At 60.8% G+C, this 50,562-nt stretch carries 45 protein-coding genes; 30 read left to right on the top strand and 15 right to left on the bottom strand.

The genetic code is table 11. The features are described 5' to 3' along the window. Window positions 1–12 precede the first annotated feature (12 nt). The 8 genes from ACYQ11_RS17760 to ACYQ11_RS17725 all read left to right on the top strand — a co-directional run bounded on the left by ACYQ11_RS17760 (window position 13) and on the right by ACYQ11_RS17725 (window position 8,878). Window positions 13–339, top strand: a complete 327-nt coding sequence (locus ACYQ11_RS17760; protein ID WP_459925156.1) for a tyrosine-type recombinase/integrase — start codon at window positions 13–15, stop codon at window positions 337–339. Between the two features lie 905 nt (window positions 340–1,244). Continuing rightward, complete coding sequence (locus ACYQ11_RS17755) at window positions 1,245–1,898, top strand: CerR family C-terminal domain-containing protein (RefSeq protein WP_459925155.1); 654 nt, start codon at window positions 1,245–1,247, stop codon at window positions 1,896–1,898. Further along, window positions 1,895–2,941 carry an HlyD family secretion protein gene (locus ACYQ11_RS17750; RefSeq protein WP_459925154.1) on the top strand — a complete coding sequence of 349 codons (1,047 nt, stop codon included), beginning with the start codon at window positions 1,895–1,897 and terminating at the stop codon, window positions 2,939–2,941. Before ACYQ11_RS17755 ends, ACYQ11_RS17750 begins: the two co-directional genes overlap by 4 nt. A 15-nt stretch (window positions 2,942–2,956) precedes the next feature. Next, window positions 2,957–4,906 carry an ATP-binding cassette domain-containing protein gene (locus ACYQ11_RS17745; RefSeq protein ID WP_459925153.1) on the top strand — a complete coding sequence of 650 codons (1,950 nt, stop codon included), beginning with the start codon at window positions 2,957–2,959 and terminating at the stop codon, window positions 4,904–4,906. Beyond that, window positions 4,903–6,033 (top strand): ABC transporter permease, encoded by a 1,131-nt coding sequence (locus tag ACYQ11_RS17740; protein ID WP_459925152.1) that lies wholly within the window; start codon window positions 4,903–4,905, stop codon window positions 6,031–6,033. Before ACYQ11_RS17745 ends, ACYQ11_RS17740 begins: the two co-directional genes overlap by 4 nt. 3 nt (window positions 6,034–6,036) lie before the next feature. Next, on the top strand, window positions 6,037–7,161 hold the full coding sequence (locus ACYQ11_RS17735; protein ID WP_459925151.1) for an ABC transporter permease: 1,125 nt from the start codon (window positions 6,037–6,039) through the stop codon (window positions 7,159–7,161). 87 nt (window positions 7,162–7,248) lie between these two features. Further along, a complete protein-coding gene (locus tag ACYQ11_RS17730) occupies window positions 7,249–8,517 on the top strand; it encodes a DNA cytosine methyltransferase (RefSeq protein WP_459925150.1) in 1,269 nt (422 codons plus the stop codon). After that, the gene (locus tag ACYQ11_RS17725) at window positions 8,498–8,878 is read left to right on the top strand and encodes a very short patch repair endonuclease (protein WP_459925149.1); all 381 of its coding nucleotides are present in this window, start codon (window positions 8,498–8,500) and stop codon (window positions 8,876–8,878) included. Before ACYQ11_RS17730 ends, ACYQ11_RS17725 begins: the two co-directional genes overlap by 20 nt. Before the next feature lie 195 nt (window positions 8,879–9,073). On the opposite strand, the gene ACYQ11_RS17720 is transcribed toward ACYQ11_RS17725, so the two are convergent. From ACYQ11_RS17720 to ACYQ11_RS17705, 4 genes are read right to left on the bottom strand one after another with little or no spacing between them, the layout of a single operon-like run. Continuing rightward, entirely contained in the window at window positions 9,074–10,354 is a 1,281-nt protein-coding gene (locus ACYQ11_RS17720) for a Ni/Fe hydrogenase subunit alpha (RefSeq protein ID WP_459925148.1), read from the bottom strand. Continuing rightward, window positions 10,351–11,109 (bottom strand): NADH-quinone oxidoreductase subunit B family protein, encoded by a 759-nt coding sequence (locus tag ACYQ11_RS17715; protein WP_459925147.1) that lies wholly within the window; start codon window positions 11,107–11,109, stop codon window positions 10,351–10,353. Before ACYQ11_RS17715 ends, ACYQ11_RS17720 begins: the two co-directional genes overlap by 4 nt. Before the next feature lie 13 nt (window positions 11,110–11,122). Further along, window positions 11,123–12,034, bottom strand: a complete 912-nt coding sequence (locus tag ACYQ11_RS17710) for an FAD/NAD(P)-binding protein (RefSeq protein WP_459925146.1) — start codon at window positions 12,032–12,034, stop codon at window positions 11,123–11,125. After that, the gene (locus ACYQ11_RS17705; RefSeq protein ID WP_459925145.1) at window positions 12,031–13,077 is read right to left on the bottom strand and encodes a 4Fe-4S dicluster domain-containing protein; all 1,047 of its coding nucleotides are present in this window, start codon (window positions 13,075–13,077) and stop codon (window positions 12,031–12,033) included. Before ACYQ11_RS17705 ends, ACYQ11_RS17710 begins: the two co-directional genes overlap by 4 nt. 388 nt (window positions 13,078–13,465) lie before the next feature. Between ACYQ11_RS17705 and mraZ the strand changes: the two genes are divergently transcribed. The 18 genes from mraZ (at window position 13,466) to ACYQ11_RS17615 (ending at window position 33,126) form a co-directional block, all read left to right on the top strand. Beyond that, complete coding sequence (gene mraZ / locus ACYQ11_RS17700; protein WP_459925144.1) at window positions 13,466–13,909, top strand: division/cell wall cluster transcriptional repressor MraZ; 444 nt, start codon at window positions 13,466–13,468, stop codon at window positions 13,907–13,909. A gap of 3 nt (window positions 13,910–13,912) precedes the next feature. Continuing rightward, window positions 13,913–14,851 carry a 16S rRNA (cytosine(1402)-N(4))-methyltransferase RsmH gene (gene rsmH, locus ACYQ11_RS17695; protein ID WP_459925143.1) on the top strand — a complete coding sequence of 313 codons (939 nt, stop codon included), beginning with the start codon at window positions 13,913–13,915 and terminating at the stop codon, window positions 14,849–14,851. Further along, complete coding sequence (locus ACYQ11_RS17690) at window positions 14,848–15,138, top strand: hypothetical protein (protein WP_459925142.1); 291 nt, start codon at window positions 14,848–14,850, stop codon at window positions 15,136–15,138. The genes rsmH and ACYQ11_RS17690 overlap by 4 nt, the downstream gene beginning before the upstream one ends. Before the next feature lie 3 nt (window positions 15,139–15,141). Continuing rightward, window positions 15,142–16,884, top strand: coding sequence for a peptidoglycan D,D-transpeptidase FtsI family protein (locus ACYQ11_RS17685; protein ID WP_459925141.1), 1,743 nt, complete (start codon window positions 15,142–15,144; stop codon window positions 16,882–16,884). Then, window positions 16,881–18,368 (top strand): UDP-N-acetylmuramoyl-L-alanyl-D-glutamate--2,6-diaminopimelate ligase, encoded by a 1,488-nt coding sequence (locus tag ACYQ11_RS17680; protein WP_459925140.1) that lies wholly within the window; start codon window positions 16,881–16,883, stop codon window positions 18,366–18,368. The genes ACYQ11_RS17685 and ACYQ11_RS17680 overlap by 4 nt, the downstream gene beginning before the upstream one ends. Next, window positions 18,358–19,779, top strand: coding sequence for a UDP-N-acetylmuramoyl-tripeptide--D-alanyl-D-alanine ligase (locus ACYQ11_RS17675; protein ID WP_459925139.1), 1,422 nt, complete (start codon window positions 18,358–18,360; stop codon window positions 19,777–19,779). The genes ACYQ11_RS17680 and ACYQ11_RS17675 overlap by 11 nt, the downstream gene beginning before the upstream one ends. Before the next feature lie 7 nt (window positions 19,780–19,786). Further along, window positions 19,787–20,866 (top strand): phospho-N-acetylmuramoyl-pentapeptide-transferase, encoded by a 1,080-nt coding sequence (gene mraY / locus ACYQ11_RS17670; protein ID WP_459925138.1) that lies wholly within the window; start codon window positions 19,787–19,789, stop codon window positions 20,864–20,866. Between the two features lie 7 nt (window positions 20,867–20,873). Next, entirely contained in the window at window positions 20,874–22,238 is a 1,365-nt protein-coding gene (gene murD, locus ACYQ11_RS17665; protein WP_459925137.1) for a UDP-N-acetylmuramoyl-L-alanine--D-glutamate ligase, read from the top strand. Next, window positions 22,231–22,461 (top strand): hypothetical protein, encoded by a 231-nt coding sequence (locus ACYQ11_RS17660; RefSeq protein ID WP_459925136.1) that lies wholly within the window; start codon window positions 22,231–22,233, stop codon window positions 22,459–22,461. Before murD ends, ACYQ11_RS17660 begins: the two co-directional genes overlap by 8 nt. A gap of 4 nt (window positions 22,462–22,465) precedes the next feature. Continuing rightward, window positions 22,466–23,590 (top strand): putative lipid II flippase FtsW, encoded by a 1,125-nt coding sequence (ftsW, locus tag ACYQ11_RS17655; protein WP_459925135.1) that lies wholly within the window; start codon window positions 22,466–22,468, stop codon window positions 23,588–23,590. Beyond that, window positions 23,577–24,704 (top strand): undecaprenyldiphospho-muramoylpentapeptide beta-N-acetylglucosaminyltransferase, encoded by a 1,128-nt coding sequence (gene murG / locus ACYQ11_RS17650; RefSeq protein WP_459925134.1) that lies wholly within the window; start codon window positions 23,577–23,579, stop codon window positions 24,702–24,704. Before ftsW ends, murG begins: the two co-directional genes overlap by 14 nt. Before the next feature lie 9 nt (window positions 24,705–24,713). Continuing rightward, a complete protein-coding gene (gene murC, locus ACYQ11_RS17645) occupies window positions 24,714–26,105 on the top strand; it encodes a UDP-N-acetylmuramate--L-alanine ligase (RefSeq protein ID WP_459925133.1) in 1,392 nt (463 codons plus the stop codon). A gap of 3 nt (window positions 26,106–26,108) precedes the next feature. Beyond that, window positions 26,109–27,059 carry a UDP-N-acetylmuramate dehydrogenase gene (gene murB / locus ACYQ11_RS17640; RefSeq protein WP_459925132.1) on the top strand — a complete coding sequence of 317 codons (951 nt, stop codon included), beginning with the start codon at window positions 26,109–26,111 and terminating at the stop codon, window positions 27,057–27,059. Continuing rightward, window positions 27,031–27,882: a cell division protein FtsQ/DivIB gene (locus ACYQ11_RS17635; protein WP_459925131.1), complete on the top strand. Its 852-nt coding sequence runs from the start codon at window positions 27,031–27,033 to the stop codon at window positions 27,880–27,882. Before murB ends, ACYQ11_RS17635 begins: the two co-directional genes overlap by 29 nt. 29 nt (window positions 27,883–27,911) lie before the next feature. Then, the gene (gene ftsA / locus ACYQ11_RS17630) at window positions 27,912–29,138 is read left to right on the top strand and encodes a cell division protein FtsA (protein ID WP_459925130.1); all 1,227 of its coding nucleotides are present in this window, start codon (window positions 27,912–27,914) and stop codon (window positions 29,136–29,138) included. Between the two features lie 120 nt (window positions 29,139–29,258). Beyond that, a complete protein-coding gene (gene ftsZ, locus ACYQ11_RS17625; RefSeq protein WP_459925129.1) occupies window positions 29,259–30,443 on the top strand; it encodes a cell division protein FtsZ in 1,185 nt (394 codons plus the stop codon). A 59-nt stretch (window positions 30,444–30,502) separates the two neighbouring features. Then, window positions 30,503–32,236, top strand: coding sequence for a radical SAM protein (locus ACYQ11_RS17620; protein WP_459925128.1), 1,734 nt, complete (start codon window positions 30,503–30,505; stop codon window positions 32,234–32,236). A gap of 218 nt (window positions 32,237–32,454) precedes the next feature. After that, on the top strand, window positions 32,455–33,126 hold the full coding sequence (locus tag ACYQ11_RS17615; protein WP_459925127.1) for a hypothetical protein: 672 nt from the start codon (window positions 32,455–32,457) through the stop codon (window positions 33,124–33,126). A 337-nt stretch (window positions 33,127–33,463) separates the two neighbouring features. Here ACYQ11_RS17615 and ACYQ11_RS17610 read toward each other — a convergent pair whose 3' ends face one another. The 8 genes from ACYQ11_RS17610 to ACYQ11_RS17575 all read right to left on the bottom strand — a co-directional run bounded on the left by ACYQ11_RS17610 (window position 33,464) and on the right by ACYQ11_RS17575 (window position 40,639). Further along, window positions 33,464–33,895: a hypothetical protein gene (locus ACYQ11_RS17610; protein WP_459925126.1), complete on the bottom strand. Its 432-nt coding sequence runs from the start codon at window positions 33,893–33,895 to the stop codon at window positions 33,464–33,466. Further along, the gene (locus ACYQ11_RS17605; RefSeq protein ID WP_459925125.1) at window positions 33,885–34,856 is read right to left on the bottom strand and encodes a 4Fe-4S dicluster domain-containing protein; all 972 of its coding nucleotides are present in this window, start codon (window positions 34,854–34,856) and stop codon (window positions 33,885–33,887) included. Before ACYQ11_RS17605 ends, ACYQ11_RS17610 begins: the two co-directional genes overlap by 11 nt. A 64-nt stretch (window positions 34,857–34,920) precedes the next feature. After that, window positions 34,921–36,138 carry an NADH:ubiquinone reductase (Na(+)-transporting) subunit F gene (gene nqrF / locus ACYQ11_RS17600; protein ID WP_459925124.1) on the bottom strand — a complete coding sequence of 406 codons (1,218 nt, stop codon included), beginning with the start codon at window positions 36,136–36,138 and terminating at the stop codon, window positions 34,921–34,923. A 14-nt stretch (window positions 36,139–36,152) separates the two neighbouring features. Then, complete coding sequence (nqrE, locus tag ACYQ11_RS17595; protein WP_459925123.1) at window positions 36,153–36,761, bottom strand: NADH:ubiquinone reductase (Na(+)-transporting) subunit E; 609 nt, start codon at window positions 36,759–36,761, stop codon at window positions 36,153–36,155. Window positions 36,762–36,779: 18 nt separating this feature from the next. Further along, a complete protein-coding gene (locus ACYQ11_RS17590) occupies window positions 36,780–37,406 on the bottom strand; it encodes an NADH:ubiquinone reductase (Na(+)-transporting) subunit D (RefSeq protein ID WP_459925122.1) in 627 nt (208 codons plus the stop codon). Further along, window positions 37,406–38,128: an FMN-binding protein gene (locus ACYQ11_RS17585; RefSeq protein ID WP_459925121.1), complete on the bottom strand. Its 723-nt coding sequence runs from the start codon at window positions 38,126–38,128 to the stop codon at window positions 37,406–37,408. Before ACYQ11_RS17585 ends, ACYQ11_RS17590 begins: the two co-directional genes overlap by 1 nt. Continuing rightward, window positions 38,121–39,305: an NADH:ubiquinone reductase (Na(+)-transporting) subunit B gene (gene nqrB, locus ACYQ11_RS17580; RefSeq protein WP_459925120.1), complete on the bottom strand. Its 1,185-nt coding sequence runs from the start codon at window positions 39,303–39,305 to the stop codon at window positions 38,121–38,123. The genes ACYQ11_RS17585 and nqrB overlap by 8 nt, the downstream gene beginning before the upstream one ends. A 2-nt stretch (window positions 39,306–39,307) precedes the next feature. Continuing rightward, window positions 39,308–40,639, bottom strand: a complete 1,332-nt coding sequence (locus ACYQ11_RS17575; protein ID WP_459925119.1) for a 4Fe-4S dicluster domain-containing protein — start codon at window positions 40,637–40,639, stop codon at window positions 39,308–39,310. 401 nt (window positions 40,640–41,040) lie between these two features. On the opposite strand from ACYQ11_RS17575, the gene ACYQ11_RS17570 reads away from it, so the two are divergent. The 4 genes from ACYQ11_RS17570 to ACYQ11_RS17555 all read left to right on the top strand — a co-directional run bounded on the left by ACYQ11_RS17570 (window position 41,041) and on the right by ACYQ11_RS17555 (window position 45,348). After that, window positions 41,041–42,687 (top strand): FAD-dependent oxidoreductase, encoded by a 1,647-nt coding sequence (locus ACYQ11_RS17570; protein ID WP_459925118.1) that lies wholly within the window; start codon window positions 41,041–41,043, stop codon window positions 42,685–42,687. A gap of 184 nt (window positions 42,688–42,871) precedes the next feature. Further along, window positions 42,872–43,504 (top strand): thiol peroxidase, encoded by a 633-nt coding sequence (gene tpx / locus ACYQ11_RS17565; protein ID WP_459925117.1) that lies wholly within the window; start codon window positions 42,872–42,874, stop codon window positions 43,502–43,504. A 703-nt stretch (window positions 43,505–44,207) separates the two neighbouring features. After that, the gene (locus ACYQ11_RS17560) at window positions 44,208–44,903 is read left to right on the top strand and encodes a superoxide dismutase (protein WP_459925116.1); all 696 of its coding nucleotides are present in this window, start codon (window positions 44,208–44,210) and stop codon (window positions 44,901–44,903) included. A gap of 121 nt (window positions 44,904–45,024) precedes the next feature. After that, entirely contained in the window at window positions 45,025–45,348 is a 324-nt protein-coding gene (locus ACYQ11_RS17555) for a hypothetical protein (protein ID WP_459925115.1), read from the top strand. A gap of 61 nt (window positions 45,349–45,409) precedes the next feature. Here ACYQ11_RS17555 and ACYQ11_RS17550 read toward each other — a convergent pair whose 3' ends face one another. Genes ACYQ11_RS17550 through ACYQ11_RS17540 form a run of 3 tightly spaced genes read right to left on the bottom strand, consistent with a single transcriptional unit; the run spans window position 45,410 to window position 50,218 of the window. Further along, the gene (locus tag ACYQ11_RS17550; RefSeq protein ID WP_459925114.1) at window positions 45,410–47,362 is read right to left on the bottom strand and encodes an ABC transporter ATP-binding protein; all 1,953 of its coding nucleotides are present in this window, start codon (window positions 47,360–47,362) and stop codon (window positions 45,410–45,412) included. Next, window positions 47,352–49,130 (bottom strand): ABC transporter ATP-binding protein, encoded by a 1,779-nt coding sequence (locus ACYQ11_RS17545; protein WP_459925113.1) that lies wholly within the window; start codon window positions 49,128–49,130, stop codon window positions 47,352–47,354. The genes ACYQ11_RS17550 and ACYQ11_RS17545 overlap by 11 nt, the downstream gene beginning before the upstream one ends. 50 nt (window positions 49,131–49,180) lie before the next feature. Continuing rightward, entirely contained in the window at window positions 49,181–50,218 is a 1,038-nt protein-coding gene (locus tag ACYQ11_RS17540) for a hypothetical protein (RefSeq protein WP_459925112.1), read from the bottom strand. Window positions 50,219–50,562: the final 344 nt, after the last annotated feature.

Genomic DNA, 50,562 nt, shown 5'->3' with positions numbered 1-50,562 from the left:
CGGTGGCAGTATCTGTTTCCCGCAAAAAATCTGAGTAAAGATCCCCGGTCCGACGCTATCCGGCGGCATCATGTGAATGAATCGGGTTTGCAGAAGGCGGTGAAAACGGCCGTTTTTCGAGCCGGTATTACCAAACGCGTCACCTGTCATACACTTCGCCATTGTTTTGGCACTCATATGCTTGAAAACGGCGTCAACATCCGGGAACTTCAGTCGATGATGGGACATCAGGATGTGAAAACCACCGAAATCTATACCCACGTCATGGAGAGAAATATCAAGGCCATTCAAAGCCCCCTTGATCGACTTTTTACCACAAATCCCCTTTCATCCGAATAGGACGCAGGTCATCAGGACAGGTGCCCGGGTTTCGGGCCTGACCCGACGACTGCAAAAGAGACGCACGCAGTGCGTCTCTACGAGTCAAATACCCCCCTAAAAAAACACATTCCGCCCCTATGGGCACCTTTTTTTCTCCGTGTTCTCCGTGTCTCCGTGGTGAATCCGGTTTTTTGGTGCCGGGCGTTTCAGGCACGGACAAGGTGGACAGGGTGGACACAGTGGACAAAGGACGCGGACGGTGAAGGTTTCCTTTTTTCCAGGTTCCGGCCATGCCTGACGCAAAAAACGACACCGCATTGTATAACGTTTCCCCGCCCTCAGTGCCACCTACAAAAACCCGTTTGGCCGCCTTTTCAAAAGGCGGGCCCCCGGCAGGGCCGCCGGGGGCAAGGGCGCACGCAAAAGAGACGCACGCCGTCTCCGTGTTCTCCGTGTCTCCGTGGTGAATCCGGTTTTTTGGTGCCGGGCGTTTCGGGCACGGACAACGTGGACAAGGTGGACAGGGTGGACCCAGTGGACAAAGGACGCGGACGGTGCAGGTTTCCCTGTGCCCAGGCTCCGGCCATGCCTGACGCAAAAAACGGCACCGGATCGCATAACGTTTCCCCGCCCTTCGTGCCACCACAAAAACCCGTTTGGCCGCCTTTTCAAAAGGTGGGCCCCGGCAGGGCCGCCGGGGGCAAGGGCACCCGCAAAGAGACGCACGCCGTGCGTCTCTACACATTAATCACCCCCCCAAAAACACCTTCTGCCCGTATGGGCACCTGTTTTTCTCTGTGTTCTCCGTGTCTCCGTGGTGAATTCGGTTGATTTGGATTGGTGTGGGTCATGATTTTTTTCTTGCGTGATTGAAACAGATGTTTTAATTATCTGTTTCAAACAAACGTTTAAGCGGAGGGTTCATGGATCAGGAGACGCGGTCCACCCGGGAAAAAATCATGGCGTTCGCCGGAGACATCTTCGGGAAGAAGGGGTTCAAGGCCACCACCATCCGGATGATTGCCGAGGCGGCGGGGGTGAACGTGGCGGCGGTCAACTATCACTTCCAGAACAAGGACGGGCTTTACGCCGAGGTGTTGTCCGATATTTTCGCACGGGGGTTTACGCGGTTTCCCTCCCTTGTTCCGGAGACGGACCGGACCACGACCCCTGAAGGGAAGCTCCGGCAATTCATCACGGGGACGCTTTACCGGATTCTCAGCGCCGAGGGGTGGGGGGGGCTCAACGGCAAGGGCCGGCTGATCGCACGGGAAATGATGGACCCCACCCCGGCCTTCGCCCACCTGATCGAAACCTACATCCGGCCTCACAAGGACAGCCTGGTGGGCATCCTCAAACAGATCACCGGCAGCGATGCCTCAGACGAGGACATCATTCTCTGCGTGGTCAGTATTTTGGGTCAGTGCATCTACTACGTGTTCGCCACGGCCGTCATCGAGCGCATGGCCCCGGAATACACGCCGGTGGAACAGCACATCGACCGGATCGTGGATCATGTGTACCGGTTTTCCCTGGCCGGGCTCGAGCCCTTCAAACAGATAAAGGACATCCCATGAAAAAACGTCTGATTCCCATCTTTGCCGTCATCCTGATCGCGGGCCTTGCCCTGACCGGCACGGCGGTCTTTCGAAACGGAGACGACGGCACGATCAATGTCTCGGGCAACATCGAGATCACCTCCGCCCGGCTGGGATTCCGGATTCCCGGGACCCTTGAAACGCGGCTGGTCGATGAAGGAGACCGGGTCACGGCCGGACAGGTTCTGGCCACCCTGGAAGCCGGCGACCAGAAAGCGGCCCTGGCCCGGGCCGAGGCCCTGGTGGCTTATCATGAATCCGTGCTTGACGAGCTTCTCGCCGGCACCCGGCCCCAGGACCTGGACCGGGCCAAGGCCGAACTGGAACGGTCCCTGGCCGCCGCAGCCGCCGCCCGGGTCCAGCGTGATCAGGCAAGGTCCGATGCCGAACGGTTCGAGGCCCTGTTCCAGGCCCAGACCGTCAGCCGGCATGACGCCGAGCAGTATCAAACCCGCTTCCAAACGGCGGAAAACCAGCTTCTGGAGGCCCAGGCCCGGGTGACCAACGCCCGCAAGTCCTTGAGTCTCGCCGAAGAAGGCCCGCGCAGGGAAACCGTGGACCAGGCCCGTGCACGGCTTTCCGAAGCGCGGGCCGCCCTTTCCCAGGCAACAATCCGCCTGGCCGACACCCGGCTGATCAGTCCCATGGACGGGGTGGTGCTCACCGAGGCCGCAGAGGTGGGGGAATATATGAATCCGGGCTCGGCCGTGCTGGTTCTGGGTGATCTTTCCCGCCCCTGGGTCCGTGCCTACATCACCGAGCGGGATTTGGGCCGGATCCGCCTGAACGACCCGGCGACCATCCGCGTCGACGCCTGGCCGGACCGGACCTTTCCGGGCACGATCACCCATATCGCCGATCAGGCCGAGTTCACCCCCAAGTCGGTCCAGACCTTCGAGGAGCGGGTCAAGCTGATGTTCCGCATCACGATCGACCTGGGCAACCCCGAGGGGCTGCTCAAGCCCGGCATGCCTGCCGACGCATCCATCGCAGCCGCCCCTTCGCCCGCGACAAGGCCCTGACGGGAGTGACACGTCATGACTAAGACGGCACCTGCCATTGTGGCCCGCCATCTGACCAAATCCTTCGGCGATCTGACCGCAGTGAACGATCTCTCCATCGAGGTCCGTCCCGGAGAGATCGTCGGTCTGGTCGGTCCGGACGGGGCAGGAAAAACCACGACCCTGCGCATGCTGGCCGGCATCATGGCCCCCGATTCGGGTCAGGCCCTGATCGCGGGATTCGACACGGCCCGGGACGCCGCAAGGGTCAAGGACCATCTGGCTTACATGAGCCAGCGGTTCAGTTTGTATCCGGACCTGACGGTCAGCGAGAACATCGCCTTTTACGCCGATCTGTACGGGGTTCCGAAAAAAGGACGGGCCGCCCGCGTGGACGAGCTTCTGGCCTTCAGCGCCATGGGGCCGTTCAAGAAACGCCGGGCCGGGGCCCTGTCCGGGGGGATGAAGCAGAAACTCCAGCTGGTCTGCGCCCTGATCCACACCCCTGCGGTTCTTTTGCTCGACGAGCCCACCAACGGCGTGGATCCGGTCAGCCGGAGGGATTTCTGGCGGATTCTCTATCAGCTCCTGAAAAAAGACGTGGCCATCCTGGTGACCACGGCCTATCTGGACGAGGCCGAACGCTGCAACCGGGTGGCGCTCCTCGACCGGGGAACGCTTCTGGCCACAGGCACCCCCGCCGAGGTCAAGACCCTGATGCCGGGCGGCATCGTCACCTTAAAAAGTCCCCGGGCCCGGGCCGTGAAAGAACTGCTTCACCGGCATCTTGAGAACGTCTCCGTCACCCTGTTCGGCGACACGGTCCATCTGTCCTGCGATGATCCCGACGCTGCGGCACAGGCGGCCCGGACCCTGGTCACCGGGGCGGGCCTGCCCATCGAACGCCTCCGCCCGGCCCCGCCGTCCCTGGAGGACGTGTTCGTCAGCGTGCTGGGCGAACGGGCCGACGGTCAGGAGGAAATCCGGCGCAAACGCCTGATGACCGAGGGCCTGGCCGCCATGGGCCGGAAGGAAACCCACGGCCCTGCGGTGACGGTCCGTGACCTGACCCGGCGATTCGGAGATTTCACGGCGGTCAACCGCATCAGCTTTTCGGTGCCCCGGGGTGAGATTTTCGGATTTTTAGGCCCCAACGGCGCAGGGAAAAGCACCACGATCCGCATGCTCTGCGGCCTGCTCCGGCCCAGCAGCGGAAGCGGCGTCGTGGGAGGCCTGGACATTCTCACCGCCCCCGAAGCCATCAAGCAGTCCATCGGCTATATGAGCCAGAAATTTTCCCTGTACGAAGACCTGACGGTCACGGAGAACATCCGGTTCTACGGCGGGATCTACGGCATCGAGGGGCGGACGTTGAAAGACCGTGCCGCCTGGGCCATGGCCATGGCGGGGCTGTCGGGTCTCGAAAAACGGCTGACCCGAACCCTGAGCGGCGGGGTTCGCCAGCGTCTGGCTCTGGCCTGCGCCCTCTTGCACCAGCCGCCCATCATCTTTCTCGACGAGCCCACCAGCGGGGTGGACCCCGTGAGCCGGCGGCGGTTCTGGGATCTGATCTACGCCATGGCCGATCTGGGCGTCACGGTGTTCGTCACCACCCATTACATGGAGGAAGCCGAATACTGCGATCGGGTGGCCCTGATCTACGGGGGGAAGATGATCGCCCTCGGAACCCCCCAGACCCTCAAGACCGAACGGATGACCGACCGGATTCTTTCCCTGGTCTGCCCCGGTTCCCAGGATCTGGTGTCCGATCTGGCCGCCCTGCCCCAGGTCCGGGACGCCGCCCTGTTCGGGGCCGGTCTTCATCTGGTGGTCGAAGACGAGGCGGAAGGTCTTTCGGCCGTGCGCGAGGCGCTTGAAACCCGGGGCATCCCCATCCAAAGCCTGGAAGCGACGGCCCCCGGCATGGAGGATCTGTTCATCTCGCTGATCGAAGACGTCAACCGGAAAAAGGAAAGCGGCAAATGATCAACCTGAGACGTCTTCGGGCCGTGGCCCGCAAGGAATTCATTCATGTGATCCGGGACTGGCGCAGCCTCTTTCTGGCCCTGGCCATTCCGGTGATTTTGATTCTGCTGTTCGGCTACGCCCTGACCCTTGATCTGAGAAACGTGCCCACAATCATCTGGGACCAGTCCAAAACCGCCGAAAGCCGGGAACTGATCAGTCTGTATGAGGGGTCGCCCTATTTTTCCATCCGGGGCCGCACCGACACCTACGCCGGAATCGAGGATGCCCTGGTCCGTGGGCGCGCCATGGTGGCCCTTGTCATCCCCGGAGACTTCGCCCGGAAGGTTCACGGCGGCGACGCGGTCGGCATCCAGGTTTTAGTGGACGGCAGCGACGCCAACACCTCCCGCCTGGCCATGGGCTACGCGGAAAGCGTCGGCCTGATCTACGCCATGAACGTTCGGGCCCGTCTGACCCACCTTTCGGGCGCGGGCGAAAGCCCCATCACGGTGGAGCAGCGGGCCTGGTACAACCCCGGCCTGCGCAGCCAGAACGTGATCATCCCCGGCATCATCGCCATCGTGCTGATCGTCATCGCCGCCATGCTGACCAGCGTGACCGTGGCCCGGGAATGGGAGACCGGCACCATGGAACAGCTGATCAGCACGCCCCTTCGGGGACCGGAGCTGATCTTCGGCAAGGTGATCCCCTACCTTGTCATCGGCATGACCGACGTGACCCTGGCCGTTCTGCTCGGCAAATACCTGTTCGGGGTCCACATCGCGGGCAACGCGGGTCTTCTGTTCGCCATGGCGGCCCTGTTCCTCACCGGGGCCCTGTTTTTCGGCATGACCTTGAGCGTCGTGCTGAAATCTCAGGTGCTGGCCAACCAGATCGCCATCGTGGCGGGGTTCATGCCCACCCTGGTGCTCAGCGGTTTCGTCTTTCCCATCGAAAACATGCCGACACTGATCCGGGGCCTGACCTACATCGTGCCGGCCCGGTACTTCATCGCCATCATGCGGGGCATCTACATGAAGGGCATCGGCCTCGAGATCCTCTGGCTGGATGCCCTCCTGCTTCTGGTCTATGCGACGCTGATGGTCTTTCTCGCCAACCGAAAGCTTCGTTTCAAACTGGAGTGACCGATGATTAACCGTATCCGTCAGATGCTGATCAAGGAGTTTCTCCAGATGTTCCGGGACCCGCGCATGCGCATGGTGGTTCTGGGGGTTCCCGTCATCCAGATGATGGTCATGGCCTTCGCCCTCAACACCGATGTCATGAACATCCGGACCGCCGTGCTCGACCGGGACAGAAGCCCGGCGTCCCGGTCCCTCATCGAGCGGTTCGCCGCCGCAGGCTACTTTAAGACGGAGCAAAACGTTTTATCGGACGATCAGCTGGACGCGGCCCTCGATAACGGAGACGTGCGGGCCCTTCTCCTCATTCATCCCGGTTTCGGCAGCGACATCGAAAGCGGCAGGACCGCCCGCATCCAGGTGATCACCGACGGCACGGACAGCAACACCTCGGCCATCGTGGCCGGATACGCCCGGCGCATCGTCGGGGACGAGGCGGCCGCCGTGACCGAAGACCGCCAAAATCGCCTGGGTGCGGCCCCGGTCCCTGCGGTGACAACCGAGTCCCGGGCCTTTTTCAATCCCAACCAGGAAAGCCGTCTTTACTTCGTGCCCTCGCTGATCGCGGTGATGCTGTTCATTTTCAGCATCATGCTGACCAGCATCGGCATCGTCCGGGAAAAGGAAATCGGCACCATCGAGCAGGTGATGGTCACCCCCATCCGGAAAATCGAGTTCATCCTGGGCAAGACCCTGCCCTACATGGCCACGGGCTATTTCACCATGACGGTGATGCTCATCGTAGCCCGCCTGGTGTTCGGGGTGACGGTCAAGGGCAACCTGCCCCTTCTCTACCTCCTGACCGGCATCTACCTGTGCGGCAACCTGGGCATCGCCCTCGTGATCAGCGCCGGCGCCGAAACCCAGCAGCAGGCCCTTTTGACCAGCTTCCTGGTGATCATGCCGGGGGTCATGCTCAGCGGCTTCATGTTTCCCATCGCCAACATGCCGGACAGCATCCAGCACCTGACCCGCATCAACCCCATCCGCTGGTACCTGGAGATCCTGCGGGGCATCGTCATGAAAGGCTCGGGCATCGAAATGCTCAGGATTCAGGTCGCCTGGCAGAGCATGCTGGCCCTTTTCTTCATCGTCCTGGCCGCCAAACGCTTCCGCAAAACCCTGTCGTGAGGGCGGGCGATGTCTCATTTTTGTTTTGCGCTTTTAAACCATAGACGATAAAAAAGAACCCATCGGCATTCCAAAAGGCTTATGATCATGTATACCACCGATATTTCATTGAAAATTGAAAAACGACCTCTGTCCGACGAGGACGAAAGGACCTACGGCCTTCGGTGTTCGGGGGCGCTGCTCACCCGTCCGCGTCGCTACCGCGTCATCGATTTGTTCTCCGGAGCCGGGGGCATGTCGTTGGGGTTTTCACAATGGTTCGGTCAACCGTTTCAGCATGTCTGGGCCAACGATTTCAACCGGTTCTGCATTGACACCTACAATGAAAACATTGGCCCGGTAGGGGTTGTCGGCGACATTGTCGATATCCTCGACCGGGGCGGTGCGGACATACCGGCCGCCGATGTCGTGATCGGCGGGCCGCCCTGCCAGGGTTTCAGTCTGCTGAACCGGAATCGGAAGAGCGATCCGCGCAAAAAACTCTGGCGGCCCTATCTGGAGGTGGTCAGGATGTCCGGGGCGTCGATCTTTGTCATGGAAAACGTTCCGCAGTTATTGGGCACCGCCGAGCATAACGAAATCGTCGGCGCGGCCGAAGCCATGGGGTTTTGCGTTCACCAGGACAAGTTGATCGCTGCGGATTACGGTGTCCCGCAAGCCCGAACACGCGCCTTTATCATCGGCTGCCGCTTTGCCGATCCGGCCCTGATCTTCCCGCCGCGAAAAACGCACGTCGGCCCCAATGGACCCGACGCCCGGCCCGGGCTCCCCTTCAACCGCGAGGATTACCTGCCAAAGCCCGCTCGCCGGCAAACCGTCCGGGATGCCATCGGGGATCTGCCGGTCCCTGAAGGCACCGAAGTCAGGACCGTGCCCCCGCCGTTGGATTTGCATTTCGGCAGGAATCCGACGGAGTTGAGCCGTAAACGCTACCGGGCCATACCCGACGAGGGCATGAACCGGTTTGATCTTCAGAGGCTCGCCCCTGAATTGACGCCGGCGTGCTGGCGCAAAAAAAAATCGGGCGGAACCGATTTATTCGGACGGTTATGGTGGGACAGACCGTCGGTGACCATAAGAACCGAATTTTTCAAACCGGAGAAAGGACGCTATCTGCATCCGGAACAGCATCGACCGATCACCCACAGGGAAGCCGCCCGAATCCAGAGCTTTCCCGACGGCTTCCGATTTACGGGATCAAAACGTGAAATCGCCATGCAGATCGGCAATGCCGTGCCCCCCCTTCTTGCCGCACGGGTGGCGGATGTGGTTCGAATCCTTCTGGAGCAAAACGACGAGCATGGACATTTTCACGAAAAACGAACGAAGCCGCATCATGTCGCAGGTGGCCGGTAAGAACACCCGCCCCGAGCGGCTTGTTCGATCCCTGCTCCACAACATGGGATACCGGTTCAGGCTTCATCGAAAAGACCTGCCCGGAAAACCCGACATTACCCTTCCGAAACACAAAAAAATCATTTTCGTCCACGGCTGTTTCTGGCATGGCCACCCCCACTGCCCACGGGCCAAACGGCCGACAACCCATACCGCGTTCTGGAATGAAAAGCTGGACAAAACCATCGAACGGGACAAGGCGAACATGGAGAGCCTGAAACAGGCCGGCTGGGACGTCATGATCATCTGGACCTGTGAACTGAATGACCTGGACGCCCTGAAAAACAGACTTCTCTCCTTTCTCACCACAAACAACCCGTGACGGCTTCGTAAAACGTCCGATTTCTGCGTTGCGCGTCATCCCTCGTCACTGCGGCGTACCCTAAGTACGCCTCATTCCTCGGGATTCGCGGCGCCTTGAACTCGAACGTTTTTCTTTGCCGTCATGTGATGACGTTTTACGAGTTCATCAACCTGTGACGGCTTCGTAAAAAATCCGACGGCGATGGCCGTCCGTTCAATGGACCGAGCAGGACAGACAGGGATCGTAGGCGCGGACCAGCATGGTGCAGAGACGCTCCAGATCCGGATCGGGCACGCCCCGGGCGGCGAAACGGTCGACCAGACACCGGATGTCATGGTGAATGGCGGCGTTGTTCTGGGTGGTCGGGACCACGCAGTCGGCCCGGACCAGTGTCCCCCGGCCATCGTACTCGTAATAATGAAAGAGAATCCCCCGGGGGGCTTCCACCACGCCGATCCCCGATCCGGCCCGGGGCCGGATTTCCGGAGCCATGACGTCCCAGTGTTCGGCGGCGAGCAGGGAGTCGATCAACCCGATGATTTCATGGGCTACATGCACACATTCCACCAGCTGGGCCGCATGATTCATGAAGGGGTTGTGACAGACGGGCTCAAGGCCCAGGGCTCCGGCAAGCCGGGCCGCCTCCGGATGAAGCAGGCGGTGGTTGTTGTTCACACGGGCCAGGGCCCCCACGGCATAGGATTCCCGGGACAGCCGGGTCCACTTGGACGTGCTGTGGGGAACCGTGTATTCGTTGGTGACGGCCCGGTAGTCTTTCCGGGCGGCGCGGACCCCGTCGCTGGACATCAGATCCCCATCCGTAAAGGGATAGGTCTGCCGCCCTTCCAGGGACACGAACTCGGTTTCCCGGACAAAATCGGGAATCCGGCAGGCAGCGAAAAGATCCGCCACGGCCTGGAGATCCCGAAGCACGGTGTCTGTCAGTTCCCGTTTCAATTCCAGAAGAAACGATCTTGGCGGAACGGCGCTCATCCCTCCCACCTGGAAAGTGACCGGATGGGTGGTGCGACCGGCCACCCCGTCGCAGATCCGGTTGGCCGCGTGTTTCACCCGGACGGCCAGGTTCACGACCTCGGGCCGCGAGTCGATCAGGGGCACCACGCCGGGCTCGCCGAAAAAATCCGGGAGCGCCAGAAACAGCAGGTGGAGCAGGTGGCTTTGAAGCAATTCCCCGTGTTTGGCCAAAAGACGCAAGACCCTGGCCTGCTCCGGCACCCGAATGCCGAAGGCGCTTTCCGTGGCCGTGAGGCTGCACAAGGCGTGGCTAATCGAGCAGATGCCGCAGATCCGGGACGCCAGAATCGCCACGGACGGATACGGCCTGTTTTTCAGCATCACTTCAAAAAAACGGGGAGACTCCACCACCTCCCAGCGGGCCTCGACGACCCGTCCGCCTTCCACCCGAACCCTTATGTTTCCGTGCCCCTCGATCCGCGTCACATGGCGGACATCCACATTCACATCGATTTTCATGGCATTTGGACCTCCCCGAAAGCGCCGAAAAACGCCAGACGCTCGTTGACGTCCCGGCGATCCCCCCCCTTGTCGCGGACGGCCTGGAAAAAGGCCTCGTAGTTGGGCTCCCGGCAGGGTCCCCGGCACCCCCAGCACCCCAGGCCTCCGGCCGGGCAGGGAGCCCCGCACCCCGCCTGGGTAACGGGACCCAGGCAGAGCATCCCTTTGTCGAACACACAGGTGGTGAAACGCTGCCGGCATTCCAGGCAGACCGGGTAGGCCGGCAGATGAAAAGGCGTGCCCCAGACCAGATGGCGGATCAGCGATTCGACCTCCTCCTTGGACACCGGGCATCCCGGAATCATCAGGTCCACGGCGACCACCCGGGACAGAGCCCGGGCCGGACCGCCGGCCACGGGAAGGTCGTTGTAGACGTCCCGACCGGCCGCCTCCTTATCCACCGCATGTTTCAGCGTGTTGACCCCGCCGAAGCAGGCGCAGCTGCCCAAAGCCACCAGCACCTCGGCCCGGGCCCGGATGTCCCTGAGGCGCTGCACCTCCTCATCACGGGTCACGGCGCCATCGATCAAAGCGATCTCGTAATCGTCCCGGCATGTGGACGAGGCTTCGCGGAAGGCCGCAAGGTCGACGGCCTTCAAAAAATCAATCAGGGTGTCCTCCTTGTTGACCAGCTGAAGCTCACACCCCTCGCAGCCGGTGAAATCGAACACCGCGATCTTCGGCTTTTTGGCTCTGACGCCCAGATAGTTCATGCCTCCCGTCCTTTCAGATAGCCTCTTTCAGATTCATCACCGACCAGTAGTCAAACACCGGTCCGTCCAGACAGGTATAGGTGGAGCCGATGTTGCATCGGCAACATTTGCCCATGCCGCAGTGCATGCGGCGTTCCAGGGACACAAACATCCGGTGCCGGGGGATGCCCATGTCGTTCAAGCGGTTGCACACAAAGGTGAACATCACCGGCGGGCCGCAGACGATGGCGTAGGTGTCCTCGGAATCGATCCTGATATCATCCAGAAGTCGGGTGATCCTTCCCACGGGGCCGGTCCAGGTCTCATCGGGGGTTTCGACGATCACCTTAAGATCGATGCCGTCGATGCGGTGCCAGGATTCGTACTGGTAATCGAACAGAAGCCTTCTCGGATCACCGGCTCCGTAGAGAATCGAAACCGGACCGAAGTCCGCCCGGTTTTCGATCACATGGCACAGGGGCGCCCGCAAGGGAGCCAGACCCAATCCGCCGGCGATCAGGAGGACGGCATGATGCTTCATCCGCTCCATGGGGAAATGGGTGCCGAACGGTCCGCGAATGCCGACCACGGCTCCCGGCCGGGCGCTGTGGAGGGCCCGGGTGACCGTTCCGGCTTTCCGGATGCAGACCTCGAGAAGGCTCTTGATCGACGGCGAACAGGAGATGGAAATGGGAACTTCCCCGTACCCGGGCACCTCGATCATGATGAACTGCCCGGGCAAGAAGGTAAAACGCTCTCTTTCGGCGGGATCGACCAGTCTCAGCTGAAAGAGCTTTTCCTGGTCGGTCAGGCGGATGATGTTGGTAAGCTCCGCCCGGAAAAGCCGATCCACGTCTTTCAGCCGGCTTCGTCGGTTGAAATCGAGGGGCTCCGTCATGTCCGCCTCGCGGGTGATGTCGTAGGCATGGACGATCGTCCGGCTCATCGGGTGTCCTCCATCTGAAGGTCGCGAATGACCGCGACGGGGTTGATGCCGGAAAGACAGGCGTCACCGCAGCGGTTGCACCCCACGCACATGGGTTCCCCAAAGGATTCGACGAATCCCCGGTGCTGGTGGTAGTACCGGTACTTCAAACGGGTGGCCCGACCCGGCCTGAAATTGTGACCGCCGGCCACCTCCGAAAAATCCCTCACCGTGCAGGCATAAAGCTCCTTGATTTTTTCCCCGGAGGAAAAATCCATGGCCGGCCGTTCATGAACGCCGTAACAGTAGCAGGTGGGGCAGACCATGGCACAGGTGCCGCAGCCCATGCACCGCTCCCCCCATTTGTCCCAGACCTCCGATTCGAACTCGATATCCAGGATCTCCGAGAAATTCTCCACCCGGACCGCCGGCTCATGGCGGAGGGAAAAGGCGTTGCTCCGTTCCCGATAGGCCTGACCGTCGTCGGGGGTGATGTCCCGGGCCTCGATCCGGGTGATCAGGTCGAAGCCACGCTCGGACCCCACCTTGACGAAATATCGGTCCCCGATGTCCGTGAGGAACAGATCGAAGCCGTGGGTGACCGTGTGGGTCCCCATGGCGGTGCAGAATCCCCCCGGGCAGAGTTCCGGGCAATCCAGCCCGATCACGAAGGTATTTGCCCGGCGGGACAGGTAGTAGGGGTTCGGAAAAGGTCCCTGGGCCATAACCTTGTCCAGTTTGATCAAGGCATTGATGTCGCAGGCATGGAGACCGAAAATCACCCGGGGCTGAATCCGGTAGCGGATGGTCTGCTCCCAGCCTCCGGCGTGAAAGGTGAAAGACGACAGAGTTTCCCGGAAGGGGATGAAGTAGGTCTTGGCCGAGTATTCCGTTTTCCCGTAGGTGAGGTCCGCCTCCGCAAAGTCCTCCAGGGGAAGGAACTGATAAATGCTCCGCCCCCCCGGTGTGATCGCGACCCGCTTGGGGCCGACGCACTCCACCCCCTTTAACTGGACATCGAACAGGGTGCTCAGATCCTGTTTCCCGATCGTTTTGAAAATCATGGATCCTCCCCGGCCCGGACCATGGGGCGGTCCGTGACGATTAGGGGTGATACGTCATGACATTGAACGGTAAAGGCGCGGCAGCAGGTGATTGAAAATGGGCCTGGTCAGCATGTTGGGGTTCGCAGATCGAATCGACATGAGATTTCTTACTATACACCATGGCCCCCCGTTGATCAACCGCGGCTTCGAAAAACGGATGGGGCAACCCGCCCCCGCCCGGATTCGCATCATACAACCACTTTACTCCACCACCTTTAACAGTAATAAATCATTAAAAAAATTAAACTCGCTTATATTTTTGTCTTGACTCTTTTATAGAATTCTGTACTTTTATACCATTACTGTGAATCAAAGTGGATGCACGAGGGAAGCGAGGACCCATTTTATGTTCCGAGGAAGTTCAACCCACACCTGTGACCCGAAAGGACGACTGATCGTGCCGTCCCGGTTTCGTGACGTCATCGGTGCGGGCGGGGGTGAGGGCATGATGATCACCACCGGAACGGCCCAGGCCCTGTTCGCCTACACCTACGACGGGTGGAAAGAGGTCGAACGCCGTATCCTGGCCTCGCGGAGTCCGAACAACACCTTCATCCGACGTTTTTTTCTGGGTAATGTCCTGGACTGCGCCTGCGACAAGCAGGGCCGGGTTTTGATCCCCAAAAACCTGAGAGACTACGCGGGGATCGACAAGGACATCATGCTGGTGGGCCTGGTCGACCACTTCGAAATATGGTCCCTTGACCGCTGGGAAGCCGAAAACCGGAAGATGTTCGAAAAGATTCAGAGCGGCGAGCTTCAGAACGAGCTGGCCGACCTGGGTCTTTAAGCCATGGCCTTCACCCACATTTCCGCCATGCCCGAGGAGGTCCTGCGTTACCTGGACCCCAAACCGGGCGGGACCTATGTGGACGGCACCCTGGGCGGTGCGGGCCATGCCCGGGCCATCATCGACCGGATCGGCCCGTCCGGGCGGCTCATCGGCATCGACCAGGACATGGACGCCATTGACAACGCCGAGAAAATCCTTCGGCCGGCGCATCCGGGCATCCGTCTCGTTCACGGCAATTTCGCCGATCTTCCGGACATCCTTTCGGATCTGGGGATTGACGCCGTGGACGGCATCCTGATCGACATCGGCCTGTCCCAGAATCAGCTTGAACGAAGCGGCCGGGGATTCAGCTTCATGAAAGACGAACCCCTGGACATGCGGATGAACGCCGAGGCGGGAACCCGGGCCGCCGATCTGGTCAACGGCCTTTCGGAGAAGGAACTGGCCGATCTTTTTTTTACGCTGGGAGAAGAGCGATTTTCACGCCCCATGGCCCGGATGATCGTCAGGGAACGGGAGGCGGCCCCCATCGAGAGCAGTGCCCGGCTGGCCGAGATCATCACCCGGGCCATGCCGAAAAAGGCGGCCGCGACCCAGAAAATCCATCCGGCAACCCGGGTGTTCCAGGCCCTGCGGATTGCCGTGAATGACGAACTCGGCCGACTGCGTTATTTTCTTGACCATTTCGTGGAGATTCTGTCTCCCGGGGGAAGACTGTGTGTGCTTTGTTTTCATTCCCTGGAAGACCGGCTGGTCAAGGAAAAATTCCGGGAACTCGAAGGGGGCTGCACCTGCCCCAGAGATTTTCCGGTCTGTGTGTGCGGACAAACCCCGAAGGTCCGGTGTCTGACCCGGAAAGTGGTCCGGCCCACCGACCTTGAAACAGAGCGAAACCCCATGGCGCGGAGCACCCGTCTCCGGGCCTGTGAAAAACTATGAAAAACAGTGACGGACAGCCCCGACGGGGCAGCACCCTCCTCTGGGTCGTCTGTGTGCTCCTTCTGACCGCGGAGCTTTTCGTGTTTACCTGGAGCAGGGTTCAGTGCAGGGCGACGGCCTATGAGCTGACCCGGAGCCAGGACGAACACAACCGGCTGCTTTCACTGGAAAAGAAGCTGAGAATCGAGAGGGCCCATCTGATGGCCCCGGACCGGATTTCGGCCCTGGCATCACGGAACCTGGGGCTTCAGATGCCGGAACAGAACCAGATTATGACGATCAGGTAGGACATGATGACCAGAGAACACACCGCCATACAAAACAAAACGATTGTGATGGGCTGTCTCTTCAGTATCATGCTGCTCGTGATTGCCGGCCGGGCCGTTCATCTTCAGGTCATCCGGAGCGACTGGCTGACGGCCCGGGCCGAAGCCCAGTACCAGCGGTTTCTGGTGGCTTCCGGCAAACGGGGCACGATTTACGACGCCAACCGCCGTGAACTGGCCGTCAGTCTGGAGGTCATGTCCATCGGAGCGTTTCCCGAACAGATGAGCGACATCGAAGGCGCCTCGAAAACCCTGGCCGGAATCCTGGATCTGGACGCCCGGAGCCTGAAGAAAAAGCTGGAAGACAACCGGTCCTTCACCTGGGTCAAACGCAAGGTCCCGCCGTCGGACATTCAGAAAATCCGTGAGGCCGGGATCGCGGGCCTGGAATTCATTCCCGAACACAACCGGTTCTACCCCAACATGGGGCTGGCCGCCCAGGTCCTGGGGTTCACCGGTACCGACGAAAAGGGCCTGGAAGGGCTGGAATTCGAATACAACCGCGACCTCGAGGCCGCCTCCGACAAGTTCATCGTGACCAAGGACGCCCGGGGCCGGCGATTCAACAGCAACGGCAGCCGCATCACCGGGTTCAGCGGCAACAATCTGGTGCTGACGCTTGACAAACGGATCCAGTTTATCGCCGAAAGTGCCCTCAAGGACGCCGCCGAAGAATTCCAGGCGCCCACGGGTATCGCGCTGGTGATGGATCCGGACACCGGCGCCCTTCTGGCCGTGGCCCACTACCCGGAATTCAACCCCAATGTGTTCGGCCAGTACGACCGGAGCCTCTGGCGAAACCGGGCCGTGACAGACCCTTACGAACCGGGATCGACCCTCAAGGTCTTTCTGGCGGCGGCGGCCATCGATGCCAACGTCTGCTCGCCCAACTCGATTTTCTATTGTGAAAACGGGACCTACCGGATCGGCCGGGACCGGGTCAAGGACACCCATCCCCACCAGTGGCTGTCGCTGCAGCAGATCATCAAGTTTTCAAGCAACATCGGCGCGGTCAAGGTGTCGGAAATCACCGGCCGGAAAGTCCTGTACAAGACCCTGACCAGTTTCGGTTTCGGGCACCGGACCGGCATCGACTGTCCCGGTGAAACGGCGGGCATCCTTTCAAATTTCAACACCTGGTCGTCCATCGACACCGGGGCCATTTCCTTTGGTCAGGGCATTTCCGTCTCCGCCGTGCAACTGCTGACCGCCGTGTCGGCCATCGCCAACGGCGGCAAGCTGGTCCGGCCCTATCTGGTCAGCGCCGTCACGGCCCCCGACGGCAGCATGGTCGAATCGTTCGGCCCCCGCACGGTCCGCCAGGTGATCCGGCCGGAAACGGCCGCCAAGGTCAAACAGATCATGGCCACCGTGGTCACCGACGGCGGCACCGGAACCAATGCGGCCCTGTCCCGGTACACGGTCTGCGGCAAAACCGGCACGGCCCAGAAAATCGACCGGACGGGAAACTATTCCACCGAGCACTACACCGCCTCCTTCGTGGGCTTCGCCCCGAAAAATCACCCCCGGGCGGCGGTGCTGGTCATTCTGGACGACCCCAAAGTCAACCACTACGGCGGCGTGGTGGCGGCCCCGGCCTTCCGGAGAATCGTTCACGAAACCCTGAACTATCTTGAAGTTGAACCTGAAACCGGCGGTAATGAAGCCGCCATTCTGCTGGCACAGAGACAAGAGGTCAAACGGTGAAGCTCTCCGATCTGCTCACGCCCGACATCCGGGCCCTGGCACCGCCCGACGGGTCACCGTACCCGACGGGAGAGGACCCTGAGGTGACCTCCCTTCACGACGACTCCAGGACGGTAAGACCCGGAGGCCTTTTTGTGGCCGTTCCGGGTCTTTCGGTCGACGGCCATGCTTTCATCAAAGATGCCGTGGCCCGGGGTGCCGTCGCCGTCCTTTCCGAAAAAGCGCCCGACGCCTGCATGATCCCTCTTTTCCGCGTCACCGATTCCCGCAAAGCCCTGGCCCTTGCGGCCGCGGCCTTCTACGGTTTTCCCTCCGCGTCTCTCCATCTGACGGGCGTCACCGGCACCAACGGCAAGACCAGCACCACCTACCTGATCGAGGCGATCTTCACGGAAGCGGGCCTCACGCCGGGCGTCATCGGCACCGTCAATGTCCGCTACGCCGGAGAGGTCTTCGACAATCCCATGACCACCCCGGATTCCCTGCATCTTCAGCGGATCCTGTCGGACATGAAACGTGCGGGCGTCAGCCATGTGATCATGGAGGTCTCGTCCCACGCCGTGGACCTGGGCCGGATTGCGGGCCTGTCCTTCGATACCGGAGTCTTCACCAACCTCAGCCAGGACCATCTGGACTACCACGGCACCATGGACCGGTATTTTGACTGCAAGGCCCGGTTCTTCACCGACCACCTGCCTGCCGCCGCCGCAGCGGGCAAACGGGTGCAGGCCGTGATCAACCTCAACGATTCCCGGGGACGGGACCTGAAAAACCGCCTGACCCTTCCGGTGCTGACCACGGGGGGACCGGACGCAGACGTGCATCTCCAAGACGCGGAACTCGACATCCGGGGCATCCGGGGAACCCTCGTCACGCCCCGGGGCAATGTGGCCATCGCCTCATCGGCCATCGGCGCCCACAACCTGGAAAACATCCTGAGCGCCGCCGCCGCGGCCCTCGCCGCCGGCGTTTCCCTCGATGCCGTCGCCCGGGGCGTGCGGGCCTTCACGGTGCCGGGACGCCTGGAACGGGTGCCGTCCGACCGGAGTATCCACGTGTTTGTGGACTACGCCCATACCCCGGACGGCCTGCTGAACGTCCTCAGGACCCTCAAGCCCCTGGCAACGGGACGCCTGATCACCGTGTTCGGCTGCGGCGGAGACCGGGACCGGACCAAACGCCCGAAAATGGGCGCCCTTGCCGAGACCTGGTCGGATCTGTGCATCGTCACCTCGGACAACCCCCGGACCGAAGATCCGGACGCCATTATCCGGCAGATCCTTGACGGCATGACCGGAAACGGCCGTGTCGTCGAACCGGACCGGCGCCGGGCCATCAATCTGGCCATCGCATCCGCAAGGCCCGGAGACACGGTTCTGATCGCCGGCAAAGGCCACGAAACGTACCAGATTCTGAACACCGGCACCATCGCCTTCGATGACCGGATTGAAGCGGGAAAGGCGCTTAAAGCCCATGCTCACTGACCCCTGCCCCCTGCCCTGGACCCTTGACCGTCTTCTGACCGCCACCTGCGGCAAGCGGATCTGCGGGTCGGGGGCCATGACCTTTACGGGTCTGTCCATCGACTCCAGGTCCATCGACGCCGGGGACCTGTTTCTGGCTGTCCGGGGACAGAATCACGATGGGCACCGGTTTGTGGGCCAGGTGCTGAGCAAAGGCATCCGGGGCTTTGTGGTCGACCGGAACCGCACGGAGGCCATCGACCTGATCCGTTCCCTCCCGGACACCGTCTGTGTGGCCGTCGCCGACACCGTTGCCGCCCTGGGCGCCATGGGGGCCCTCCAGAAAAAAGAATCCGGCGTCCGGCTGGCGGCCGTCACCGGGTCCAACGGAAAAACCTCCACCCGTGCCATGACCGATGCCGTCCTCAGCCAGGCGTTTTGCACCCTGGCAACCCGGGGCAATTTCAACAACGAGATCGGCCTGCCCCTGACCCTGCTCCGTCTCTCGGCCGACCATCAGTGGGCCGTGGTGGAAATGGGCATGAGCGCCGCAGGTGAAATTGCGACGCTGGCCGGCCTGGCAAAACCCGAAATCGGCATCGTCACCAACGTTGCCCCGGCCCACCTGGAAGGCCTTGAAACCATTGACAACGTGGCCAGGGCCAAGGCCGAACTGATCGAGGCCCTTCCGGCCGACGGCCGGGCCGTGCTCAACATCGACGACCCCCGGGTGGCCGCCATGGTCTCTTGCTGTCCCTGTCCGGTGATCACCGTCGGGCTGACCGACGGCGCGACCGTCACGGGACAGAACATCCGGCTCGATCGGGGCCGGGTCCGCTTTGACCTGCACATCGGCGGCAAAAGCGCCCCCGTGACGCTCAACACCTCGGGACGGTTCATGGTGTCGAACGCCCTGGCCGCCGCCGGAGCCGGTCTGGCCGCAGGTCTCGATATACCCACCATCGCCCGGGGCCTGTCGTCCTTCGAGCCGGTCCACGGGCGCCTGGCCATCCGGCAAAGCCCCCGGGGCTTTCGGGTGATCGACGACAGCTACAACGCCAATCCCGGTTCCATGGCCGCGGCCATCGAAACCCTCATCGACCTCAAGGGGTCGGGCCGGGGGGTCCTGGCGGTCGGCGACATGAAGGAACTGGGAAACGACTCCGACACCCTCCACCGCAGCATGGGCGCCTTCGCCGCCGCGGCCGGGGTCGACGGCATCTACGGTTTTGGAGACAAAGCGGCACTGATCATCGAGGAAGCCGTCCGCCGGGGCATGGATGCCGCCTCGGTGTTCACGGGTACGAAACAGGATATTGTCGCAGCCCTCAAAGACCGGCTTGGCGAGGGCGACTGGATACTGGTCAAGGGCTCACGGTCCATGGCCATGGAAGAGATCGTCACGGCACTCATGGCACCGAACGGAGATTAAACCCCTTATGCTTTACCATCTTTTATATTCCCTGCACACGGAGATCACGTTTTTCAACGTGTTCCGCTACATCACGTTCCGGACCATCTATGCCACGGTCACGGCCTTTCTGATCTGCTTCCTCCTGGGGCCCTTTGTGATCCGGACCCTCCAGAAAATGCAGATCGGCCAGTACATCCGCAAGGAAGGCCCCGAAAGTCACTACGACAAGGCCGGCACCCCCACCATGGGCGGTGTGATGATCATGGCGGCCGTCATGGCGGCCACCCTGATGTGGGCCGATCTGACCAACCGATACGTGTGGATTGCCCTGCTGTCCGTGCTGGGATTCACCCTCATCGGGTTTACCGATGATTACCTGATGCAGATCAAGAAACGCAGCAAGGGACTGGGAGCCCGGTCCAAGCTTCTGATGCAGATTGCCATGGGCCTTCTGGTCGGCTGGCTGACCTACACGACCCCGGAGTTCTCCACACGGGTCACCATCCCCTTCCTGAAAAACGTCAGTCCCGATCTGGGGATCTGGTACATCTTCTTCGCCGCCTTCGTGATCGTGGGGACGTCCAACGCCGTAAACCTCACCGACGGCCTCGACGGGCTGGCCATCGGGCCGGTGATCATCAGCGCCGTGACCTACATGCTGTTCGCCTACGTGACCGGACACATGAAAATCGCCGAATACCTCCAGATCGCCTACGTCCCCCACAGCGGGGAGATCACCGTGCTGTGCGGGGTCATCGCCGGAGCCGGGGTGGGATTTCTCTGGTTCAACGCCCATCCCGCCCAGGTGTTCATGGGGGACACCGGCTCCCTGCCCCTGGGAGGCATCCTGGGCACCATCGCCGTGATCACCAAACAGGAAATTCTCCTGGTCATCGTCGGCGGGCTGTTCGTCATCGAGGCCCTGTCGGTGATTCTCCAGGTCGGTTATTTCAAGATTTCCAAGGGGAAGCGGATCTTCCGCATGGCTCCCCTTCATCATCATTTCGAACTCAAGGGATGGCCGGAACCCAAAGTCATCGTCAGGTTCTGGATCGTCTCCATCATGCTGGCCCTCCTTGCGGTCAGCACATTGAAAATAAGGTAGCAGGGCCATGATCAAACTCAACGGAAAACGCATTCTCGTGGTGGGCCTCGCGCGGTCAGGCGCCAGCATCGCCCGGTTTCTCACAGCCCGGGGCGCCCAGGTCACCGTGACGGACAAGGCCCAGGCCGAAATGCTGGGCACCCTTCCCGGTGAAATGGCCGATCTGGGCATCCGCATCGAGTTGGGCGGCCATACCCAGGAAACGTTCCTGAACACGGACCTGATCGTCCTCAGCCCCGGCGTGCCCCACACCATTCCCCAGGTCCGTCAGGCCATGGATTTTTCCATTCCCGTGATCGGCGAAGTGGAACTGGCCTACCAGTTCATCAAGGAACCGATCATCGCCGTCACGGGGACCAACGGAAAAACCACCACCACCACCCTGATTTCACTGATGCTGGACGAGTCGGGCATCAGCGTCTTCACGGGAGGAAACATCGGCAACCCTCTGACCGAATACGTGGCCCAGGGCCGGACCTGTGACCGTGTGGTGGCGGAACTCAGCAGTTTCCAGCTCGACACGATCAAAACATTCCGGCCGGCCGTCGCCGTGCTGCTCAACATCACCGAAGACCACCTGGACCGCTATGCGAACTTCGACGCCTATGCCAGATCCAAGGGCCGGATCTTCGAAAACCAGGAAAAAGACGACATCGCCATCATCAACGGGGACGACCCCACGTCCCTGTCCCTCGGCAAGGTGCTCCAGAACCGGAAATACATCTTCGGCGCGGGGGGATCGGGCTATTCGGCCGTGATCAGCCGTAAAAAGATCACCTTCAACCTGCCGGGCAAAGACGCCATGGCCCTCGACCTGTCCCGGACCCGCCTTCCGGGCAGCCACAACCGGGAAAACATCGCCGCGGCGGCCCTGGCGGCGCTTTCGGCCGGGGCACGCCTTGATGCCATCCAGCAGGTGGTCGACACCTTCGAAGGCCTGCCCCACCGGATCCAGCATGTAGGCACGGTCCGGGGCATCGACTGGTACAACGATTCCAAGGCCACCAACATGGATGCCGTCATCCGGGCCCTGGACGCCTTCGAGACGCCCCTGGTCCTGATTCTGGGCGGCCGGAACAAAGGCGGCAACTTCCTCCAGCTCAAAGACCGGCTTCTCAAGTACACCCGCGCGGTGGTGGCCATTGGGGAGTCGACCAAGGAAATCAAGAGTGCCCTGTCTCCCTTCATCCGCATCATCGAGGCCCAGAGCATGGAACAGGCCGTGAGCCTGGCCTACGCCGAAGCCCGGGAGGGGGACAAGGTCCTGTTTTCACCGGCCTGCTCCAGTTTCGACATGTTCAAGAACTACGAACACCGGGGCCGGGTGTTCGCCGACGCCGTCAAACACCTGAAGGAGGATGTCCATGCATGAGAAGGTAAACGACGGACAGGGCCTGAGCCCGTCCGATGCCAAACTGCTGATGTGCGCCCTGCTTCTGTGCGGCGCCGAAGATGAAATCAAACCCGCGTTTGCAACGGACCTGAAAATTTCCGATTCCCGTCGGGTGGACGAGGCCGTGCGCGCCGCTTACCGGGCCATGGTCCGGCCCGACGCGAACCCTTACGATTCAACCTTTAAGATGAAAAGGATCTGACCCTATGGCCCAGGCCGGTTCATCCAGCGATGTCATGTCAGGATTCGACGCCCCCCTGTTCCTCAGCGTGCTGTTTCTCACCGGGGTGGGTATCGTCATGATCTACAGCGCCAGCTCGGCCATCGCCAACGACACCTACGGCAACGGGTATTTCTTTCTCAGGAAGCAGACGCTGTTCTCGGTGCTGGGCGGCCTGGCGTTGCTTGCCGCCGCCATGGTCCCCTACCGGATCTACCGGCCCCTGGCCTATCCGATGCTGGCCTTTGCCGCCGTGCTTCTGGCACTGACCCAGATCCCGGGATACGGCCACAGCGCCGGCGGCGCGGCGCGCTGGATCCGTCTGGGGGGCCTCACGGTTCAGCCCTCGGAATTCGCCCGTTTGGCCATGATCATCTACCTGGCCTACAGCCTGTCCAAAAAACAGGAACGGGTGCGGGAGTTTTCCATCGGATTTCTTCCCCATGTGCTGGTGATGCTGATGCTGGCGGGGCTGATCATGATCCAGCCCGATTTCGGCTCCGTGATGATTCTGGGACTGATCTGCTGGATCATGATGTTTCTGGCCGGGGTTCCCATGAAATACCTGGGCGGTTCCCTCCTGGCCCTGCTGCCCCTGGCCGTGGGCATCATGATCAGCGCCAGCTACCGGGTCGAACGCCTGATGAGCTTCCTGGACCCCTGGAAACACCAGACCGACCAGGGTTACCAGATCGTTCATTCCCTGATGGCCTTCGGGTCCGGGGGGATTCTGGGCAAGGGACTGGGCAACGGCCACCAGAAACTCTTTTACCTGCCCGAACCCCACACGGATTTCATCTTCTCGGTCATCGGCGAGGAACTGGGGCTCTGGGGCGTGCTGCTGCTTTTGATCGTCTTCGCCGTGGTCATCTGGCGCGGACTGATCATCGCCATGAACACCGAGGATGTGTTCGGGTCCCTCCTGGCCGCGGGTCTGACCCTGTCCATCGGAGTCCAGGTCACGATCAACATGGGCGTGGCCATGGGCCTTCTCCCGACCAAGGGGCTGACCCTGCCGTTTTTAAGCTACGGCGGCAGTTCGCTGATCATCAACATGCTGGCCGTGGGCATTATTCTCAACATCGGAAAGGGCAGCCATGGACGAGCCTAGCATCAACATCCTGATCGCCGGCGGAGGGACCGGGGGCCATCTGTTCCCCGGCATCGCCATGGCCCGGGCCTTTCAGAACCGCAATCCGGAAAACCGGATTCTGTTCGTGGGCACAAACCGCCCCTTTGAGACGTCCATTCTGGCCGCCGAAGGATTCGATCACCAGGCCGTCCCCGCCGCGGGGATCAAAGGGCTGGGGATCTTTAAAAAAATCAAGGCGCTGTTCATTTTGCCCCGGTCGCTGTGGTGTTCCATCGGCATCGTTCGGCGGTTCAAGCCCGACCTGGTCATCGGGGTGGGCGGCTACTCATCGGGTCCCGTGGCTCTGGCCGCGCGGCTGATGGGCCGCATCGTGGTGGTTCAGGAACAGAACATCCTGCCCGGCGTCACCAACCGGTTGATCAGCCGGTTCGCCCGACGGATCCACGTGTCTTTCGGGGAAAGCCTGGTGTATTTTCCCCACAGCAGGCCCCTTTTGACGGGAAACCCCGTGCGCACCGTCATTTTAGAGGCCCGGGAACGCCGGAAAAACAGATCACACCAGGGCGGCCGGTTTACCGTCATGGTGGCCGGCGGCAGTCAGGGAGCCCACCGCGTCAACACGGCCGTGCTCGAGGCCCTGCCCCTGCTCGATCCGGGCGAAGGCTGGCAGTTCATTCACCAGACCGGTGCGAACGACGAAGCCCTGGTCCGGGAAGCCTATGAAACATACGGCCTCACGGCCCGGGTCCAGGCCTTTTTCACGGACATGGACGCCCAGTACGAGGCGGCCGACCTGATCGTCTGCCGGGCCGGAGCAACCAGCATCGCTGAAATCACGGCTATGGGACTGCCGTCGGTGTTGATTCCCTTTCCCTACGCCGCCGACGACCATCAGGTGAAAAACGCGGTCAGCCTGGTGAACCGGGGTGCGGCGGAAATAATCACCGAGGATCAGCTTACGGGTGAACGGCTGGCCGAATGCCTTAAGTATTTCAGGACCCATCCGGACGAGCTGGCCATGATGGCCGAGAACGCGGACGCCTGCGGCAGGCCCCGGGCCGCCGAAGACATTGTCGATGACTGTTACGCACTGATCGGGGACGGCGAGAGAGCCGCCCTTGCGATGGAATAAGGACGCATCATGTATCAGAAGGAATACCATATTTATTTTGTCGGCATCGGCGGCATCGGCATGAGCGGCATCGCCGAGATCCTGCTCAAGCTGGGCTACCGGGTGTCGGGTTCGGATCTCAAACTGACCGACATCACCCGGCGTCTTTCAAGCCTCGGCGCCACGATCTTTGAAGGTCACCGCGCCGAGCAGATCGAGGGCGCCAATGTCGTGGTCACCTCCAGCGCGGTCAAGAAGGACAACCCCGAGGTGGTTGCGGCCAAAAAGAACCAGATCCCCATCATTCCCCGGGCCGAAATGCTGGCCGAGCTGCTGCGGCTCAAGTACAGCATCGCCGTGGCCGGCGCCCACGGGAAAACCTCGACCACCTCCATCACGGCGGCCATTCTTGAAAAGGCGGGCCTCGATCCCACGGTGATCATCGGCGGGGTACTCAAAAGCGTGGGCTCGAACGCCATGCACGGTTTGGGGGAATTCATCGTGGCCGAGGCCGATGAAAGCGACGGGTCCTTTCTGAAATTCTCGCCGTCCATCGCCATCGTCACCAACATCGACCGGGAGCACCTGGATTATTACGACAGCCTGAACAGCATCAAGAAAGCCTTCGTGAACTTCATCGCCCGGGTGCCGTTCTACGGACTGTCGATTCTGTGCATCGACAGCGAATCCGTGCAGGAGATCCTGCCGGAGATCAAGGGACGCTATACCACCTTCGGGCTCAACACACGGGCCGACATCCAGGCCCGGAACATCCGCTTCGAAGGGCGCCGGAGCCATTTCACCGTGTTCCGCCTCGATGAGGAATTGGGCGACATCACCCTCAATCTTCCCGGCGTCCACAACGTGACCAACTGCCTGGCCGGCATCGCCGTGGGGCTTGAGCTCGCCATTCCCTTTGCAACCATCAAATGCGCCCTGGAAACCATCGAGGGCGTCAAACGACGGCTGGAACAAAAGGGCGAGGCGGACGGCGTGCTTGTCATCGACGATTACGGCCATCATCCCACGGAAATCAAGGCCACCCTTCTGGCGGCCCGGGAAAGCTGGCCGGACAAACGCATCGCGGCCGTGTTCCAGCCCCACCGCCACAGCCGGACCGCGGCCCTGTTCGACGAATTCACCCGGGCCTTCTACAACACGGACCGGCTTCTGGTGCTGCCGATCTACGCCGCGGGAGAAAGCCCCGTCGACGGGATCACCAGCGAGGCCCTGTGCGACAAGATCATCGAGCGGGGGCATGAAAACGCCTCGTACGCGGACAGCCTGGACACGGCGGTGGAGCTTCTGCTCGACGAGCTCGGACCCGATGACCTGCTTCTGACCCTGGGGGCCGGGAACGTGTACAAGGTGGGCGAAGACTATCTGGAACGCAAAACGTCACGGCAAACGGACAAGGACTAAGCGATGCCGATCACCGAGGACATCAGAGATCAACTGAGCCGTCGTTTCCCGGGCATTCTGGCCTTTGAGGAACCGATGAGCCGCCACACCTCGTTCAAGGTGGGCGGGCCGGCCCAGGTGTTCGCCTGTCCCCGGAGCCTTGAGGACACCGCGGCCCTGATCGGCACGGCCCGCAGCCTCGGCCTTCCCGTCATGGTGATCGGAGACGGCACCAACCTGCTGGTCAAAGACGGGGGCGTCGCGGGGCTGGTGCTCTGCCTGAAAGGTCTTCCGTCCGAGATCCTCACTCACGACCATCTCGACGGACGGATCACCGTTCGGGCCCACGCCGGAGTCAAAACCCGGGATCTGTGCCGCCTTTCCCTGAAAAACGGCTGGGACGGGCTCACCTTCGCCTGGGGCATTCCCGGCACCCTGGGGGGACACATCGCCATGAACGCCGGAACCCGGGACGGCTGCATGGGAAGGATCATCGATGAAGTTCAGGTGATCGACGGGGCGGGCAGGCTATCCGCGGTTGCCCGGAAGGACCTTTCTTTTTCCTACCGGCATCTGGCCTGGCCCGCAGGGCTTGAAGGACCGGTGATCGTGTCGGCGGTCCTGGGTCTGACCCGAGGCGATCACGATCAACTGGACAAGGAGGCCAAACGCCTGCTCCGGACCCGGACAAAGAGTCAGCCCCTGTCCCTGCCCAACGCGGGCTGCATTTTCAAAAACCCGGCGAACGGGGACCCGGCGGGAAAACTGATCGATTCGGCCGGACTCAAAGGCCTGAGCGTGGGCGGCGCCCGGATCTCCGAGCGGCACGCCAACTTTATTGTCAACGCAAACAAGGCCAGGGCAAAGGACATCCTGGCCCTGATCGCCACGGTCCGGGAGCGGGTCTTTTCCCGCTGGGGCGTGATGCTGGACACCGAGGTGCAGATTGTCGGCCAAGAAGAAACCGCTTCGTAAGAACACGTTCAAGACGCCGAAGAGAAAGCCCCGCCGGCGGCCGTCCCTTCGTATCCGGCCCATCCTTACCGGGTTTTGCGTCACGGCGGGACTTTCGGTACTGGCCCTTTGCCTGATGCTCGCTTACAGCGCCCTGACCCGGGCCGCGATGTTCAACGCCAGGCTCACGGCGGTGACGGGACTTGAGCGGCTCAGCGAAAATGAGGTGCTGCGGCAGGCCGGCATCCGGCAGAACGACAACATTTTCGCCGTCAACCTGAACGTGGCCCGGCAGCGTCTTTTGGCCCACCCCTGGATCAGCGGCGCCGACGTGATCCGGGAAGTCCCCGACGGGATTCTGGTCAGGATCAGGGAACACAAGGCCCTGGCCCTCATTGAAATGAACAGTAAGCGCTATCTGATGAACACCGGTGGCGAGATCTTTAAACACTATTCCGGGGAAACGGACACCCTGCCGGTAATCACCGGCTTTAACCCGGAAGACATCCATGTGGCTGGGAGGCAACCGATGAAGCATGAAACCAATCCGCACAAAGCCGTGATGAACATCGTCAAACTCGCGCAGGATCCCGATGGCCGTCTTCCTCTTTCCCAAATCAAGCAGATCCTCGTGGATCGGGAAATCGGCCTGACCCTTCTGGCCGACGGCCCCGTCCGGAGCATTCGGCTCGGTTACGGGGACTACGGCCCCAAGCTCGATCGTCTGTTCGACGTTCGGGATTATCTGAAAAAACAGGCGGGTCTGGTTAACTTCGACACCATCGACCTTCATCACATCAATCGTATCGTCGTTAAACCCATGGCTGCGGAAGCCGGCGTTTAACCGTTTTTTTGTAAAGCGAAGGAGGTTTTATGCAGCCCCAGGAAGACATCATCGTCGGTCTTGATATCGGCACCACGAAAATATGCGCGGTGGTGGGCGAGCGGTCCGGCGGCAAGATCAACATCATCGGAACGGGGACCCATCCGTCCATCGGCATGAAAAAAGGCGTGGTCATCGACATCGAATCCACCGTGGACTCGATCAAGAAAGCCATCGAAGAGGCCGAACTCATGGCCGGGTGCGAGATTTCCACGGTCTATGCGGGCATTGCCGGGGGGCATATCACCGGATTCAACAGTCACGGTATCATCGCCATCAAGGGCCGGGAAGTGACCCAGGCCGATGTGGACCGGGTCATCGAGGCGGCACGCGCCGTGGCCATCCCCATGGACCGGGAAGTGATCCATGTGCTGCCCCAGGAATTCATCGTGGATGACCAGCGCGGAATCCAGAACCCCGTGGGCATGGCCGGAGTTCGCCTCGAAGCCAACATTCACATCGTCACCGGCGCCGTGGCCTCGGCCCACAACATCATCAAATGCGCCAACCGTGCGGGCCTGGACGTGGCCGACGTGGTGCTCGAATCCCTGGCCAGCGGCGAGGCCGTCCTCACGGCCGAGGAAAAGGAGCTGGGCACGGCCCTGATCGACATCGGCGGCGGCACGACGGACCTGGCGATCTTTGCGGGCAACAACATCCGGCACACCTTCGTGCTGGGCATCGGGGGCCACCAGCTGACCAACGACGTGTCCGTGGGTCTCCGTGCCACCAAACTCGATGCCGAAAAAATCAAGATCAAGTACGGGTCCTGCCTGTCCGAAGGGATTTCGGCCAATGAAACCATCGAGATTCCCGGCATGGGCGGCCGGGAGCCCCGGACCCTGCCCCGCCAGGTCCTCGGCGAGATTCTCGAACCACGGGTGGAGGAGATCTTCACCCTGACCAAACGGGAAATTTTCAAGATCGGCCTTGAAAACTCCATCAACGCAGGCGTGGTGGTCACCGGGGGCTCGTCGCTCCTCCACGGCCTGACCGATGTGGCCGAATCCGTGTTCAACCTGCCCACCCGTCTGGGCAAGCCCCAGAACATCGGCGGGTTGGTGGACGTGGTCAACAACCCCATGTACGCCACCGGCGTGGGTCTGGTGATTTACGGCGCCAAAAACCAGATTGAGAACAAGTTCCGGATCCGGGACGAGAATATATTCAACCGCGTGATCAAGCGGATGAAAAAATGGTTCAGCGATGTGATCTGATACCGTAAAAAGCGGCATCAGACACCCAATTCAATGCCGTCCAAGGCGTTGGGCGGCATGGTTCAGTAACACCGGTGATCGTCCGGTGTTCATTCAACCCTTTACTTCGGAGGTGGGAAAATGAGTTTTTCGTTCGTTGAAGCTGAAAAATCAGCAAAAATCAAGGTTATCGGGGTCGGCGGCGCCGGCGGAAACGCCATCAACAACATGATCGAAGCCAAACTGGCCGGTGTGAAATTCATCGCGGCCAACACCGATGCCCAGGCCCTTGAAAATTCCAAGGCCGAAACCAAAATCCAGCTGGGCTGCAAGATCACCGAAGGGCTGGGTGCCGGCGCCAATCCCGCGGTGGGCAAAGAGGCGGCCATTGAAAATATCCAGAGCATCAAGGAAGCCCTCGAAGGCAGCCACATGGTGTTTATCACCGCGGGCTTAGGCGGCGGCACCGGTACCGGCGCGGCTCCCGTGGTCGCTGAAATCTGCAAGGAAATGGGCATTCTGACCGTGGCCGTGGTTTCCAAACCCTTCTCGTTCGAAGGCAAAAAACGCATGGCCCAGGCCGAACAGGGCCTCAGCGCCTTGAGGGCCCAGACCGACACGGTGATCACCATCCCCAACGACCGGCTCCGCAGCCTGGCTCAGAAAAAAGCCACCATGATCGACATGTTCCGCAAGGCCGATGAGATCCTTCACCATTCGGTCAAGGGCATCACCGACCTGATCATGCTGCCCGGTCTCGTCAACCTGGACTTCGCCGACGTGCGCACCACCATGTCCAAGGCCGGTATGGCCATCATGGGGATCGGCATCGCCACCGGTGAAAACCGGGCCAAGGAAGCGGCCGAAAAAGCCATTTCCCATCCCCTGCTCGAAGACATCTCCATTTCCGGCGCCAAGGGTGTTTTGATGAACATCACAAGCGGCAGCGACCTGACCCTGGAAGAAATGACCGAGGCCTCTGATCTGATCTACCAGGAAGTGGGCGAGGACGCCGAGATCATCTGGGGTCAGGCCATCGACGACACCATCGGGGATGAAATGCGCGTCACCGTCATCGCCACCGGTATCGGTGAAAAGCACAAGGCCGGTTCCATCCACAGCATGAACGACCGGGCCATGCGCGGGGTGCTGCGGGATGTGACCATGGCCGACATCAACGCGGGAGCCATGGACGAGCCCGCATACATCCGGAGAAACGTCGCCGTGGGGGAGTCGGGAAACACCACCCACCGGGGCATCAAAGGCATCATCCTGCACGAGGATGACCTGGAGATCCCGACGTTCTTACGCAAAAAAGCGGACTGACACGCCCGGGGCGGCCTGACTGAGCCGCCCCGGCGTCCAGACGTCCGAGTGGGACACGTATGAGTCAACCAACAGGCGCAGCGCCGCCGGCCTCCGAAATCGGGACCATCCGGAAAAGCTGGACCGACCGGGTTTCTATCGCCCTGGTCTATCCGAACAGCTATGCCGCCGGTATGGCCAACCTGGGATTTCAAAGCGTCTACCGCCTCTTGAACGATGTCGATGGGCTGGTCTGCGAGCGCGTGTTTGTCCCCGAGCCCGACAAACACGCGCCGGGAAAGAGGCCTCGAATTCTCAGCGTGGAATCCGGACGCCCCCTTTCGGACTTTGAGGTGATCGCGTTTTCCATCTCCTTTGAAAACGATTATCTCCATGTCCTCAGTCTCATCGAGCTTGCGGGCCTTCCCCTGCGATCGAACGCCAGAGGGGACTCCCACCCCCTTCTGATCGCAGGGGGGGTTGCCTGCCTGCTCAATCCGGAGCCCCTCGCCCCCGTCATCGATTGTTTTCTGATCGGCGAGGGCGAGGCTCTTTTTTCACCCCTGGCCGATCTTCTCGGCCGTCATTTGGACAAACAGGCCCTTCTGTCCCGTCTGGCCGCGGACGTTCCCGGTGCCTATGTCCCCGCATTCTACGACGCCGCCTTTCATGAAGACGGCACGCTTTCATCGTTTTTACCCAACCGCGATCATGTGCCCCCAAGGGTCAGGCGGATGTATCTGAGGGATCTGTCCGAGATCCCCTCATCCACCACCATCATCTCCCCGGCCTCGGCTTTCGACGCGTCGTTTCTCACGGAGGTAAGCAGGGGCTGCACCCACGGCTGCCGCTTTTGCAGTGCGGGCTACATCTACCGCCCGCCCCGATTCCGTTCACCCGAGTGTCTCAGGCGGGAATTTTTGAAGGCCGCCGCCGTCACCGACCGCATCGGCCTCGTTGGCACGGCCATCTCGGATTACAAGGACATCGGCCTCCTCTGCGGCAGACCGGAATTCGCATCGATCCGGTTTTCCTACTCCTCCCTGCGGGCCGACGCCGTTACCGCAGATCACCTCCGGGTCCTGGCCCAGAGCGGCACGAAAACCGCCACCATCGCCCCGGACGGCGGCTCTGAACGCCTGCGCCGGGTCATCAACAAAGGGATCACCGAAGCGCAGATCCTTTCGGCCACCCGGGATCTGATCCGGGCCGGAATTCCCAATCTCAAAGCCTATTTCATGATCGGACTGCCCGGCGAAACGCCGGAGGACATGGACGAAACCCTTGGGCTGTGCAAAAAAATCAAGGCGGTTTTTCTGGAGGAAAGCCGCGAGCAGGGGCACATGGGACGCATCACCATCGCGGTGAGCAGCTTCGTTCCCAAGGCCTTCACCCCCTTTCAGTGGGCCGCCATGGACACCGTGCCCGTGCTCAAAAAGAAAATCGAGGCCCTGAAAAAAGGCCTCAACCGCATTCCCAACCTGACGGTCAACGCCGACAGCCCCCGGGGCGCCGTCATCCAGGCCCTGTTGTCCCGGGGCGACCGCCGCGTGGGCGAGCTCCTGCTTTCCGTCCACGAAAACCGGGGCAACTGGGCCCGCACCCTCAAGGAAACCGGCTTTCCCGTGGCACGGTACATTCACCGTGAACGCGGAAAAGACGAGCTTTTCCCCTGGGATTTCATCGACCACGGCATCGACAAATCCTTTCTGCGCACCGAATACGACCGGGCCCTCACCGGCCGGACCTCCCCCCCCTGCCCCATCACCTCGTGCACCCGCTGCGGCGTCTGCAAAATCGAAGAACCGTCTTAGATCGATCAATCAAACGATCGTAACAAAAAAGCCAACATAATCAGACTATTGTAAAATAATATCCCTATGAGGGAATTTTTATATTGACGCCAAAGGTAACGAATTGTATACGTGGTGAACTTTTCGCATAACATGTTTCGTTTAAACGAACCCCGATCGAGAATGTTTGTAACCCGTTTGAAACCCGTTTATTTTTCAATTCAAAATCAGGAGGTACCATGACGTTACTCAGACGAACAACCCTGACCGTGTTTTTACTGGCAAGCCTTGTCTCTTCGGCGTATTCCATGGGATCGACCCCGCAGATTCCCGCAGACCTCGAAGCCCCGGCCGACCTGTCGGCCATCGGGACCGACATGATGAACGTGGCCCTGACCTCGTTCCGCTCCTCCATGGGCAGCGGCATCGACATGCAGTCCCTGCTTTCATCATTTCTTAAAAGCGATTTCATCACCCTGGGCGAGCACAACGGCACCACCGTGGCCGTGGCGCCCTGTATGAGCGGCGGGATCATGGGCCTGACCTTCCGCCTGACCTTCAACGATGCCGTGGTGGACATCCCCGTTGATCCGGCCAAGCCCGGCGGCGAAAAGAAAGCCGCCCCCACCATCGCCTCGGGCGTGATGGACATCACCGCCGGCGTGGACCTGGCCGGCATGAAATTCAGCACCATCACCCTGTGCATCAACACCCCGGAAACACTGGTTCTGGCCGACGGCAACGGGACCGACATCGAATTCCAGGACGTGAAATGCGGCTTTGACATCATGAGCAACAATCCCACCAGCCCCGGCGCCTATGCCGTATCCGGCACAGTCATCGTCGATGGCTACACCGTCGACATCGCGATGATCTCCGATCTGGTGGCCCTGATGGCATCGGGCATCTGATCCGCACAAAAAAAACGGCAGGGCCGTCAGAGGCCTGCCGTTTTTTTTGTAAACCGACGACGTCCCGATCTAACGGTCGTCTTCGGGAGCTTTGGGCGGGGGCGTTTCTTTTTTTGTGTCCGTCACCTGACAGGCATCTTTCATTCAGGTGCTGATCCCCATCCTGGGCAGCACCACGGCCTGGAGCAGAAACCAGATCGCCACCACCGCCAGCGCAATCACTACTTCACGCATAGATCTCTCCTTGTGTCTTGACGTGCCGAGCCGGCTTCATCGTCGGCAGCGCAGCCCTTGAGGCACGCCTGATCCCGTTTCGGGAAAGCAATCACCGGGCCTGTCATCGTTTGTCCGTCCGCATCATCGGCAGAGCGGACAGAAAGGCCAGGCACATTCCCAGATGGAGAAAATCAAATGCAATGATCGTGCCCTGTGCGAAATGGATTCCGGTAAAATTCCGGATGACCTGAAACAGTCCGGTCAGAATGATCCCTGCCGGTAACAGCGCCCGGACGACGGTCCAGACGCCGGGCAGAACCCGGACCCGGGTGTCGATCAGCCAGGCCGTCAGGCGGTAAACGGCCCAGGCGATAAAAACGGCGGCAAACAGGTAATGCATCAGATGGGTCACCTCAAACTTCGCCAGAAAACCCAGACCGGGAATGTCGGCGATGTAGTACCGTTTGAAGATCGGCATCTGGGCGAAGCCGGTCAGCACAAGCATGAACACCATGATCCGGAAAAGCCGGGCCCCCATCCGATCAGACCTCATCGTCTCCCCCTTTCCGCCCCAGGGCGTAAAGCCGTCCGACGGCGGCGGCAATGCCCGCCAGGGGTGCCGCAAATATGGCTGCGGCCAGAGCATTGCCCGTCGCCATCACGTCTTTTTTCATCGAAAGATCCGGCTTTCCCGGGCCCGTCTCGATGGCGGCGTTGATCTGTTCAAAGGGCACCGGCGACACATAGAAGCTGTTGGTGCCGCCGTTTTCGGTGTCGCCGTAAACGTATCCCCCGATCTCCTCCGCCAGGGCATAGGCCTGTCTGCGAATGTCGCTGCGGGGGCCGATGATCTGCACCCCTTCGGGGCAGGCCTCGATGCAGGCTGGTGTGCCCCCCGCCGCGATCCGGTCCGCACAGCGGTCGCACTTGAACATCACCCCGTTGCCCGCATAGGCGGGCAGAAGGTCCAGATAGAGCCCCACCCCGGTCTGGCGCTGGGGGATATCCCAGGGGCAGACGTCGCGGCATTTGGCCCCGCCCAGACACAGATCGGAATCGATGATCGCGATGCCCTGTTCGGTCTGATAGGCCGCGCCCCAGGGGCAGAGTTTGGCACAGGGGGGATTGACGCAGTGCATGCAGCGCCGGGGCAGGTAAAGGGTCAGATCGCCTTCGTCCGTTTCGACCACGGCCTCCTGGATGAAAAGCCAGTTGTAGGGCGTCAGCCGATCCCGTTCTTCTTGGTTGTCCGACCAGTCCTCGGCCTTGACCCTTCTTGGCATCATCGCGGGAAAGGGCTTGACCGGCTCGGGGAATTTGTGCTCGTTGGCGGCCCGGCAGGCCTCCACGCATTCGCCGCAGCCGATGCATTTTCGAAGATCGTGAAGGGTGGCGAGGGGCTCGGGCCGCCCGCCTCCCTCCGCCCGTCCCGGAAGACCGGCGGCGAGGGCCGTCCCCGCCATCAGGGCTCCGCTTTTGAGAAAACTCCGCCGCGACAGGGTGTGCTTTTTCATCGCTCGTGCATGTCCTTTGGCTTTGTCGGTTTCGCAAGCAACAATCAGACGTTTTTCGAAACCGTCAGAATTTGTCGTAATGAATCATGTCCGGCTCAACCCCCAGACTGTCGAGCATGGCCAGAATCGAATCGATCATCAGGGGCGGCCCGCACAGATAGTATTCGATTTCCGTGGGATCCTCGTGGCCGGACAGGTACTCGTCATGGAGCACCTGATGAATAAACCCGGTGAGCCCCGTCCACCCGTCGGCGGGTTTGGGGTCCGACAGGGCCACATGGTAAGTGAAATTGGGAAACGTCTCCGAAAGGGACATGAATTCCTCGTCGTAAAACATCTCGCGCCGGGACCGTGCCCCATACCAGAACGTGGCTTTGCGGGAGGTTCCAAGGGTCAGGAGCTGGTGAAAGATATGACAGCGCATAGGCGCCATGCCCGCCCCGCCGCCCACGAAACACATTTCCCGTTCGGTCTTCTTGACGAAAAAATCCCCGTAGGGCCCGCTGATGGTCACCCGGTCGCCGGCCTTGAGGTTGAAAATGTAGGTGGAACCCTGCCCCGGCGGGATGTCGGGACGAAAGGGAATCGGGGTGTCGATGCGCACGGTCAGCATCAGCCGGGTTTTCTCCGACGGCGGATTGGCCAGGGAATAGGCCCGGAAGACGGGCTCATCGATCTTGCCCTTGTAGTTCCACAATTCGTAGCGGTCCCATTCGTCGCGGTATTCCTCGGGAATGTCGAAATCCGTAAAGTCGATCCGGTACTCGGGCACATCGATCTGGATGTAGGACCCGGCTTCACAGATCAGTTCCTCCCCGGCATCGAGCTCGATGACCAGTTCCTTGATGAAGGTGGCCACGTTGTCGTTGGACACCACGGTGCCGTGATAGCGTTTGATGTTGAAAATCTCATCGGGGATGGTGACGGCCATGTCGTTTTTCACCTTGACCTGACAGGCCAGCCGGACCTGATCCAGCTTCTCCTTCCGGGAAAGATGGGCCAGTTCCGTGGGCAGAACCTCCCCGCCGCCTTCGGTGATCCGACACTTGCACATGCCGCAGGAACCGCCGCCCCCGCAGGCCGACGGCAGCAGAATGCCGTTGTCCAGAAGGGTGGACAGCACCGTGGGGGTCCCGGAGACCTTGAGTTTGTGTTCCTCATCCCCGTTGAGGGTGATGAACCGGTCCCCCTTCTTGACCAGCATGGATTCGAGCAGCAGCAGCAGTCCCACCAGGAAGAGGATGATGCCGGTAAACACGACGAGACTGATGACGTAGATCACGATATCCCCCTCCCTTAAACCGCCATTCCGGAAAACAGCATAAAGGTCATGGCCAACAGGCCGCTCACAATCATGGTGATACCGAACCCCTGAAGACCCCTGGGCACATCGGCGTATCTCATTTTCACGTTCAGGGCCGCCATGGTCACGATGGCCAGAAGCCAGCCCACCCCGGAGCCGAAGCCGTAAACCACCGATTCGGTAAGGGTGTAATCCCGCTCGACCAGAAAAAGGGAGGCGCCCAGAATGGCGCAGTTGACGGCGATCAGAGGAAGAAATACCCCCAGGGCCGTGTACAGGGCCTGGGAGAACCGGTCGATGATCATTTCAACGGACTGGACCATGGCGGCAATCACCGCGATAAAGGTCAGAAACTTCAGGAAATTGAGATCCACATGGGGAAGTCCGGCCCAGGCCAGGGCGCCGGGGGCCAGAAAATAGTGGTACACCAGCCAGTTGACCGGCGAGGTGATGGTCATGACAAAGACCACGGCAATACCCAGCCCGGCTGCCGTGCTCATGTTTTTCGAGACCGCCACGAACGAGCACATCCCCAGAAAATACGACAACAGGATGTTGCCGGGAAAGATCGAAACAAACAGAAGATTGAAAAGATGGTCCATGGGTCTTTCCTTGGTATGTTAGATGTTCTTTTCCCGGGTCAGGGCGCTCTGAAGCCAGTACAGAAGGCCGATCACGATAAAGGCGCCGGGGGCCAGGACCAGAAGGCCCATGTTGGCGTATCCCGCCGCGTAAAAGGCCTCGGGAACCACCGGCACGCCGAACAGCTTGCCGGACCCCAAAAGTTCACGGATAAAGGCCACGGACATCAGAATCAGGCCGTAACCGCAGCCGTTGCCCAGGCCGTCGAAAAAGGACAGATGGGGCGGATTGCCCATGGCGAAGGATTCGGCCCGGCCCATGACGATGCAGTTGGTGATGATCAGCCCCACGAACACCGAAAGCTGCTTGCTGATATCGTACAAAAACGCCTTGAGCACCTGATCGGCCAGAATCACCAGGGAGGCGATGATCACCAGCTCGACGATGATCCGGATGTTGCGCGGAATCTGCCGGCGCAACAGGGACACCAGCACGTTGGAAAAACAGACGACCAGGGTCAGGGCCAGGGACATGACAAGGGCCGTCTTCAGCTGGACCGTCACGGCCAGGGCCGAGCAGATGCCCAGCATCTGTTTGGAGATGGGGTTCTCCGCCCACAGGGCGTTGCGGAAGGCTTTGTAGGATTTGGTACGCGTCAGTTTCATCAGGGCTCCTTGAAACGAACGTCCGGGGCGTTTCCGCTCCGGAACCGTTCCGACAGGGGTTCGAACCGGGTCAGGGTTTCCCGGAAACCCTCGTTCAGATAATTGCCGGTCAGGGTGGCGCCGCTGATGCCGTCCACATAATGGTCAAGATCCTTTTCCGGCACCCGGTCGGCGGCGGTCCCTTTGGCGATGGTGACCGAAACGAATTGGCCCCTTTCATCGGCAATGGTTTTTCCCTTGAAATTCGCGGTAAACCAATCGCTTTCGATCTCACCGCCCAGGCCGGGGGTCTCCGCATGGTTGAACACGGTGAAACCTTCGATGGTCTTCCCGTCCCCTTCAAGGGCCAGATACCCGTAAATCCGGCCCCACAGCCCCCGGGAGTCCAGGGGCAGGATATAGGCGGCAAGCGCGTCGTTTTTCTTGTAAAGATAAAGGGGGTGCGCCCCGGCCCCGTCTGCGGGCGGATCGAGCGACAGATCGCCGGAGGGAAGCGCCCAGGCATCGACGATATGGGCCGTGTAAAGCCGGGCGATGTCCTCCTTGGCGTAGTCTTTGCCCGGTTCCACCAGCCCCACGGACCGGATGATGTTGACCTGACGGTCCACCTCGGCGTTGATTTTCTGGAACTTCTGAAGTCCCGTGCATGCCGCCGTGATCAGCAGGCAGCTGACCAGACTGAGCAGGGCGGCGAACACGACGGATTTGAGGCTGTCAGACATGTTGAATCCTCTTTCGAAGCGTAAATTTGATGTCGACGTAATCAAACAGCGGCGCAAACAGATTCATGAACAAAATGGCCAGCATGGCGCCCTCGGGATAGGCCGGGTTGAACACCCGGATCACCACGGTCAGCACGCCGATGCAGAATCCGTAGAGCCACCGGGACCGGTTCATGCCCGGCCCGGTCACCGGGTCGGTGGCCATGTAGGTCAATCCGAACGCCGCCCCCCCCATGACCAGGTGATAAAAGGGATTGATCGACCAGACGGGCGGTGAGTCGGGGCCGGCCAGCGCATTGACGAAAAAGGCCATGGCGAGAACACCGGCAACCCCGCCCAGAATAATGCGGTAATTGGCAATGCCCGCCGAACAGAGAAACAGGCCGCCCAGAAGGCAGAGAAAGGCCGAGGTCTCGCCGATGCTGCCCGGATGCAGCCCAAAAAACAGGGTCTTGAAGGTCAGTCCGGCGGCGGCCAGGGTCTCTTCGACCGGCACCGAACCGGCAGCGGCGGCGGAAACGGCCAGGGCCGTGGCCCCGCTGACCGCGTCGGCCACCGGAGCTGCGCCCTCTCTGACGGCAATCCAGACGCTGTCCCCGGACATGGAGACCGGATAGGCGAAAAACAGGAAGGCCCGCGCGGTCAGGGCCGGATTGACCAGGTTTCTGCCGGTGCCGCCGAAAATCTCCTTGCCGATGATCACGCCGAAACTGATGCCCACCGCCGCCTGCCACAGGGGTACGGTGGGCGGAAGGATCAGGGGGTAGAGAAGACCGGAGACCAGGAAGCCTTCACTGATGCTGTGTCTGCGGATCATGGCGAACAGGCCTTCCCAGAACAGGCCCACGGCATAGGACACGATGACCAGGGGCACCACCAGCCACAGCCCCCGGACGATCACCGACACCGGGTCCAGGGGAAACCCGGAATTCAGGTTCGAAAAATATCCCGCGTTGTAGACGCCGAAAGCGAAATGGGGCAAAAGGGCGATGATCACGAAACTCATCAGCCGTTTCAGGTCCAGACCGTCCCGCACATGGGGCCGGGTTTCGGCGCTGTGCCCCGGAATGAAGAAAAAGGTCCGGGTGGCGTCGTAAAGCGGCAGCAGCGCATGCAGTTTACCGCCCCGCTCGAAGTGTTTCTGCTGGGAATCCAACAGGGATTTGATCCATTTCATAATCAGGCCCGTTCCTTGTAATAATCGGCTTTGGCGGTTTTCAATTTTCCGGTCACATCGATCTTGCTCGGGCACACATAGGTGCAGAGCCCGCATTCCACACAGTCCAGCAGCCCGTGGGCCAGGGACTCCTCCACTTCACCGGCCCGGGCGCATTTGAAGGTGAACTGGGGCAGGATGTCCACCGGACAAACCGCGGCGCAGTACCCGCAGTTCACGCAGGCCCTCTCCTCCCCGTGCATGCCGCAGTCCATGGCAAGGGGCGAGGCGTTGAACACCGACAAAAAGGTCCGGGAATAACTGGCCCGCCGGTACCCCGGCCGGAGAAAGCCCAGAAATTCCTCCCGGGCCCCCTCGTCCAGCACGGTGAGGGAGGATTCGAAAAAACCCAGATAGGAGGTCTCGTCGACCCGATACCCCCGAAGCACCCCGCCGGCCACGTATCGCAGGGAGTCTCCCCGGCCGGGCACAAGATCCCGGACGGGCGACCCGATGCGGGCTTCGACGTGCTTGCGCCTGTCGGCCATAGGACCGCCCAGAGCCACGATCCGCCGGGTGGGGAAACGGCCGTCTTTGAGAAAGGCCGCCATCAGCAAAAGGTCCTGGCCGCTGACGTACCAGGCCCCGTTTTCATCGGAAGACCGTTTGATGTGGTAAAGCAGCACGCCGGGATCATCACTGGGATAGGGCCCCCGGACGGTGTGGGTGACGGTTTTTCCCGCCCAGTCCGGCAAGTCCTCCCCGTCCGTCGCCATCACATGGACGGTGCCGGACAGACGCCTGAGCAGGTCAAGCCCGTAGGCGTAAAGGTCTTCCCTGCCGTCCAGATAGATCGACGGCAGGGGCGAAAACCGGTCTTTGCCGGACAGGGCCACAATGATCGACGGCGGCGTTTGGGTGCGATCGGCGACATCCCGAAAGGGCAGGGCCCGAAGAAAAGGCCAGACGCCGCCGTCCGTCAGACGGTCGATCAGATCGCTCAGATCCATGCCGCTTAACTGATCGGGCGAAACCGTATCGAACGTCTCGGTTTGTTCGTCCGCATCGAGACGGATCACGATTTCACGGATCACCCGGCGTTTGCCGTAATGAATATCCTCAACCACGCCGGCCCCCGGTGAGGCGAAGACCAGGCGCGTATCCCGTTTGTCTTCGAACAGGGGCGTCCCGATCTTCACACGATCCCCGGGCTCAACCCGGAGCCGGGGAATGACAAAGGGAATGTGTTCAGGAAGGACAGCCACCCTGCCGGGCGTCGGCAGGGTTTCAAGATCGGGCAGAGGGGGGCCGGCAAGGTTCAGATTGTACCCTTTTTTCACGGTGACGTGTTTCATGATCGGTTTCCATCCGTCGTTCGTCGCGGTTCGGTTCAAAGTCACAGAAGAGGGACCGGCGCTGAGAACAGCCCCAAAGCCCTCATGTGCATGCATGTTGTATGCCGGAGTCGTCGCTGACCGTCGCGGGCATCCGGTATTCAAGAGTGATTCCTGAAAGAACGAGGTTTCGCAGGAGTCATTCGGAGCCTGCGGCATGCAGAAGCCTCAGGCCCGCCGCCCGGTCGCCGAAAGATAATTGACCCGCATTATCCTTCATTTTCACTGTGAATTCAATTAAAAAAATGGTATTGGCCCTGGATGGAGCCAATCACTGGCCCCCGTTTCACGCAGCATGACACCCGCCGTCCCGGCGGGTCCGCTACCGATGTCAAGAACGCTTGCAGAACAAGGAGACCCCCATGAACCGAACGTTTGTCATCACCGGCGGCGTGGCTGGCGGCGCCACCGCCGCAGCCCGGCTCCGAAGACTCGACGAGCATGCAACCATCATCCTTCTCGAACGGGGTGAGTACATTTCCTTCGCCAATTGCGGCCTTCCTTATTATATCGGCGGCGTGATCGAAAACCGGGCCGACCTGCTGGTGACCACGGCCGACGAGTTCGGCCTCCGCTACCGCATCGATATCCGGCCTTTTTCCGAGGTCACGGGCATCGACCGGGCCTCCCGCACCGTCAGGGTGAATGACCGCCGCCGCGACATGACCTATGACCTCCCATACGACCGGCTGATTCTGTCTCCGGGAGCCGAACCGCTGAAACCCGCCCTGCCCGGCATCGACGATCCCCGGATCTTCACCCTGCGCTCCCTTCCGGACACGGATCGGATCAAGGCGTATGTGGACCGCCAAAAACCCACCCGCGCCCTGGTGGTGGGCGGCGGATTCATTGGCCTTGAAATGGCTGAAAACCTGGCCCACCGGGGCATAAACATCACCATCATCGACATGGCCGATCAGGTGATGCCCCCGCTTGACCCCGACATGGCCCGGCTGGTTCACCGCCGGCTGGAAGCCAACCACGTGGCCCTCGTTCTTCGTTGCGGCATTACGGGTTTTGACTGCCGGGAAGACCGGATCATTGTCTCCACCAGCACCGGGGACACCCTCGACTGCGACATGGTGCTGATGGCCACAGGTGTGCGGCCGGAAAGCCGGCTGGCCGAAACGGCCGGACTGGCCCTGGGAGACAGGGGCGGCATCCGCGTCAACGACGCCATGCAGACCAGCGACCCCTGCATTTTTGCCGTGGGCGACGCCATCGAAACCCGGGACCTGGTCACCGGCCTTGAAACCATGACCCCGCTGGCCGGACCGGCCAACAAGCAGGGCCGGATCGCCGCCGACAATGTGGCGGGACGGCGCAGTACCTTCAAGGGGACGCTGGGAACCGCCGTGGCCAAAGTGTTCGACCTGACCGTCGCGTCCACGGGGAAAAACGAAAAAAGCCTCCGCGCCCTGTCCATACCGTTCATGAAGAGCCACACCACGTCCGAGTCCCACGCGTCCTATTATCCCGGATCGGAACCCATGACCGTCAAGCTGCTGTTCTCTCCGGGCAGCGGCCGCATCCTGGGCGCCCAGATCGTGGGCGGGAAAGGGGTGGACAAACGCATCGACGTCATTGCCACGGCCGTCACCGGCAACATGACCGTGTACGATCTGGAAACGCTGGAACTGGCCTACGCCCCGCCCTATTCCTCGGCCAAGGATCCGGTGAACATGGCGGGATTCACGGCATCCAACATTCTCAAGGGTGACATGGACATCGTTTATCCCGAAGACCTGGACCGCCTTTCCCCGGACACCCATGTGCTGGTGGATCTGCGCACCGACGAAGAGATCCGGATGCTGGGGGCCCTGCCCGGCGCCGTCACCATCCCGGTGGACGATCTGCGCAGCCGCCTGGACACGCTCGACCCTTCCAAAACCTATGTCCTTTACTGCGCCGTGGGCGTTCGGGCCTACATCGGCTGCCGGATTCTGATGCAGCACGGATTTTCGGCCAAAAACCTTTCCGGCGGATTCGCACTCTGCGCCCCTGCATGAAACAGAGGCAAAAAGCCGAAGACGTCCCGACAGGCATGCCGCAGGCCGTGTCCCCGAAGGGGGCCGCGGCCGTCCCCCAAAGCGATACGGCTCACCACGACGGCATGGTCCTTGCTTTTTGTATTACAAAATAAAAACACCGTGCGTCACGCCTGAACCCTCAACCCGACACAGGAGGTGTCCCATGAATCAGATCAGTATCCGCGGAACACGCGTCGCCACATCCGGAACGCTCCCTACAATCGGCTCCGGCATCGCGCCCTTTTGCCTGACCCGAACCGACATGACCGACATCACCCCGGACGAATTCACGGGGAAAGCACTCGTATTGAACATTTTCCCCAGTGTCGACACCGGGGTCTGCGCGGCATCGGTCAGGCGGTTCAACACCGAGGTCGCCAAACTTGAAAACACCGTGGTCCTGTGCGTGTCCCTGGACCTTCCCTTTGCCCATGCCCGTTTCTGCGAAGCCGAAGGCATCACGGGCGTGATCCCCGTGTCGGCCTTCCGTCACCCGGATTTTTTGGAGAAGACCGCCGTGATGATCGCCGAAGGCCCGTTAAAAGGACTGCCGGCACGGCAGGTGGTGGTCCTCGATGCCGGCGGAACGGTGATTCATTCGGAGCTGGTTCCCGAACTGGGCCAGGAGCCCGACTACAATGCCGTGCTTGACGCCCTGTCCCGGGTGACCGGCCCCCGTCCCGGCGCCGAGCCCGTCGAGCAGGTCCCCCTTGCCCCCTGCACGACGACGGCCACCGCCGAAAGTGCGCGGCTGTTTGAAACGGATGAGCCCTGCAACGACGGCCGGGCCGGATAAGACGCCCGCTCCTGTCCCGGTGCGTTCCCCCGTACGGACCGGGACAGGCTCCTCCCCTCAAACCGTCGCTTGACACCGTAAACAGCGATCCAATGCGATAAACATGTTTCCACAGAAGAACACGGAGTCCATTTAACCCATTCACATCAATCGTCATCTGAAACATCAAGGGGGCAACGTTCTCTTTTTATCGACTCTTTTCATAAATTGTTTGACACCCCGTCGGAGCCGGACGTATAAAACCGCCTTCCGGTTGTCCTTGCACACCGGAAGACAACACCATCGGTATACGAACCGATACGCATCCGGCCATCAGAGCCGGGCGTATCCGTTGGTTCAAGGGTCCATCACCTCCTCATCGATTGGATGGCCTTTCAGCCGACACCGATGTGGGGCTCCGGGCGGGAACACCCACTCCAACCCAACCTCACGAAAAATATTGCAACAACGTTACAACAAATACTTTTCGTCCGGAGTACCCCACATCATTTTTCCCCCGCCCCCCAAAGACTCAATCCGGGACATTCAAGACACATCTGTCTCATGCAGGACACACATGCGATTGCCCCTGACGACGATGCGCGGACGCATTGACATTCACAGCCGTTGCCTTTATGGTGGAAAGCACCGTTTTGTTGCCCGTGCCGCCGGTCCGGACCGGTATCATCCCCGACACACGATTTCACCCCTCAAGGAGGCTGCCATGAAACACTCTGTCTTTCACCCCCCCCTTTATCGGATCCTTACCCTCGTCATGTCCCTTTGCCTTTTCGGGTGCTCGGCGGACAGCACCCGGGACATCGTTGTCCAGGCCCCGCTGCCTTATGACGAGGCCGCCCTCGAGCCCCATATCTCATCCCAAACCATGGCCCTTCATTACGGCATTCACCATGCCGGTTATGTCAAAAAGGCCAATGCCCTGATCCGGGAAAACGGACTCTCGGCGAAAACCCCTGAAGCCCTGCTTGAACAGATTGCCGGCAAAGCCAAACATCAGCCCCTGTTCAACCAGGCGGCCCAGGCCTGGAACCACGACTTTTTCTGGAAATGCCTGAAACCCCAAGGCGGCGGTCTTCCCCCGGAAGCCCTGCTCACACGCATCACCGACGACTTCGGCAGCTTCGAGAACTTCAAGGCCGAGTTCATCGCCGCCGGGCAAGGCGTGTTCGGCAGCGGTTGGATCTGGCTGGTCCAGGACAGGGACCGGCTGGCCGTTCTGGCCACATCCAACGCAGATACGCCCCTGGTTCAGGGTCTTACGCCCCTTTTCGCCATCGATGTCTGGGAGCACTCGTATTATCTGGATTATCAGAACAGACGCGCCGACTTTGTCAGGGCCGTCATCGAGCATCTGGCCAACTGGGATCATGCGGCGGCCCTGCTGGATTCGGGCCGTTAAAATGATTCTTTACAAGAATGAGCGTTGCTGATAGGCAACATGACGTCGATCGTTTTTTACTTAACGGCACGGCAGGCACACCCCGCCGCCATGCCTCCACCGGCCAGGAAAGGAACAGGGCATGTATGACATGGTTCATGTAATCGAAGGATTATCCAAACAAATTGCAGACACGCTCAATGAGCTGTCCCAGACCCGGGATCTCGATGAGAAAAAAAAGCTTGCCGAAATCGTCAAAATGCTCTGCGAATCCCTGAGCGTGTTTTTCGACGGCATGGACATGCTGGCCGACGGACCGTTCGACCTCTTCGATGACGACGACGAGGAGATGTTTTACGATGACGGCTACTCTGAGGACGTGGTGGATTTCAGCAGCCTGAAAAAAAACAAGAAGGACAAAAAAGACAAGAAGAAAAAGAAAGACCGGGACGACATCCCCTTCTAAAGCCTCCACCTGATTTTGCTGCGCCCGCTTCGCCGGGAGCAGGCGCAGCACATACCCTCTTCTACCCGCCGATAGCGTTCAATCGGTGGTACAAGCCTTTGACCGCCATCAACTGCCCGTGAGTCCCGCGTTCAACCACCCTGCCCCGATTCAACACCAGAATATGATCGGCATGGCGCGCCGTGGAGATTCGGTGGGCGATAATCACGGCGGTCCTGTCCTGCATCAGGTTGCCCAGGGCCGCCTGGATCTTCACCTCGGATTCGGTGTCGATGTACGAGGTGGCCTCATCGAGAATGATCAGATCCGGGTCCCGGGCGATGGCCCGGGCAATGGAAATCAACTGGCGTTCTCCGCTGGACAGGGTGGCCCCGCCTTCGGTCAAAAGGGTATCGGCGCCCTGGGGAAGCCGGGACACAAATGAGGCACAGTGGGCCGCATCGAGAATCTCCCGGAACCGGTCCTCGGGCATGACCCGGTCGCCCAGGATATTCTGCCGCACGCTGCCTGAAAACAAAAAGGGGTCCTGGGTCACCAGGGCGATCCGATCCCGGATCGACGAAAGGGAAAAGGCCCCCGCCTCGACAAAATTGAAACTGATCCGCCCGGCGTCCGGCTCATAAAATCGCACCAGAAGATGGATCAACGAGGTTTTCCCCGCTCCGGTGGGGCCCACCACCGCCAGGGTCCTTCCCTGCTCCAGGCTGAAGGAAATATCATGAAGCACTAAGCGGGACGGACCGTAGCCAAAGCTGACGTTCTCGAAATCAACGTACCGGATCCCGTCGAGCCTCCGCCCCTCCTGCCCGGTGCGGGGCTCCTCCAGCTCCGTGTTGTCGAGCACCTGAAAAATCCGCTCGGCCGACGACATGGCGTTTTGAAGCACATTGTACTTGTCGGCAATGTCCCGGATGGGCCGGAAAAACATTTTCATGTACGAAATAAAAGCCACCAGGGTGCCCAGGCTGACGCTGCCTCCGAGAACGCCCCGGCCCCCGTCATAGATGATCAGGGCCAGGGACACCGACCCCAGAAGCTCGATAACGGGCATGAACACGGCGAAAATATGGAGCTGCCGGATCCCGGCCAGGTAGTTCTCATGATTGAGTACCCGGAATCGCTGATGGTTTTCCCGTTCATGACGAAACAGCTGAATGACCCTTATGCCCTGGATGGTTTCGGAAAACCGCGTGTTGATCTGGGCCACTTTAAGCCGGAGATCCCGGAACACCTCCCGGGCGTGCCGGGCGAAAAAGGCCGCGGCGACCACCACCAGGGGCAGCACCGTAAAGGCGGTCAGGGCCAGACGGGGGGCCATGGACACCAAAAGGGCGGCGATCCCTGCGATCAGGAACAGATCCTTGAACACGAAGACCACCACCGACGAGAACATCTCCTGCATGTTCTGGATGTCGTTGGTCACCCGGGTGACGAGGCGCCCCACGGGGTTGCGGTTGAAAAAGGACAGGGACAGGCTCTGAATATGACCGAACACGCTCATTCGAAGATCGTGCATGATCATCTGACCTGCGTATTCCATCACCAGCTTCTGGATGAAGGTCAGGATGAAATGGCCGCATACGACGGCAAGAATCAAAAGGGCGGCCCGGGTCACACCCCCAAGATCGCGATGCCGCAGCAAGGCACGGTCTTCGGGCGTCAGACGATCCATGCGGTCAAGGGGGATAAAGACACCGGAGGCCGTATGCACAAACACGTCGGGATAGTGTGCAATCCGCTGACGGATCCTCGGGTCCTCCGCGTCCACCGCAATCAGGGACCGGTCCGCCTGTCCGGCTTCAAGGGACACCACGGGGACGATATGGCGGTCGATGACGTTCCGGGTCACGTAGGGAATGGCCAGATCCATCAGGGTGATCACGGCCAGCATCAGAATCGACACCACAAAGAGCCCGCCATAGGGCCGGACAAAGGGTAAAAGGCGGCGAATCAGTGTCATATCCCGGGCGCGGCCCAGGGCGTCTTCGTCGAAATGGCCCCGATCAGATCGCATCGCACCCCTCCTCCATGGCCTGACGGTTCGAGGTCCCGGCATAATACCCGCCGAGGGTCATCAGCTGGTCGTGGGTGCCCCGCTCCACGATCCGCCCCTGGTCCAGCACGATGATCTCATCGGCATGACGCACCGCAGACAAACGGTGGGAGCTGATCAGCACACAGGTGTCCCTTCCAAGAAGGCGGAGACCATCGATGACGGCGGCCCCGGTCTGGGTATCCACCTGGCTGATGGGGTCGTCGAAAATCATGATCGGCCGGTTGTGGAGCAGGGTCCGGGCCAGGGCCACCCGCTGTTTCTGGCCACCGGAAAGGATCACGCCCCGCTCGCCGACCAGGGTGTCCAGTCCGTTTGGAAACTGTTTGATATCATGGTGGAGAAAGGCCCGCCTCACCGCCTCGGAAAGGGCCATGTCCGTGGCCGGGGTGTTGCCGATCAGGATATTGTCCCGCACACGCCCTTCAAACAGAAAAGGTTCCTGGGGCATAAAGGAAATCCGGGCCCTGAGATCGGAAGGCGAAAGATCCCGGACATCCTGGCCGCCGATCACCAGACGTCCCCGGCTCACATCGAACACCCGGGGGATCAGATGAAGCAGGGTGGTCTTGCCGCTGCCCGGGGGCCCCACCACCCCCAACACCCGCCCGGGGGCCACCGAAAGGGTGATCCCGGTCAGTACCGGCGAGGGGCCGCCGGGGTATGAGAATGCCACATCCTCGAATCGGATGCCCGTGCCGTCCGGGCAGAGGGCTTCCCCACCGGCCGCGATGTCCGGCCGTTCATCGAGAATCAGGGCCAGCCGGTCCAGGGAGGCCCGGCCCCGCTGGATCAGGTTGGTCATCCAGCCCAGTGCCATCATGGGCCAGGTCAGAAGGCCCAGGTAACTGATAAAGGCCACCAGGTCACCGGGGCTGATGGTTCCGAAAATCGTCTGACGCCCACCCAGATAAATCACGATGATCAGACTGAGATTGCTGAGCATCAGCATCAGGGGAAAAAAGGAGCCGGTGACCCGGATCAGGTCGATGTTTTTTTTCACATAGGTCCGGGACAGATCCTCGACCCGGGCCAGGCTCCGGGCTTCCCGTGTGTAGGCCTTGATGATGCGGATGCCCGCCAGATTCTCCCTGACCCCTTCGGTCAGCTCCGAAAAGGTGGCCTGCACGTCCTTGTACCTGGCATGCATGATCCGGCTGAATATCCGGGCGCTGATGACGATCAGCGGCATGGGAAGCAGGGCAAGCAACGCCAGCCGGCCGTTGATCCAGACCATGAACACGATGGTGCCCGTCCCCAGAAACACCGCGTCGATCAGGGCCACCATCCCCATGCCCGTGGCCATGCGGATGTTGGTGATGTCATTGGTGGCATGGGCCATGAGGCTGCCGGTGCTGGTTCGGGCGAAATACCCGGCAGAAAGGGTCTGGATGTGGGAAAAAAGACGGTCCCTTAGGCCCTCTTCGATTTTGCGGGAGGTTCCGATCAGAAAGCGCCGCCACCCGTAGCGAAACACGGCGATCAACAGGGCCGCCATGACAATGGTTAAGGCATGGTTCGACAGGCGTTCACCGGCGCCCGCAGACAGGGCCAGGTCATCCACGGCCCATTTGATCACCCGGGGGATGAACAGCTGGAGGGCATCGGCCACCACCAGACAGACAAGGCCCAGAAGAATCAGCGTGGCATTGGCACGGAAATAGGGTCTGATCAGCGCAAAGGCGGAGGTTTTCGGCGCATTGGATTCTGTGGCGGCGGAGGATGTCATGGCCAAAGAATATCAGGACAGGCTCTGAAACAAAAGGTCTTTTCTCCGGATCAACGCACCGACAGGGCAAGGCCCGTGTAAAACCCCACATCGGGTTCCAGGCCGTGCCCCAGACCGGGGATGTCCTCACTGCAACTCAAAAACCATTCCAGAACCCGACCGCGTTTTTCTTCAAACCGGTAAACCGGCCCGAAATGGGTGACGATGGACGGTTCGGCCGAATCGCTGTTCCGTTCGTAGGCCACCCGACGGGAGGCCCATCGCACGCCCGCCTGGGCGTACCAGCCCCCGGACCTGCCCATATCCCAGAGCAGGCCGCCGAACACATCGGCGGCCCAGGCCGTCACGTCCAGGTTATCGGCATCGAAGGACTCCTCAGACAGGTCCTGCCACACCAACCCGGCCGATCCGATCAGACGAAACCCCGGAGCGATCTGCCTGGACAGGCCGGTGGACAGCCCCAGGCCCCAGGTGTCGAAGGATTTTCCCGAAAGCGGCACGCGGACGGACAGTTTGACGGCCATGTCCACGGGGCCGTCGGTTTCACGGAAGAGCTGGTGTTTGGCGTAAAGCTGAAGGGTATTGAGGAACCACTCCCGGCTTTTCCCGATCACCGGCATGTGGTTGTTGCCGACGGCGCCGTAATACTGGCCGTCGGGGGGCACCCGGCCGAAACCCTCGGAAAAGAACTCGTGGTAATTCTTGACGAAATTGGAGCCCCAGGTTTCCCGCATGTCCTGATGGGCGCGGAAAACGCCCCCCAGTTCCAGAACCGTTTCACCCACGGAAAGACCCGTTGAGGCCGAAAGGGTCCAGATATTGGTGTTGACGGTCAGCTCGGGATCGCCGTCCCGCTCGATGAAAAACACGTTGTAATCGGTGGCGGAGCCGAAACTCACGCTGATGTCTGCGCCTTCCCTCACCCGGTCGTCATGGATCCCCAGAGGCTGAAGAAATAGACGCCCTCCAACGGCGTTGGGGTTGTAAAGATCGGGAAAGCGATAGGACAACTCTCCGGCCCCCCCCCCCGAAACGGTAAAAAAAAGAAGCCCGCACAATAGACCAAATGCCGATACCAACTGTTTCATCTCGCGTCGTTTCCCCGTTTATCCAGGCTGTTTCCGGTGATGGGCACCCGTTCGCGTTGCCTATCCGGCCCGGCGAATCAAAGGCGGAATGGAAAGACGACCCGTGGCCGTCATCATTATATAGTGAGCCGCTGCCCATGTCCTTTAACGCCCCCCCAAAGGGCATCGGCCATGAATCATGGGGGAAAGCGGGGCTTCTGTCAAGGCCTTTGGCGGCGGGCCACAGGGCAATCGCCTGGACCTGCACGTGGCGTGACACAGCCTGAGGCCGTGGACCATGCCCTTGGCAGGGTCTTGTTTTCTCTGTGCCTTGGTGTCTCCGTGAGAAAAAAAAGACCGGCGAC

This window comes from Desulfatiferula olefinivorans (assembly GCF_054657895.1).
Note: the sequence above shows the minus strand (reverse complement) of the source record. Positions and strands in the feature narration are given on the sequence as shown.

Bases quoted from the DNA above. Each gene is read 5' to 3' on its own strand.
- mraY (WP_459925138.1), top strand. From the start codon at position 19,787: ATGCTTTACCATCTTTTATATTCCCTGCACACGGAGATCACGTTTTTC.
- rsmH (WP_459925143.1), top strand. From the start codon at position 13,913: ATGGCCTTCACCCACATTTCCGCCATGCCCGAGGAGGTCCTGCGTTAC.
- ACYQ11_RS17575 (WP_459925119.1), bottom strand. From the start codon at position 40,639: ATGAAACACGTCACCGTGAAAAAAGGGTACAATCTGAACCTTGCCGGC.
- nqrB (WP_459925120.1), bottom strand. From the start codon at position 39,305: ATGAAATGGATCAAATCCCTGTTGGATTCCCAGCAGAAACACTTCGAG.
- ACYQ11_RS17745 (WP_459925153.1), top strand. From the start codon at position 2,957: ATGACTAAGACGGCACCTGCCATTGTGGCCCGCCATCTGACCAAATCC.
- ACYQ11_RS17545 (WP_459925113.1), bottom strand. From the start codon at position 49,130: ATGACATCCTCCGCCGCCACAGAATCCAATGCGCCGAAAACCTCCGCC.
- murC (WP_459925133.1), top strand. From the start codon at position 24,714: ATGTATCAGAAGGAATACCATATTTATTTTGTCGGCATCGGCGGCATC.
- ACYQ11_RS17750 (WP_459925154.1), top strand. From the start codon at position 1,895: ATGAAAAAACGTCTGATTCCCATCTTTGCCGTCATCCTGATCGCGGGC.
- ftsW (WP_459925135.1), top strand. From the start codon at position 22,466: ATGGCCCAGGCCGGTTCATCCAGCGATGTCATGTCAGGATTCGACGCC.
- ACYQ11_RS17590 (WP_459925122.1), bottom strand. From the start codon at position 37,406: ATGAAACTGACGCGTACCAAATCCTACAAAGCCTTCCGCAACGCCCTG.
- ftsZ (WP_459925129.1), top strand. From the start codon at position 29,259: ATGAGTTTTTCGTTCGTTGAAGCTGAAAAATCAGCAAAAATCAAGGTT.
- ACYQ11_RS17685 (WP_459925141.1), top strand. From the start codon at position 15,142: ATGATGACCAGAGAACACACCGCCATACAAAACAAAACGATTGTGATG.
- murB (WP_459925132.1), top strand. From the start codon at position 26,109: ATGCCGATCACCGAGGACATCAGAGATCAACTGAGCCGTCGTTTCCCG.
- mraZ (WP_459925144.1), top strand. From the start codon at position 13,466: ATGTTCCGAGGAAGTTCAACCCACACCTGTGACCCGAAAGGACGACTG.
- ACYQ11_RS17570 (WP_459925118.1), top strand. From the start codon at position 41,041: ATGAACCGAACGTTTGTCATCACCGGCGGCGTGGCTGGCGGCGCCACC.
- tpx (WP_459925117.1), top strand. From the start codon at position 42,872: ATGAATCAGATCAGTATCCGCGGAACACGCGTCGCCACATCCGGAACG.
- murG (WP_459925134.1), top strand. From the start codon at position 23,577: ATGGACGAGCCTAGCATCAACATCCTGATCGCCGGCGGAGGGACCGGG.
- ACYQ11_RS17615 (WP_459925127.1), top strand. From the start codon at position 32,455: ATGACGTTACTCAGACGAACAACCCTGACCGTGTTTTTACTGGCAAGC.
- ACYQ11_RS17560 (WP_459925116.1), top strand. From the start codon at position 44,208: ATGAAACACTCTGTCTTTCACCCCCCCCTTTATCGGATCCTTACCCTC.
- ACYQ11_RS17735 (WP_459925151.1), top strand. From the start codon at position 6,037: ATGATTAACCGTATCCGTCAGATGCTGATCAAGGAGTTTCTCCAGATG.
- ACYQ11_RS17620 (WP_459925128.1), top strand. From the start codon at position 30,503: ATGAGTCAACCAACAGGCGCAGCGCCGCCGGCCTCCGAAATCGGGACC.
- ACYQ11_RS17585 (WP_459925121.1), bottom strand. From the start codon at position 38,128: ATGTCTGACAGCCTCAAATCCGTCGTGTTCGCCGCCCTGCTCAGTCTG.
- ACYQ11_RS17610 (WP_459925126.1), bottom strand. From the start codon at position 33,895: ATGAGGTCTGATCGGATGGGGGCCCGGCTTTTCCGGATCATGGTGTTC.
- ACYQ11_RS17605 (WP_459925125.1), bottom strand. From the start codon at position 34,856: ATGAAAAAGCACACCCTGTCGCGGCGGAGTTTTCTCAAAAGCGGAGCC.
- ACYQ11_RS17540 (WP_459925112.1), bottom strand. From the start codon at position 50,218: ATGAAACAGTTGGTATCGGCATTTGGTCTATTGTGCGGGCTTCTTTTT.
- ACYQ11_RS17725 (WP_459925149.1), top strand. From the start codon at position 8,498: ATGTCGCAGGTGGCCGGTAAGAACACCCGCCCCGAGCGGCTTGTTCGA.
- ACYQ11_RS17730 (WP_459925150.1), top strand. From the start codon at position 7,249: ATGTATACCACCGATATTTCATTGAAAATTGAAAAACGACCTCTGTCC.
- ACYQ11_RS17755 (WP_459925155.1), top strand. From the start codon at position 1,245: ATGGATCAGGAGACGCGGTCCACCCGGGAAAAAATCATGGCGTTCGCC.
- murD (WP_459925137.1), top strand. From the start codon at position 20,874: ATGATCAAACTCAACGGAAAACGCATTCTCGTGGTGGGCCTCGCGCGG.
- ACYQ11_RS17660 (WP_459925136.1), top strand. From the start codon at position 22,231: ATGCATGAGAAGGTAAACGACGGACAGGGCCTGAGCCCGTCCGATGCC.
- ACYQ11_RS17690 (WP_459925142.1), top strand. From the start codon at position 14,848: ATGAAAAACAGTGACGGACAGCCCCGACGGGGCAGCACCCTCCTCTGG.
- ACYQ11_RS17715 (WP_459925147.1), bottom strand. From the start codon at position 11,109: ATGAACTATCTGGGCGTCAGAGCCAAAAAGCCGAAGATCGCGGTGTTC.
- ACYQ11_RS17675 (WP_459925139.1), top strand. From the start codon at position 18,358: ATGCTCACTGACCCCTGCCCCCTGCCCTGGACCCTTGACCGTCTTCTG.
- ACYQ11_RS17740 (WP_459925152.1), top strand. From the start codon at position 4,903: ATGATCAACCTGAGACGTCTTCGGGCCGTGGCCCGCAAGGAATTCATT.
- nqrE (WP_459925123.1), bottom strand. From the start codon at position 36,761: ATGGACCATCTTTTCAATCTTCTGTTTGTTTCGATCTTTCCCGGCAAC.
- ACYQ11_RS17720 (WP_459925148.1), bottom strand. From the start codon at position 10,354: ATGAAAATCGATGTGAATGTGGATGTCCGCCATGTGACGCGGATCGAG.
- ACYQ11_RS17710 (WP_459925146.1), bottom strand. From the start codon at position 12,034: ATGAGCCGGACGATCGTCCATGCCTACGACATCACCCGCGAGGCGGAC.
- ftsA (WP_459925130.1), top strand. From the start codon at position 27,912: ATGCAGCCCCAGGAAGACATCATCGTCGGTCTTGATATCGGCACCACG.
- ACYQ11_RS17550 (WP_459925114.1), bottom strand. From the start codon at position 47,362: ATGCGATCTGATCGGGGCCATTTCGACGAAGACGCCCTGGGCCGCGCC.
- ACYQ11_RS17555 (WP_459925115.1), top strand. From the start codon at position 45,025: ATGTATGACATGGTTCATGTAATCGAAGGATTATCCAAACAAATTGCA.
- ACYQ11_RS17705 (WP_459925145.1), bottom strand. From the start codon at position 13,077: ATGATTTTCAAAACGATCGGGAAACAGGATCTGAGCACCCTGTTCGAT.